The organism is Roseateles sp. YR242, from assembly GCF_900109745.1.
Classification (GTDB): domain Bacteria; phylum Pseudomonadota; class Gammaproteobacteria; order Burkholderiales; family Burkholderiaceae_C; genus Roseateles.
Map to the genome: position 1 here is coordinate 526,099 of NZ_FOAV01000002.1, position 57,543 is coordinate 583,641.

General features: G+C 64.1%; 51 protein-coding genes and 1 pseudogene (2 of these 52 cut by a window edge). 25 read left to right on the top strand and 27 right to left on the bottom strand.

Features of this window, described 5'->3' with window-relative positions; translation table 11 throughout:
- On the bottom strand, positions 1–472 hold the beginning of the coding sequence (locus BMY53_RS05955) for an alpha/beta fold hydrolase (protein WP_218151183.1). It extends 554 nt beyond the left edge of the window; the window shows 472 of its 1,026 coding nt (coding positions 1–472); the start codon lies at positions 470–472; the stop codon falls past the left edge of the window.
- 248 nt (positions 473–720) lie between these two features.
- Here BMY53_RS05955 and BMY53_RS05960 point away from each other — a divergent pair, with 248 nt between their 5' ends.
- From BMY53_RS05960 to BMY53_RS05985, 6 genes are all read left to right on the top strand, one after another.
- On the top strand, positions 721–2,127 hold the full coding sequence (locus BMY53_RS05960) for an aminotransferase-like domain-containing protein (protein ID WP_092944621.1): 1,407 nt from the start codon (positions 721–723) through the stop codon (positions 2,125–2,127).
- Between the two features lie 53 nt (positions 2,128–2,180).
- Positions 2,181–3,455 carry an ABC transporter substrate-binding protein gene (locus tag BMY53_RS05965; RefSeq protein ID WP_092944623.1) on the top strand — a complete coding sequence of 425 codons (1,275 nt, stop codon included), beginning with the start codon at positions 2,181–2,183 and terminating at the stop codon, positions 3,453–3,455.
- 335 nt (positions 3,456–3,790) lie between these two features.
- A complete protein-coding gene (locus BMY53_RS05970) occupies positions 3,791–4,423 on the top strand; it encodes a LuxR C-terminal-related transcriptional regulator (RefSeq protein ID WP_177200749.1) in 633 nt (210 codons plus the stop codon).
- A gap of 169 nt (positions 4,424–4,592) precedes the next feature.
- Entirely contained in the window at positions 4,593–4,844 is a 252-nt protein-coding gene (locus BMY53_RS05975; RefSeq protein ID WP_143073933.1) for a hypothetical protein, read from the top strand.
- A 253-nt stretch (positions 4,845–5,097) separates the two neighbouring features.
- Positions 5,098–6,363 carry an epoxide hydrolase family protein gene (locus BMY53_RS05980; RefSeq protein ID WP_218151196.1) on the top strand — a complete coding sequence of 422 codons (1,266 nt, stop codon included), beginning with the start codon at positions 5,098–5,100 and terminating at the stop codon, positions 6,361–6,363.
- 67 nt (positions 6,364–6,430) lie between these two features.
- Entirely contained in the window at positions 6,431–6,811 is a 381-nt protein-coding gene (locus tag BMY53_RS05985) for a nuclear transport factor 2 family protein (RefSeq protein ID WP_092944631.1), read from the top strand.
- Between the two features lie 153 nt (positions 6,812–6,964).
- On the opposite strand, the gene BMY53_RS05990 is transcribed toward BMY53_RS05985, so the two are convergent.
- Positions 6,965–7,984 carry a Bug family tripartite tricarboxylate transporter substrate binding protein gene (locus tag BMY53_RS05990; protein ID WP_255370051.1) on the bottom strand — a complete coding sequence of 340 codons (1,020 nt, stop codon included), beginning with the start codon at positions 7,982–7,984 and terminating at the stop codon, positions 6,965–6,967.
- A gap of 153 nt (positions 7,985–8,137) precedes the next feature.
- Between BMY53_RS05990 and BMY53_RS05995 the strand changes: the two genes are divergently transcribed.
- Both BMY53_RS05995 and BMY53_RS06000 read left to right on the top strand, forming a co-directional pair.
- Positions 8,138–9,166 carry a CPBP family intramembrane glutamic endopeptidase gene (locus tag BMY53_RS05995; protein WP_177200750.1) on the top strand — a complete coding sequence of 343 codons (1,029 nt, stop codon included), beginning with the start codon at positions 8,138–8,140 and terminating at the stop codon, positions 9,164–9,166.
- Positions 9,167–9,283: 117 nt separating this feature from the next.
- The gene (locus tag BMY53_RS06000) at positions 9,284–9,661 is read left to right on the top strand and encodes a VOC family protein (RefSeq protein ID WP_177200751.1); all 378 of its coding nucleotides are present in this window, start codon (positions 9,284–9,286) and stop codon (positions 9,659–9,661) included.
- A 402-nt stretch (positions 9,662–10,063) separates the two neighbouring features.
- Here the strand turns inward: BMY53_RS06000 and BMY53_RS06005 are convergent, their stop codons facing one another.
- Entirely contained in the window at positions 10,064–11,035 is a 972-nt protein-coding gene (locus BMY53_RS06005; protein WP_218151184.1) for a hypothetical protein, read from the bottom strand.
- Between the two features lie 622 nt (positions 11,036–11,657).
- Here BMY53_RS06005 and BMY53_RS06010 point away from each other — a divergent pair.
- The gene (locus BMY53_RS06010; RefSeq protein ID WP_092944639.1) at positions 11,658–13,256 is read left to right on the top strand and encodes an ATP-binding protein; all 1,599 of its coding nucleotides are present in this window, start codon (positions 11,658–11,660) and stop codon (positions 13,254–13,256) included.
- Here BMY53_RS06010 and BMY53_RS06015 read toward each other — a convergent pair.
- A complete protein-coding gene (locus BMY53_RS06015; protein WP_143073934.1) occupies positions 13,246–13,635 on the bottom strand; it encodes a hypothetical protein in 390 nt (129 codons plus the stop codon). The genes BMY53_RS06010 and BMY53_RS06015 overlap by 11 nt on opposite strands.
- A gap of 538 nt (positions 13,636–14,173) precedes the next feature.
- Between BMY53_RS06015 and BMY53_RS06020 the strand changes: the two genes are divergently transcribed.
- Positions 14,174–18,130, top strand: a complete 3,957-nt coding sequence (locus BMY53_RS06020) for an ankyrin repeat domain-containing protein (RefSeq protein WP_177200752.1) — start codon at positions 14,174–14,176, stop codon at positions 18,128–18,130.
- Between the two features lie 30 nt (positions 18,131–18,160).
- On the opposite strand, the pseudogene BMY53_RS06025 reads toward BMY53_RS06020, so the two are convergent.
- Positions 18,161–18,445: pseudogene (locus BMY53_RS06025) on the bottom strand (SDR family NAD(P)-dependent oxidoreductase); the annotation flags it as partial.
- 173 nt (positions 18,446–18,618) lie between these two features.
- On the opposite strand from BMY53_RS06025, the gene BMY53_RS06035 reads away from it, so the two are divergent.
- Positions 18,619–20,340 (top strand): hypothetical protein, encoded by a 1,722-nt coding sequence (locus BMY53_RS06035; RefSeq protein ID WP_143073935.1) that lies wholly within the window; start codon positions 18,619–18,621, stop codon positions 20,338–20,340.
- Positions 20,341–20,710: 370 nt separating this feature from the next.
- On the top strand, positions 20,711–23,416 hold the full coding sequence (locus BMY53_RS06040; RefSeq protein WP_143073936.1) for a hypothetical protein: 2,706 nt from the start codon (positions 20,711–20,713) through the stop codon (positions 23,414–23,416).
- A 60-nt stretch (positions 23,417–23,476) separates the two neighbouring features.
- On the opposite strand, the gene BMY53_RS06045 is transcribed toward BMY53_RS06040, so the two are convergent.
- Positions 23,477–24,574 carry a hypothetical protein gene (locus tag BMY53_RS06045; protein ID WP_092944651.1) on the bottom strand — a complete coding sequence of 366 codons (1,098 nt, stop codon included), beginning with the start codon at positions 24,572–24,574 and terminating at the stop codon, positions 23,477–23,479.
- A gap of 135 nt (positions 24,575–24,709) precedes the next feature.
- On the opposite strand from BMY53_RS06045, the gene BMY53_RS06050 reads away from it, so the two are divergent.
- The 11 genes from BMY53_RS06050 (at position 24,710) to BMY53_RS06100 (ending at position 38,447) form a co-directional block, all read left to right on the top strand.
- A complete protein-coding gene (locus tag BMY53_RS06050) occupies positions 24,710–25,189 on the top strand; it encodes a type III secretion system chaperone family protein (protein ID WP_092944653.1) in 480 nt (159 codons plus the stop codon).
- 41 nt (positions 25,190–25,230) lie between these two features.
- Positions 25,231–27,459 carry a hypothetical protein gene (locus BMY53_RS06055; protein ID WP_092944655.1) on the top strand — a complete coding sequence of 743 codons (2,229 nt, stop codon included), beginning with the start codon at positions 25,231–25,233 and terminating at the stop codon, positions 27,457–27,459.
- Positions 27,460–27,556: 97 nt separating this feature from the next.
- The gene (locus BMY53_RS06060) at positions 27,557–27,838 is read left to right on the top strand and encodes a type III secretion system chaperone family protein (protein ID WP_092944657.1); all 282 of its coding nucleotides are present in this window, start codon (positions 27,557–27,559) and stop codon (positions 27,836–27,838) included.
- 129 nt (positions 27,839–27,967) lie between these two features.
- Positions 27,968–29,434, top strand: coding sequence for a glycosyltransferase family protein (locus BMY53_RS06065; RefSeq protein ID WP_143073937.1), 1,467 nt, complete (start codon positions 27,968–27,970; stop codon positions 29,432–29,434).
- Positions 29,435–29,753: 319 nt separating this feature from the next.
- On the top strand, positions 29,754–31,634 hold the full coding sequence (locus BMY53_RS06070) for a hypothetical protein (protein WP_143073938.1): 1,881 nt from the start codon (positions 29,754–29,756) through the stop codon (positions 31,632–31,634).
- Between the two features lie 172 nt (positions 31,635–31,806).
- Complete coding sequence (locus tag BMY53_RS06075; protein ID WP_404947855.1) at positions 31,807–32,760, top strand: nitrilase family protein; 954 nt, start codon at positions 31,807–31,809, stop codon at positions 32,758–32,760.
- Between the two features lie 37 nt (positions 32,761–32,797).
- Positions 32,798–33,979, top strand: a complete 1,182-nt coding sequence (locus BMY53_RS06080) for a substrate-binding protein (RefSeq protein ID WP_092944665.1) — start codon at positions 32,798–32,800, stop codon at positions 33,977–33,979.
- A 7-nt stretch (positions 33,980–33,986) separates the two neighbouring features.
- Entirely contained in the window at positions 33,987–34,820 is an 834-nt protein-coding gene (locus tag BMY53_RS06085; protein WP_092944667.1) for a branched-chain amino acid ABC transporter permease, read from the top strand.
- Positions 34,821–34,831: 11 nt separating this feature from the next.
- A complete protein-coding gene (locus tag BMY53_RS06090; protein ID WP_092944669.1) occupies positions 34,832–36,706 on the top strand; it encodes a branched-chain amino acid ABC transporter ATP-binding protein/permease in 1,875 nt (624 codons plus the stop codon).
- A complete protein-coding gene (locus BMY53_RS06095) occupies positions 36,703–37,410 on the top strand; it encodes a branched-chain amino acid ABC transporter ATP-binding protein (protein WP_092944671.1) in 708 nt (235 codons plus the stop codon). Before BMY53_RS06090 ends, BMY53_RS06095 begins: the two co-directional genes overlap by 4 nt.
- A gap of 68 nt (positions 37,411–37,478) precedes the next feature.
- Positions 37,479–38,447 carry an asparaginase gene (locus BMY53_RS06100; protein ID WP_255370052.1) on the top strand — a complete coding sequence of 323 codons (969 nt, stop codon included), beginning with the start codon at positions 37,479–37,481 and terminating at the stop codon, positions 38,445–38,447.
- Between the two features lie 44 nt (positions 38,448–38,491).
- Here BMY53_RS06100 and BMY53_RS06105 read toward each other — a convergent pair whose 3' ends face one another.
- The gene (locus BMY53_RS06105; RefSeq protein WP_143073939.1) at positions 38,492–39,400 is read right to left on the bottom strand and encodes a hypothetical protein; all 909 of its coding nucleotides are present in this window, start codon (positions 39,398–39,400) and stop codon (positions 38,492–38,494) included.
- Between the two features lie 265 nt (positions 39,401–39,665).
- On the opposite strand from BMY53_RS06105, the gene BMY53_RS06110 reads away from it, so the two are divergent.
- Entirely contained in the window at positions 39,666–40,829 is a 1,164-nt protein-coding gene (locus BMY53_RS06110) for a transporter substrate-binding domain-containing protein (RefSeq protein WP_255370075.1), read from the top strand.
- A 13-nt stretch (positions 40,830–40,842) separates the two neighbouring features.
- On the top strand, positions 40,843–41,457 hold the full coding sequence (locus tag BMY53_RS06115) for an ANTAR domain-containing response regulator (protein WP_177200753.1): 615 nt from the start codon (positions 40,843–40,845) through the stop codon (positions 41,455–41,457).
- Positions 41,458–41,481: 24 nt separating this feature from the next.
- Here BMY53_RS06115 and BMY53_RS06120 read toward each other — a convergent pair whose 3' ends face one another.
- From BMY53_RS06120 to BMY53_RS06200, 20 genes are all read right to left on the bottom strand, one after another.
- Positions 41,482–42,966: a hypothetical protein gene (locus BMY53_RS06120; protein WP_143073940.1), complete on the bottom strand. Its 1,485-nt coding sequence runs from the start codon at positions 42,964–42,966 to the stop codon at positions 41,482–41,484.
- A gap of 90 nt (positions 42,967–43,056) precedes the next feature.
- On the bottom strand, positions 43,057–45,585 hold the full coding sequence (locus BMY53_RS06125; RefSeq protein ID WP_177200754.1) for a flavin monoamine oxidase family protein: 2,529 nt from the start codon (positions 45,583–45,585) through the stop codon (positions 43,057–43,059).
- Between the two features lie 157 nt (positions 45,586–45,742).
- Positions 45,743–46,216 carry a YkgJ family cysteine cluster protein gene (locus BMY53_RS06130; protein ID WP_177200755.1) on the bottom strand — a complete coding sequence of 158 codons (474 nt, stop codon included), beginning with the start codon at positions 46,214–46,216 and terminating at the stop codon, positions 45,743–45,745.
- A 411-nt stretch (positions 46,217–46,627) separates the two neighbouring features.
- Positions 46,628–47,308, bottom strand: coding sequence for an HrpE/YscL family type III secretion apparatus protein (locus tag BMY53_RS06135; protein WP_092944685.1), 681 nt, complete (start codon positions 47,306–47,308; stop codon positions 46,628–46,630).
- On the bottom strand, positions 47,305–47,973 hold the full coding sequence (locus BMY53_RS06140; protein ID WP_143073941.1) for a hypothetical protein: 669 nt from the start codon (positions 47,971–47,973) through the stop codon (positions 47,305–47,307). Before BMY53_RS06140 ends, BMY53_RS06135 begins: the two co-directional genes overlap by 4 nt.
- Before the next feature lie 2 nt (positions 47,974–47,975).
- Positions 47,976–48,878 carry a type III secretion system inner membrane ring lipoprotein SctJ gene (gene sctJ, locus BMY53_RS06145; protein WP_092944689.1) on the bottom strand — a complete coding sequence of 301 codons (903 nt, stop codon included), beginning with the start codon at positions 48,876–48,878 and terminating at the stop codon, positions 47,976–47,978.
- On the bottom strand, positions 48,875–49,267 hold the full coding sequence (locus BMY53_RS06150; RefSeq protein WP_092944691.1) for an EscI/YscI/HrpB family type III secretion system inner rod protein: 393 nt from the start codon (positions 49,265–49,267) through the stop codon (positions 48,875–48,877). The genes sctJ and BMY53_RS06150 overlap by 4 nt, the downstream gene beginning before the upstream one ends.
- Positions 49,268–49,381: 114 nt before the next feature.
- Entirely contained in the window at positions 49,382–49,585 is a 204-nt protein-coding gene (locus BMY53_RS06155) for a hypothetical protein (RefSeq protein WP_092944693.1), read from the bottom strand.
- Positions 49,582–49,794, bottom strand: coding sequence for a hypothetical protein (locus BMY53_RS25360; RefSeq protein ID WP_143073942.1), 213 nt, complete (start codon positions 49,792–49,794; stop codon positions 49,582–49,584). The genes BMY53_RS06155 and BMY53_RS25360 overlap by 4 nt, the downstream gene beginning before the upstream one ends.
- 26 nt (positions 49,795–49,820) lie before the next feature.
- Positions 49,821–50,006: a hypothetical protein gene (locus tag BMY53_RS25365; RefSeq protein ID WP_143073943.1), complete on the bottom strand. Its 186-nt coding sequence runs from the start codon at positions 50,004–50,006 to the stop codon at positions 49,821–49,823.
- A gap of 70 nt (positions 50,007–50,076) precedes the next feature.
- On the bottom strand, positions 50,077–50,265 hold the full coding sequence (locus BMY53_RS06160; RefSeq protein WP_092944695.1) for a hypothetical protein: 189 nt from the start codon (positions 50,263–50,265) through the stop codon (positions 50,077–50,079).
- A gap of 43 nt (positions 50,266–50,308) precedes the next feature.
- Complete coding sequence (locus BMY53_RS25370; RefSeq protein ID WP_218151185.1) at positions 50,309–50,461, bottom strand: hypothetical protein; 153 nt, start codon at positions 50,459–50,461, stop codon at positions 50,309–50,311.
- Between the two features lie 165 nt (positions 50,462–50,626).
- The gene (locus tag BMY53_RS06165; protein ID WP_092944697.1) at positions 50,627–51,727 is read right to left on the bottom strand and encodes an EscU/YscU/HrcU family type III secretion system export apparatus switch protein; all 1,101 of its coding nucleotides are present in this window, start codon (positions 51,725–51,727) and stop codon (positions 50,627–50,629) included.
- A gap of 31 nt (positions 51,728–51,758) precedes the next feature.
- Entirely contained in the window at positions 51,759–52,568 is an 810-nt protein-coding gene (gene sctT, locus BMY53_RS06170) for a type III secretion system export apparatus subunit SctT (RefSeq protein WP_092944699.1), read from the bottom strand.
- Between the two features lie 11 nt (positions 52,569–52,579).
- Positions 52,580–53,227 (bottom strand): type III secretion system export apparatus subunit SctR, encoded by a 648-nt coding sequence (gene sctR, locus BMY53_RS06175; protein WP_255370053.1) that lies wholly within the window; start codon positions 53,225–53,227, stop codon positions 52,580–52,582.
- Positions 53,224–54,441 (bottom strand): FliM/FliN family flagellar motor switch protein, encoded by a 1,218-nt coding sequence (locus tag BMY53_RS06180; protein ID WP_092944702.1) that lies wholly within the window; start codon positions 54,439–54,441, stop codon positions 53,224–53,226. Before BMY53_RS06180 ends, sctR begins: the two co-directional genes overlap by 4 nt.
- A gap of 26 nt (positions 54,442–54,467) precedes the next feature.
- Complete coding sequence (locus BMY53_RS06185; protein WP_092944704.1) at positions 54,468–54,758, bottom strand: flagellar hook-length control protein FliK; 291 nt, start codon at positions 54,756–54,758, stop codon at positions 54,468–54,470.
- Positions 54,759–55,066: 308 nt separating this feature from the next.
- A complete protein-coding gene (locus BMY53_RS06190; RefSeq protein WP_143073945.1) occupies positions 55,067–55,495 on the bottom strand; it encodes a hypothetical protein in 429 nt (142 codons plus the stop codon).
- The gene (locus BMY53_RS06195; RefSeq protein ID WP_092944708.1) at positions 55,492–56,880 is read right to left on the bottom strand and encodes a FliI/YscN family ATPase; all 1,389 of its coding nucleotides are present in this window, start codon (positions 56,878–56,880) and stop codon (positions 55,492–55,494) included. Before BMY53_RS06195 ends, BMY53_RS06190 begins: the two co-directional genes overlap by 4 nt.
- Positions 56,877–57,543, bottom strand: partial view of an FHA domain-containing protein gene (locus tag BMY53_RS06200; protein WP_143073946.1) — the 3' portion only. Its footprint extends 350 nt past the window's final position; the window shows 667 of its 1,017 coding nt (coding positions 351–1,017); its start codon lies off the right edge, out of view; its stop codon occupies positions 56,877–56,879. The genes BMY53_RS06195 and BMY53_RS06200 overlap by 4 nt, the downstream gene beginning before the upstream one ends.

Sequence of the window (57,543 nt, forward strand, 5' to 3'; positions counted from 1 at the left end):
AGGCGACCTGCGCGCCGATGTCGTGCCCCACCACGTCCACCGGCCCCAGGCCCAACTGAGCGACCAGGGCCGCGAGGTCCGCCGCCATCGACTTCTTTTCGTAGCCATCGGCAGGTTTGTCGCTACTACCCATGCCGCGCAGGTCCAGGGCGATCACACGATGGTGCTTCGCCAGTTCAGGCATCAGCTTGTGATACGACCACCAGGTCTCGGGCCAACCGGGAAGGAGAACCACCGGACTGCCGCTGCCGCCCTCGACGTAGTGCAGACGCAGGCCGCGCACGGTGGCCGTGCCGTTGCGGAAGCCGGGCAGTTTCGCCACGAGGGTCTCGTCCCGGGTGTCGAAGCTGTTGATCAGCGCGGGTGTCATGACCGGTGCCGGCGTGGCGGCAGCCACCGGCAGCGCGATGGACCCCACAAGGGTCAAGGCCGCGAGCAATGCGGCGGCAGGAAAACGGCGAGTCTTTGTCATGGCGAACCTCGTTCGGGAAGGGCGTGTTGCCCGGTGTTGTCGGACCCCGAAGCGTGCGGGCGATCCCGTCGCCGGACACATCCCGGACGGGAGAGTGCCCATTGCCCCCGTCGTCCCTGCCATTTCTGTGAAACCGTGGGCGACCGTGTGGTACAGATGCGGGTACAGATTCGCAGGACAGTTGGACCGCTGTCCCGCCAGGCGTTGGGAGATGTCATAGTCAGGCACCAGACTCTTTGAATACGGACATGGCGATTTCCCTGGCACAAACGCTGGCTGACTCCATCCAGCGGCAGATCGGCGAAGGTGCCTACAAGACCGGCGAAAAGCTGCCCTCCCTGCGCGAGGTGGCGCATAAGCACGAGTACTCCAAGAACACCGTGGTGGCGGCCTTTGAGACGCTGGTCTCGCGTGGCGTCATCGAGCCGCGCCGTGGCAGCGGCTATTACGTGCGCACCGCCGCCGCCCAGCCTCAGGAGGAGGACGGTGCCGGCCTGCGCAACGCCATGGACATCGTCTGGCTGATGCGCGAGCAACTCAAGACGGAGCCGGGCACCTTGTCGGTGGGGGATGGCTATCCGCCGGTCGAATGGCTGGCCGACTCCAGGCTGGACAAGTATTACCACAAGGTCGTGCGAACCGGCCTCGGGGCCCTGTTCCGCTACGGCAGCCGTTTCGGCTACACACCGCTGCGCCAGCATCTGGTGACCAAGCTGGCGGACATCGGCATCGATGTGGAGGCGCGCCAGATCGTGCTGATGCATGGCGCCAACCAGGCCATGGACATCATCATCCGGCGCTTCGTCACGCCCGGCGCCGTGGTGCTGGTGGACGACCCGGGCTACTACCCGCTGTTCGGCAAGCTGAAATTCGCCGGCGCGACCATCGTCGGCGTGCCGCGGTTGGTGGACGGCCCGGACGTGGAGGCCCTGGAACGCCTGGTGGAGTTGCACCGGCCCCGACTGTTCTTCACCCAGTCCGTGGCCCACAACCCGACCGGCTCGGACATCACCCCCGCCAAGGCCTTCCGGGTGATGCAGATAGCGCAGAAATCCGGCCTGATCGTGGTGGAGAACGATCCGCTGGCGGATTACAAGCCGGTGTCGGCGCCGCGACTGGCCGCGCTGGACCAGCTCGAACGCACGGTGTATGTGGGCAGCTTCTCCAAGTCGTTCTCGGCCGCACTGCGTGTGGGCTTTGTTGCCTGCAGCCCGGACCTGGCCAGCGACCTGGCGGACATCAAGGCGCTCACCCACGTGAGCAGCTCCGAGTTTTGCGAACGCACGGTGGACGTGATCCTCAGCGAGCAGCACTTCGAGCGCTATGTGGCCGGCCTGCGGCAACGGCTGGCAGAGGCGACCACCAGCGCGCTGAAGGTGTTCGATGACCTGGGGGCGGAAGTGTTCGCCCGCCGGCCGGAGTCACTGTACCTCTGGGCCGCACTACCCGGTGTGGACGATACGGCGGCGTTTGCAGAACGCATGCTGGAACGCCGCATCGTGATGGCGCCAGGCAAGGTCTTCAGCGTGGATTCAAGCGTGCCCTCACGCTGGTCGCGCTTCAACGTCGGTGCTGTCATCGATCCACGCTTTGCGCAGGCGGTGCGGGAGCTCACCGCTGGGAAGCGTGGCCGGCAGGGAACCTCTGCCGCCTGAACTCTCCCGGATGGGGGGGCTCGCCCTCGCTGGAAAGTTGAGGGGCCGCGGACGTGCTTACACTGCGCCGCGTGAAAACACTCGTCTGTCTGCTTGCGGCCCTTCCACTGTCTGCGTTCGCGGCGCCTGCTGTCCCGGTGACAGTGGCGCCAGCGCCGGTGCGCATTGGCCTGATCACCGACGGCTCCGGTGTCTTTGCCGACCTGGATGGCCCGGCGGGTGCGGACGCCGTGAAGATGGCGGTCGAGGACTTTGGTGGCCGCGTCCTCGGACGCCCCGTCGAAGTGGACTACTTCGACCACCAGAACCGCGCCGAACTGGCGGCGGCCAAGGCGCGAGAGTGGTTTGACCGCTCCGGCCTGGGGCTGCTCATCGGCGGCACGAATTCAGCGGCCAATCTGGCGATGTCTCAGGTCGCCAGGGATAAACACCGCCTCATGATTTCGGTGGGGGGTGCCACCTCGGCGCTGACCGGGGAACAATGTTCCCCCTACCTGGTCCAGTGGTCTCACAACACCTACGCGCTGGCCAAGGGGACCGCTGAGGCCATGGTGCGCAAAGGCGGCAAACGCTGGTTCTTCCTGGAGGCGGACTACGCCTTCGGCAAGGCCCTGCACGCCGACGCCACGCAGGTGCTGCAGGCCCTGGGCGGCTCGGTGGCAGGCACAGCCCGCCATCCACTGGGCGCTGCGGACTTCTCCTCCTTCATCCTGCAGGCGGCGAGCAGCCAGGCCGACGTACTGGCCCTGGCCAATGCCGGGCAGGACGCCGTCAACGCGGTGCGGTCTGCCCAGGAGTTCGGTGTCACCCCGCGCCTGAAGCTGGCGGGGCTGCTGATGTTCGTCACCGACATCCATGCGCTGGGCCTGCCCGCGACCCAGGGCATGCTGCTGACAGACAGCTGGTACTGGAGCCGCGACGACAACTCGCGCGCCTGGGCGGCGCGCTTCTTCAAGCGCTGGAAGCGCATGCCGACCTCCCTGCAGGCGGCCGACTATTCGGCCGCCTGGCAATACCTGCACGCCGTGCAGACGGCAGGCACAGACCAGGCCGATGCCGTGCTGGCCGCGCTGCGCAACCGCCGCATGAAGGACATGTATGTGACGGACGGCTGGGTCCGCGCCGATGGGACACTGGTCCACGACATGTACCTGCTCAAGGTCAAGGCACCCGCCGAATCCAAGGCGCCGTGGGACTATTACCAGCCCATTGGCACGCTCACCGGAGAGACGGCGTGGCGCACACAGGCAGACAGCCACTGCCCGCTGTGGACCGCCAGCGCGAAGGCGCCTGTCGCTTCGACGACGCCTGCACTGCCTGGCCGCTAAGGAAGCTTTGCATCACTCCCGCGAGGCGTTATGCAGAGGTTCCCTAATGGTCGGTTCCAGCATCCGGGCACATCCAGGAGCGGCTGCGCATGGGAGCCTTTTGCACCGGCGATGCGTCCTGGCAACACCTGGCCCCGGCCATCTACCCCGTTGGAGAGAGTACTTCCATCGTCATGGGGATGAGGTGACAGTGCTCAGACAGCCTATTCGCAGGCGTCCAGAACTGTTCCGTTCAACTGTACCTTTTTGATTGGCACAGTTTGAATACAGTTTGTGCATACGAAAGCAGTCCGTATCTCTTCTTCTACTGGAGTCGCGCGATGTTGCAGGCACAAATGAATTCTTCTCTCAAGGTCCAGGTCCGTCACGGTTATCCGCTCATGAAGCAGGCGCTGGAAGCCCTGCTGATGACCATCCCAGGCGTGACGCTGTGTGGGGAACCCACCCGCCATTCGCAAGGGCTCTCGATGCCCGATGTCGTCATTGCGGATGAAGATGGCGCGCTGCGTCTGGCCGCGTCCGACACGCGGGCACGCGTCATTGCGATCTGCCACACCGCCCGTGAAGCCGAGGTCCGGCGCGTGCTGGCCGCCGGGGTCCGTGGGTACGTGGTGCTGGGTGACGATGTTGCCGAGCTGATCGAATGCCTGCAGGCCGTGGCCCGCGGTGGCCGCCACATCTGCCGCGCCGCCGCACGCTGCATTGCGGACGGTTATGGCAGGGACGAACTCACCCGCCGCGAGCAGGAGGTGCTGGACCTGCTGACGGAAGGCCTGTGCAACAAGAACATCGCGCGGCGCATGGCCATCGCCGAGGGCACGGTGAAGACCTACGTCAAGGCCGTGCTGGGCAAGCTGGAGGCACGCACGCGCGCCCATGCAGTCACCGTTGCCCTGCAGCGCGGCATGGTGACGCAGCTGCCGATGGTGGGCTTCGCGTCCACCCCACGGCACGCCATGGCTGCCTGACGGCACTTCTGTCGACCGCAGCGGTCTGCTGACGGTCACCCCCCCCCCCCGCAAGACTGGAACTCGAGGGCGCTCTCAATGGGAGCAGCGCTTCGGAGACGCTCGTCCTGCGACCGAGTCGGAAATCCACGGCGCCGCCCACCCTGAGGCGCTGCCCAAAGGAATGACCATGCAGACGCACCAGCGCATCCTCCCTGTTCTCCTGGCCCGTGCCGGGCGACCCACCTTCAGCCGCTGCGCCGTCGCGCTGCTGATGCTGGCGTTGTCCGGCTCCCGGGTTCTGGCCGACGCGGGCGGCCCGGCCTGCCTCAGCTGCTCCGGCCTGCCGGGAAGCTCGCTCTCGTATCTCGCCTCGGTGTCGCTGGAATGGGCCGCAGCAGCATGGCTGCTGGCGATGCGCCAACAGCGCGACCTTGGCTGAATGAAGCGAGGTGCGGTGAGGCATGGATCGTTTCCCGTGATGAATGATGAATTTACCGCTGCCTCTTTTTCAGGAGGACCGTCCTTCCTATTCTGGCGATCTCGCTCCCTCGTACGGGGTGCATGCCGATGCCCGACAGGCAGACGCTGCAACCAGGCTCATCCATAACGATCAAGCCGCGCTCTTGCGGCGCTCAAAAACCACCAGGAACCCTTTCATGTCCGACCCCCAATTTGATCTGCCCCGAGAAGATATGTCGCGCCGCAACGTGCTGCGTGGACTGTTCCAGGGCACCGCGGCCGCCGCGCTGGCCGCCACCCTCCCGTCAGTGGCGGAAGCGGCGCCCTCCCCCGTTGCACTGCCGGCCGCCACCGATGAGCTTGTGCCGTTCAAGGTAGCCGTGCCGCAACGTGCAATAGACGATCTGCACCGGCGCCTGGCGATGACCCGCTGGCCCGACGCAGGCACCGTGAGCGACTGGTCCCAGGGCGTTCCGCTGGATGCGGCCAAGACGCTGGTGGGCCACTGGCAGAGCCGTTACGACTGGCGCAAGTTCGAGCGCAAGCTCAATGCGCTGCCGCAATACCGCACCCGAATTGACGGGCTGGGCATCCACTTCATCCATGTGAAGTCCAAGCATGCGAATGCGCTGCCCATCATCCTCACCCATGGATGGCCAGGTTCGGTGACGGAGTTCCTCAAGGTCATCGGCCCGCTCACGGACCCGACCGCTTTTGGTGGCCGCGCGGAGGACGCCTTCCACGTTGTCATCCCGTCGATGCCGGGTTTTGGCTGGTCGGACAAACCCACCGAGACCGGCTGGAATGTCGTACGGACCGCGCAGGCGTGGGGCGTGCTCATGCAGCGGCTGGGCTACACGAAGTGGGTGGCCCAGGGGGGCGACTGGGGTTCGGGCGTGACGCATGCGCTGGGGCACGTCCGCCCGGATGGGCTGGTGGCGGCCCACGTCAACTGGCCGCTGGTGTTCCCGCAGCAGCTCCCGGAGCATCCGACGCCAGAAGAGAAAGCCGCCATGGATGCAGCCGCCAAGTTCTCGGGTGATCAGTTCGGCTACTTCCAGGAGCAGGCCACTCGCCCGCAGACCGTGGGCTACCCGCTGACCGACTCCCCGGTGGGCCAGGCCATGTGGATCTACGAGAAGTTCCAGGCCTGGACCGACAACCAGGGCCGGCCGGAGGATGCGCTGACGGTGGACGAGATGCTGGACAACATCTCGCTGTACTGGTTCACCGAGACGGCGGCGTCCTCTGCGCGCATTTACTGGGAGAACACCCGCCATGGCGGTGGTTTCGATGCCGGCCGCATCGAGCTGCCGATGGCCGCGACCATCTTCCCGAAGGAGATCTACCGCGCGCCCAAGGCTTGGGCTCAGGCGCACTGGCCAAACCTTCTCTACTGGAATGAAGTCGATCGCGGCGGCCACTTCGCCGCCTTCGAGCAGCCCCAGCTGTTCTCGGAAGAACTGCGCAAGGCCTTCCGCAGCGTTCGCGGCGCCTGAATGCTCGACAACTTCCGCATGTTTGTCCTTTCCAACGTCTCCCCAAACTCACACGCAAGGTGATCTCATGACAACCGCCCTTCAACTCCTGAAGTCCTACCTCGACAACGTGCGCGACCCCATCGCCGCGTCCGCCCTCTTCGCCGAGGACGGCGTGCTGGAGCTGCCCACCATCAAGGTCCACGCCCAGGGCCATGCCGCGATCCAGGGCCTGATCAGCGGGCTGCTCAAGCAGGTGCCGGATTTCAGGTTCAAGGACCTCAAGGTATGGATCGACACACCGGACAAGGCCTTCGGCGAGTACTCGGTCGAGGCCGTCGTCAGCAGCACCGGCAAGCTCTATAAGCAGACCTACGCCGGCGTGCTGCTGGCCGAGGGCGGCAAGATCAAGCTGCTGCGCGAAGCGCTGGACACCGCTGCCGCGGCCCGCGCCTTCGCCAAGGACTGACTCTCGCGGTTGATTTGAGCGGGAATAACCAAAGAGATATTCGCCTTCAGCTTGCATAGCTGCATGTTTTTCAGCGCCGTTCCAATGCACAGCTGATCACGTTCGGCCCCCCACGCGCCGGCAACGTGAATGTGCAGTTCGACTTCTGATGGCTCACTCGGCCGTTATTCCCGCCACCTCGATCACGCCGCGCCACCGCTGCACCTCCGAGTTCCAGAAGGCACCAAATGCCTTCGGGCCTCGTGGGTCCACGCGGAACCCCAGATCCTGGCTCTTTTTCGCCACCTCTGGCACCTGCCGGATCTGAACAAATTCAGCACCCAGTTTGTCGACGACCAGGTCCGGCGTCCCTGCCGGCACCATCACCGCTGTCCATTGCTCTGCATTGAGCGTGGGCATCCCGGCTTCCGCCGTGGTTGGCACATTCGGCACCTGCGGGTGACGCTGGGCCGTGCCAATCGCAATCGCCCGGAGCTTTCCTGCCTTCACAAACGGGATCGACTCCGGAAAGTTGCTGAAGATCACATCCACTTGCCCGGCGATCAGGTCCGTCAATGACGGCGAGCCGCCCTTGTAGGGCACATGCAGGATGTTGGTTGCATTGAGTTGGTTGAACACGGCCAGCGACAGGTGAGACGGTGTGCCAATGCCGCTGGACCCGGCGTTCAAGGAGCGCGCTTTCGCCGCCGCCACCAGGTCCGCCAGGGTCTGCACCTTGCTGTCGGCCGGCACCACCACCAGCACTGGGGTGCCCGCCAGCAGCGCCACCGGCTTGAGGTCCTTGTCCCAGTCGATCTTCGAGCGCCCCTTGAAGAGGGTGGCATTGACCGAGTGCGTCATGTTCACCGCGAGCAGCGTCGTACCGTCGGCCGTGGACCGCGCGGCGTATTCGACGCCGGCCATCGCCCCTGCCCCAGGCTTGTTCTCGACGATCACATTGACGTTCAAGCGCTCACTCAGTTGCTGCGCCATCTGGCGCGCCATGACATCGGTCAGGCCACCGGGCGTGAAGGGCACCACGTACCGGATCGTCGCGCCGGGCTTGGGGAAGGGGCTGGGGTCACTCCATGCGAGCGGCGCGGCCAGCATGAGGGCCGAGCCCATCATGGAGCGGCGGGAGATGCCACGAACAGGCGTGGAAGTGGACGGGATGGGTAGGGTCGAGCTCGTCATGAACCAGCATCGCATGGGAGCTCGTCTGGGGATCAGAGGGTAGGCCGCAGTTCTCTGGAATTTCGGTGCATGACGATCGGTGGAATTCACATATGGCGTGGAGGTGGGGCACGGCAGCGGAAGTCATTCGCCGCGCCGGTTTGTCGCAGCCTCATGCAGTTCGTCAGCCTGCTGCGGCGTTGCAGCGCGAACCGCTCGCCAGAGGAACTACGCCTGCCGATCATGCGGCGCTTAGATTCAGCACCGATCTCTGGAGGAGCGACCTTGAAACTTTCCTTACGCAACGAGCGCGCGCATATTCGGGACGGCTGGAAGAGCCTGTTCTTCATTCTGGCCGCCATGGTCTGTTTCGTGATCGTCGGCTTCGTGGGGCATCAGTTGCCCGCGTCGCTGAAGCGCTTCGCGCCCAGCGCCATCTTGATCACCATACTCGGGCTCGGCATCTCCTGGTTGGCCGTGCGTATGGAGGGAACGACCCTCGCAAGCATTGGCTGGCGGCTGGAGCGGCTTTTTCTTCGCGAATCCGCTGTCGGCGTCCTGGTGGGCGTCGCCATGATCCTCATCAGTACTGCGGCCGTCTGCACGTGGGCGGATGTACAACTCCACCCCGCGTCGGTCCCGACGCTGGCGACTGAGCTGAAACTCGTGGTCGTGTTCCTCGGTGGTGCCATCTTTGAGGAACTGCTGTTCCGCGGATACGCGTTCCAGCGTGCCATACGTGGCATGGGCGTCTGGCCGGCCATCACGCTTTTTGCTGTGATCTTCTGTTTCGGGCATCTGCCGGGCAATTTGGCGGTCGGTCCTGCCCTGCTGGCGACCGCCATGGCCAACCTCTTTGCCTTCGCCGTTCTTCAAAGCCTGCTGTATCTGCGCACTGGGTCGTTGGCCCTGCCGATCGGCCTGCACTTTGGCTGGAACCTCCTGCAGCAATCCTTGGGATTTGGCGTCAGCGGCATCGCGTCATCTCAGGCGTGGTTCCAGGTCAGCCTGGGCCAACAACCGACCTGGCTCAGCGGCGGGGAGTTCGGGCTTGAGGCTTCGGTCTTTGTGCTCGCCTTGCAGGTCGCGTTGATCGTGCTCCTGGTCATGATGGGGCAGAAGGTGGCCCGGGGCACGCCCTGGCACGTTGATGCTCATGGGGCTGCCACAACCCATGATCAGGCTGGACGTAGTCTGTGTTAATGCCAGTATTTCTAGTCACTAAAGCGGTTTAATGATCAAAATATAGAGCATTAACTTCACCGGCCGGTGTGTTGGAAACGGGGGGATCAGTGCGCCCCATACACAAGAATGCTCGCCATGCTTCATTCAAAAGGAATCGCCCACGTCGGGCTTCGCGTTGCCGACTTGACCCTCGTCTCTGCCTTTTATGAGCGCCAGGTCGGCCTTCAGCTATTGGAGAAGCACAACGGGTGCCACATTTTTAGTATCGGCGGAGGAGCGCTACTCGAAATCTGGTCCGGGGGCTTTTCCTCATCCACAAAGAAGACACCCGCGCAGCAATCTGCCCGCTTTTCCTTCGGCGTTGACCGGCTTGAGCCAGCGATGTCATGGCTGCATCAGCAGGGCGTTGTGCCCTCCAGTGAGATGGGCGACTATCTCGGCACACGCTGGGTCAATTACACGGACCCTGAAGGGAACATGTTTGGAATTGTCGATAAGAACGGCTCCAGATAGCGCCATAGTGCCTCATCCGGACTGATGCAGCAGCTGGTTCGCCGCGCGATCAGTGTGGTTCAGCTGGGAGTGTGAGTTCTCATTTGCGCGACACCTTACAAGATGGGCAGGTGCGACGCCGTCCTCCGATGACGGCGACCCTCAAGGCGAACTGGGTTTTTAGTCTTGAGCATCGGCCAGAGCTGGCAAGGTTCCCTACCGTTCCCTTATGAGCTTTTGGGAGAAGGCTATGGACACATCGAGGGCTTCAATGTCTCCTGACTCCCAGCCATGCAAACGACATGTGCGTCGAACAAGGCTGGCACCGGCGAGTATGGTCTTCAGCAGAACTCGCTGAGAGCCCTGGGCGTTCGGCGCCTCAAGGCTGCAAGCCCGAATCCGACAGACGCCGCACTGGCGAGTTCACTTCCCTGCACGCCACTGAATGACATGCGTCTCGGTGGATGTCGCGGCCGGACGGCTGTCGGATTGGGCCACCCACTTCGCATCGAACGTCAGTCTGACCACGCGCCGCTGCTTCATGTCGATCTCAAGGCGGCCACGACTGGAGAATTCAACGCCGGGTGCGGCGGCAGCCAACGGCTCGCCGCGCATGCTCCGTCCGACATCTTGGTCATCCAGCAACATCCCTTCGAACACCGCGTTGCCTCCTTGGACGGAGACCAACGTCCACCTCAGCATGCAGACAGACCTTCTCATGAAGATCGGCAACTGATCGACAGGGAAGAAGAGGTAGACGGCTTCTCCGATCTTTCTGGGCTTCCCTACGAACGCCTCTTGCAGCGCAAAGTTCCTCGAGAACTCCTTGGCCGCAGCACTGCCCGACAGCGGCTTCTCCACGGCATCGCGCACCGCCCAGCCACTCTGGATGTCGTAGCGGCTCTCCGGCGGAGCAATTCGACCTTCAAAGCGCAGGTTCTTCAATGACGTCAGATCCTGGCTCGCGCTCTGCCCATTTTCCGTGGCCTTCCAATTCAACACTTCGAGGCTCGCCTCTATCGGCAGGCCGGCCTCTGCCGTGTTATCCGCCCGGATGCGTTGGCGAAGCGTGAACGACATCTGTTCATCAGTGTTGACCAGAGTGCCGTCGTCCACCCAACCCGTCGTGAGACCAACGCCCCGAAGCGCGTAGCGGGTACTGCGGACGACTTTGACAGAGAGATCAAGGTTGGACATCTGACCGGGAAAGGGCCGGAGATCCACGGGCCAAGTGGGTCCTGCCATCGTGGTCTCGCCTTGTGCCATCACGACCGTCGATTTCGCCAGGATCATTCCGGCGGCGCGTCTCAGCAACATCCTTCGACAGATGCTCGAAGGCAATCGCCGCCGTGGCGATTCGTTTGTTTGAGGTGCTCGCTTGCTGTGGATTGTCATGAGGTCCTCCCTGTATATTTCCTCTTGGCGTGCAGCGCGTCTACACCGTTCTTCTCAACATGCGAGATGAAGGCGTCGTCGTTGGCAACCCTGGGCCGCCTTGAGTGCCGCCGCACACTGCTCCTCGGTGCCAAAGCAGGCCATGAATTCAGGCAGCGACATGCCAAGCTGGAACTGGATGAAGTTGAACGCCGTGCTCTGAACTCGGGGGTGGTTAAGAGGTCAGATTTCCGGCACGGTAGCTCATGGCGTGAGCCTGCTGAGGCACGTTACTAATCAGGTCATCCTATTCAATTTGGAACCTTGGGGATATGAACACACGTTCAATCGCACGTTCACGACGGCAGCGGCATGGGCCAACATCGCGAGGGTGCCCCAGCAGCGCCAGCGCGAGTATTCGTTTCATGACCTCTCCCCGATGGCCGCGCGTGGCGAGCATCTTGTGCGGCCATGGTGGGGAACTGGCCGTGGAGGGGCATCAGCAAGGCGGATGGCTCCCGCCAGGGCTCGACCGTAGAGTGGCCAGCGTCGCGGCAGAACGGCCGCCTCACTCGATCGAGTGAGGCGGCCATCCCTGAGCAGCGGCTGGTCGGTTGCTCGAGCGATCCCTACAGTGGCGGACATGTGGGCGCACAAAAGGATTCACGGGGCCGCTCCGGCTCCGGTCGGATCGGGCGACGACCCGCCCTCCTCCGGACCTACGGCCTATGCCTTCGGTCGTTTCGTGCTGATTCCCGAGCGGCAGGTGCTGATGGAGCACCATCAGCCGGTCCACCTGGGCAGCCGGGCCCTGGACATCCTGACGCTGCTGGTGCAAAGAGCCGGTGCGCTCGTCGGCAAGGACGAAATCCTGGCGAGAGTCTGGGCCCACTCCGTGGTGGAAGACTCCAACATCAAGGTGAACATGGCGGCACTGCGCCGTGCGCTGGAGGGCGACGGCTCCCACCGGGCCTTCATCGCGACCACCCGAGGACGCGGTTACCGGTTCGTGGGCATCGTCCAGCAGATCCACTGGACTGAAACGACCGCATTGGGTGCCGGCGGGAGCCTGCTGCCCCGCCGCCTGCCTGCGCTCGTCAGCCCGCTGGTGGGGCGGCACCGGGAAGCCGCGGCGCTGATGGATGACGTCGAACAGCATCGGCTGGTGTCCCTGGTGGGACCGGCGGGCGTGGGCAAGACAAGCCTGGCGCTGTCCGTCGCGACACAGTTGGCCGAGCACTATCGGCACGGAGCCTGCCTCGTGGACCTTGCGGCGGTCACCGATCCCAGCACCGTTCCAGCCACCGTGGCGGCCGCCCTGGATCTCAGCGTTGAAGGCCCGGCCGCCCTGTCCGCCCTGTGCCGTTGCCTGGAGCATCAGGAACTGCTGCTGATGCTGGACACCTGCGATGCCCAGGTGGATGCTGCCGCCCACTGCGCGGACGAACTGCTCAGGCGCTGCCCCGGCCTGCGGCTGCTGGTCACCTGCCGTGAGCCGTTGAGCGTCTCTGGTGAATGCGTCCGACGCCTTCGCGGACTGGCGCTGCCCCGAAGCGCCAGCCGCCTCACGACAGCGCGTGCCATGTGCTTCCCCGCCATCCGTCTGCTGCTGGACAGGGCCGCGGCACATTCAAGGGGCTTTGTCTTGCAAGAAGGGGAAGCCGGAAAGGCCGCAGAACTGTGTCGCCGGCTGGACGGGCTGCCTCTGGCGATTGAACTGGCCGCCACCCAGCTCGTGGACCATGGTCTGGACGGTTTACTGCAGCAGCTCGACATCGGGCTCCAGGGGCTGGGCGCACGCCGGGGTGGGCCGGAGCGACATCGCAGTCTGGACGCTGCCCAGGCCTGGGGCTGGCGACACCTGTCCGCCCGCGAGGTTCGCCTGCTGATGGCTGCATCGGCGCTGGACGGCGACTTTGATGTGCAGAAAGCGGCCGTCATGGCATCGAGACCCGGATCGGGACTGGAGGCATTGTCTCGCCCGGAGCTGGTCGGCGTCCTGTCGGCGCTGGCCCGCAAGTCGCTGCTGACCCGGGACCTTCGCGATGGCGCGCCGAGGTACCGCCTGCCGGAGACGACCAGGGCCCACGGTCACGCCCGAATGGCCAGAGAGGCCAGGGAGGCCGCACGGCCTGAACATCCGGTACGCCCTGCTCTTCACGAGATCGCGGGGCGACCTCACCTCAGCGCATACGGCCTGCGCGCGGTACGCGCTGGCGGCGATGCGGCGATCATCGATTAGTGGCCTTGTGCGGGCCCTGTCCATCGCGACGGCCATCCGGGGTGAAGTTGCGTTCGACGACGTCGTAGCGATAGCCGCGCACCACGGCAGTGGCGTCGGTGACGGGCGGGTCGCCGCCGAGCCGGGACTTAAACAGCGTCACGAATCGATCATCGACATAACCGTCGATGTAGCGCGGCGACTGTCCATCCCGATAGGTCAGTCCCTTGCCGACGGCTGCGCCTGCCTGGTGGCGCGCGGCTTGCTGATCGAGCGGGGCTTTGTTGCAAGCCAGGTCCGCGCAGTCGGGCCAGGCGTCATGCGCGGTCACGAGCAGGCGGTCATGGCCCACCAGGCGGTAGCTGATGACCCCGAGGCGAAAGCGGGTCACCTGCCGCATGGGGCCTTCCTGGATTCCAACCACCCAGAGCTGTGGGCTTCCCGATGCTAGCTACCGCTTGACCCGTCAAGTCCAACCACGGGGATTCAGTTGCTCCGCAAAAGGAGTACCAAGACGAGGTCAAGGAAGGGGGCGTGTGGAAGGACGGCGGTCAAGCGCAACGTTGTTCAACGCAGACGAATCGAGCCGTTTGGCACATGGGAACCAGGCCACGGGCGAGAACACCCAAGGCTCTCCCCAAACCGGACCTCCAACCATGCGCGGCATTGGCCCAGGCGAGCCTCATCATCAACCGTCAACGTCGGTAGCGCAACAGCGCTTCACGTCTCCAGCCGGTTCCAGAGACGTCTTGCGTCGTTCACGTTCCGCTGACACGCTCTCGCCCAGTGCCAATCCCTACAGGGCGGACACTGGCATAGCGGTGACTGCGGAACTCAGCAGATTCCGCCCACCCAGCATCTCGGCAGCCCCTCCACGACAGGTCTCCCTCGCGGCCGCCCCCCCCCCCTCGCCTGGCGAGGAAGGTCCATCCGACGAGGTGACGGCACGCAACCTGATCAAGCAACACGATACGAGCGCTCGTGATCTCCTAGACCCCAATGCTCCCTATCGGCTTGACACGACGCTCCTGAGGCGCAGCTTCACCAAGATATTCCGCGAGGGTGTTTCCCTCGCGGCCGGCACGGCAGGCGGACTGTTGTTGACCTACGGCGTTGTGCTGTCAACTCGCTACCTGAAGCAGCTTTTGCAGCTCGCCATGCCTCAGATCGGCGTATCCGACGCCGTCGTCGCCACGTTTCTGGCCTCTACCAATGCGGACATGGCATCGCTGACCACCGCGATGAAGACGTTCAAGGAGTATTCGAGCCACCTGCGCACCACAGTGGCGTCATCACGCCCCACAGCACTGGAGGATCTCCGGCAAGCACACGCCGAGCTGCTAAGGATGCATGACAAGACCATCAAGGGAATGCCTCGAGCTCGTCGAAGCGTCTTCAACATCGTCAACGGCCGGATCAAGACCCTCTGGCGTCAGGACATCGATGCCGGCGCAAAGCCATCGGCCAGCGAGGTTGGACACCTGATGCAAACGCTGGAGCTTTTGATCAAATCCTTCGAGAGCTCTCTTTTCGTGCCGCGCAACATTTGGGGTTTCGATGTCGGCGACCTCGAAACAGGGCGAAAACTTCGAACAGCCACGAAAGAGATTTGTGCAAACGTCGATCGGGATGGCGTCGACGCCGTGGAAAAATTCATGAGCATCCATCGACTCATGACTGCTGGAAATTGGAAGCCTTCGACGGACAACAAAGGCTCTTCCGACATGAACGTTCTCGTCCTCGTGGGGGAGCCCGGCACTGGCAAGTCATTCGTTTCCAGGCGCATCAGCGAAGCGCTGAATTGCGCCAAACGAGCGAAAGGTGAAGCAGGCTGCGACGAGGTGGAGGTCCTGTTCAGCGACCTGCTGCAGCATCTTGGGCCGGCCGAAAAGAAGGCCGCTGAGGACAAAGAAGCGACCATCCAGTCTCCATCAGAGCGCTTCAACACCTTCGAGAAGCTTATCCATATTCGCCCCGGAAGCATCGTCCGCATCGAGGAAGGCGATCTGGTCGGCCCCGTCGAGTCCGGCGGGGATGGCTCCGCCGGTGCCCAACCAACCGCCCATCAGTACCTCGACGAGATCAAACGCAAGATGGATCACACGGGCTTCGGCCGGTTCGAACTGGCCGGTGCGCCGGAGGGGGTGGTTTTTCTCATCGATCTGCGGCGAGTGTCGTTCATCATCACCACCAACAATGTACCCAACGACGCGGGGATATTTCGCCGTTTCGGGATCGCCTACTGCAACCGTACTCCGGAGAACAAGCGCGATGACATCGCCGTTGACACCGCCTCGTATGTACTCAACGAACTGCTGAAGCGAAACTTCGAACGTTCTCTCACCGCGGAGGAGCAAGACTCTATCCGCGGGCAGCTGGCGGGCGTTCTTTCCCACATCGTCCAGCAGGGTTCCGACGACGTGTCGCCACAGATGATGCAGGTGGTCATCGGCGACGTCGCTCGCGAAATGGCTGCCCTCCGCGCCTTGGGCGAGAACGAGCCTCTGGCGCGCGTAATTCCCAGCGGAGATCCCATGGACCCGACGACATGGGGGCCATCCATCAACCTCGACGCGCAGGCTATCCTGCGCATTAATCGCATGTTCACGAAGCATCGTCCCCCGGACTGGGTCAAGAGCTTGCTCTTTGACGCGAAGAATGCCTTGCTTGAACGCACCCACAACGCTCCGCTGCCGGACGTCGCGCATCACATGCAGATCGCCCAAACGGACTCGAGGCTCAATCGCCGCGAAGCCATGCGCTATGTGGTCGAGGCGGTCAAGCAGCAATGGGCTTCCGAGCTTGACCATCGCCCGGCCGACATTCGAAAGACCGCAGACCTCCTGATGGAATACGCCACGGCCGGGTTGATTCACATCTCTCCGGATCCCGCGGGAAGGCCCTTCCCATTTAACGTGATGAGACCTGAGATGTGCATCAACCTCTTCGACACGGTGATGCGTATCCCCACCCGGCATAAGAACCTGTCTCACTGGCAGAAGTCCGGTGACCCGAACGCGCGCCTGGCGGTGGAGGAAAAGATCGTTCGCCTGCAGCAACGATTCGAGGGCACCACTGATGGGGGCACCAGCGTGGCCAAGTTCGCGCAGCGCGCCGTAGACAACACCCTTCCGTTCAATAACGACGCAGGGAAGCGGCGGGTGCAGAGGGCCACGCTGGCGCTGTCTGGCCCGCCCGAGACCAGTTGCGGCGAAAAGGCTGCCCAGATCTTCTCGGATCTGGGATTCCAAGTGCTGAAGCTTACCTTGTTGGAGTACGCGAACCTCTTTACCTCCAATGCGGCGAACCAGGGATATTTCGCCAGCACGGACGACAAACAGCCCAGCATCGATCTCAACGCCCTGGCAGGCCCTCTGAAGCCCTTGCTGCAAGGCGAGTTCTATAACTGCGGCATCATCCTCTCCGACGTCGATCTGAGCAAGCCGGACCAGATGCGGCAGGCGCGTAAATACTTGTCCACTGAAGCCGACAATCCTGTGTTGCGCTTGGCGCAAGTAGCGAATTGCGAATTCCAAATTCCTTTAACTGAAATCCCGGTAATTCTCACCACCACTGAGCCCATTACCGACGGGGCGCTTTCCATGTATTTGGAGCAGACGCACGTGGCTCGCAGCAGCGAGGCTGAGCGACGCAGCCAAGTGCAGAGAACCGTGAACGCAGAAGTGAGGAGGCTCGAACTTCTTGATCTGCCGCTGGCCGAGCGCTCGGGTATTCGTCAGACCATCAATCAGATGATGTGGTACTGCCTACAGTTGAATCTGAAGCGAGATAAAGGCGCTGAACCTTTGCTTAAGGCTGTCAGCAGTCTGTTCAGTGAACTGTCCGTCGCCGCGCGGCGGCGCGTCATGGCCCAACCGAACGACGAGGCATCCGGAACGCTCGCGACGGAGGAAGCGTCTCTTCCCCAAGACCTCGACCTGACGTGGCCAGAGGTGCCACGCGAAGCATTGCAGGCCGATCTTGTTGCCGTCCTGGAGCGAGAGTTTTCCTTGTATAGCGTTATCAAGGAGGAACGGGGGCGCAAGGACCCCTTTGAAGAATTCTTGATTGAGCCCATTGGAATGCCCTTCCGGCCCGATGGCGAGCGCGACGCGTCGCCAATGAGCGATGCCGCGAGCAGGGAACTGAGTGGGCGAATCGCCGAGGCGATCGAGCAGCTAAAGGGGGCTAGCCCTGAAGTGCTGGATCGCGCAGCCGCCGAGGCTCGCTTGCAAGCCGAGATCGCCAGCGGGCGGCAAACCACGATCTCGAATTGGGCGACCAAACGGTTGCCAAAGTTTCACGGCGCCGCGAGCAGCGGGGACGTGGCCACACTCAGCGCCATGCTCAATCAACTGACGAATCCCGATCGCGCTGGCGCGGATGGCGACACGGCGGTGCACTTGAGCACACGTCATGCGCAGCAGGCCGCGCTCACCACGTTGCTGGCCCATCCAAATGTCCGTAAGAGCCTGACTGCGCTCAATGGCGAGGGACACAACCCCGTGCACTTGGCGGCCGCGAACGGTCTGACGCCCATGCTGAAGCTGCTGCTCGCATCCTCCCGTACTAGAGATGACTTGGAATTTGACATCAATCAGCGTGATGGCCTCGGTCAGACCGCTTTGATGATCGCGGCAGCGGTTGGTAACACGGAAGCTGTACAGCTGTTGATCGATCATCCAGACAGCGACCGGCAAGCCGTCGACGATCAGTCGATGACTGCGGCCCAGCACGCAGCGGCAGGCGGACACAAGGCTGCCCTCGAAGCGTTGCTGCAAGGCGAGACGCCCACGGAGAGCACGGCCACGAAACTCGCGGTGGTTGCATTCAACAGCGGGCATTCCGTGTTGGGGCGCAGCCTGTTGAACATGCACGTGACCGAGAAAAGTTGAGAATGACAGAGCCCAAACGATCGCCGTTGATTCCTCCTCGCTGATGCCAAGGGTCACGGCCTGCTCCGGGATTTGCTTGTCCACGAGTGCCGTGCGCACGAAGCCCGGGCAGATGACGTTCGCCCGCACACCCTGCGCCGCACCTTCCTTCGCCACAACCTTAGCCTGGCCAATCAGCCCATGCTTGGCCGTCACATACTGAGCCTTGAGCAGCGACGCCTCCTTCGAATGCACCGACCCCATATAGCGGGTGGTTCCGCCCTTGCCTGCCACATACATGTAGCGCAACGCCGCGCGGGTCGTGAGGAACGCGCCGGCTTGCAGTTGCTGGCACGGTGCCATCGCTGGTACAGCTCAACCTGCGCGGATGAAAGCAACTTGCCATTGCCGTGTCAGTGGCGGGGTCAAGCATGGTTCCGCAATGATCATCTTGGAACGGCACGGTTTCTGGGAACACCAAAACAACATCAACACGCTGGAGACTCATCTTGGAACCGATTACCAACCATTTCGATGTGTCCCGCCCGGCTGCCGCAGCATCGGCAATGCCGCCTCCCACGGCGAGCATTACGGCCGCGACAACAAACGCAGCCCTTCACCCCGACGGCCAGATTTCCGTGGCCATTGAAAGTCGGCAACCCGGCTTGACGAAACTGCCAACTGAACTCGCGTTTGACTGGCTAATCCGCCTCTTGCCGGCCGAAGTCAGATCTGTCGGACAAACATGCCGCACACTACAGGCACATGCGCAAGGCCTCTGGAATACTGTCGCTCTGAGATCGTTCCAGACCGACCTGCAGAGCTGGGTGGCGGACTGCTTGCCAAGGGCTGATACCGTGCGCCGGAGCCAGACGCTCACCCGGAATGCTCGCCGTCTTCTGCAGTACGGCCCAAAGGACGCTTCCGAAGCGCTAACCAGCTGGTTCTGCAATCTGAGTTCCGAGGAGCGTCGGCGCGTCATGCCCGACATGGCGAATTTAATGAGCCGTCTGAACCCTCAGCTTCAGGCCCGCGTTGTGAACAAGGTATTGGACAACCGCGATGTAGCACTCTCACAGGCGATCATCGCCTTTTGTCCGGCGCTCCCCTTTATGGGAGCGCTTCAATCACAACTTGTAAATGCGGCGATAAATCTTTTCCGGTTCCAGCGTTCGCTTGCGATCCCCGTTTATCGAGTTCTCATTGAAGAATTCAAATCACTCACGAGGGCGCAGCGCCACAGAATTTTCAATGATGTCCTGGAGTGCGAGTTCCCAGAAGATAAGTGCCATAACGTAGGCGAATTGCTGGCTCAGGCTCATCTTCTCGAACAGGACGAGGTTGCACATCTCATCCAAATTGTTGGAGAATTAAGTCCGCTTTATGCCCGCAAAGTATTCGAGGTGTTGGATGGACGCTTCTTTTCCTTACGCCACCCCGAGAAGAAAAATCTCATTTCAATTGCTCTGAATTTTTCCACGGAAAGTGAAGCAGCGTATACCTTTCATTCTCTGGGGCCCGCCCTGGAACATCTCGATCAGGATGATGTTTATGACATCGTCGAAACGGCCCTAACGATTCAAAGCGTGGACCGACGGGCTTGGGGCGCCGCAGGTTTGGCGCGCGGGGCCCCTTACGTGTCCGATGATCACCGGAATCTGTTATTTAACGCCAGCTTTGAGAGCTTTGACGAGCCGAATATTGCGGAGAGCCTAACCAGTTGGGCCAGCCATATGGAATGGCTGACGGGAAGTCAGCGCGATCTCATGCTAGCCAAAGCTTCTGCATCCAGCCATGATGTCAAGGGCCACATCACGGCGGCAATGACTGCGGGCGCGCGTTATATGGCACCCGCCTTACTGCAGACTACAGCAGCTCTACCGCCCAGGGTCAGGAGCTGGCCCATTTGCGCATTCGCCTCGGTGCTGGCCGACCTCGAACCGAATCAAATCAATGAGCTGGTCCAAATGGTATTGGGCCCGGAGGGAGACACATTGAATGAATCCAGCAGAGCAGAATGTGTCGCTGCGCTGAGCGAGCACCTGGACCAACTTTCTACTACACACGCGGCTGGGCTGCTGGCGCTGGCGCAAAACTTCAAGAAGTCGAAGAACCGACAGGTCGCTCTTGCAGGCGCGGTGGCCGGGCTTGACCGACTGAATTTGCGAGGGTGGGCCGACCTGCAGATTGCCAGGTCTGCACCGTCAAAGCTAAGCATCACGCCTCTATAAGGGTCAATCCGGGCCACTTTTTTATTCAAGACCCGCTCTTGCGGTCGACCTGCGAAGACACATGGGCCGCCCGATCACCGATACCGTCCTTTCCGTCATACCGAAGCGGCGCACCGGGAAGTGCGATCCATTGCAGCTTCCCATCGTCGTCCTGCCGCTGTACGTAATAGGGCCGGTGTCAACGCGGAATGCCTTGGTGAGATGGATACGCATCCGATGTCCGCGGTTCGCCCACGCGGGTCCAGTTACCAGCAGACACAGCAAATACAGCGTCAATCCCCCTTCATTAACCAGGATTGACCTTGGTAAACCGACCCGGTTCTAGAGTCCTCCGATCGCCCAGCCGGGCTCTGACAAGGACATCGTGGCCATGAATCGATCGGTCAATTACCAGGGCGGTCGTCACTGGATTTCTGCCGCGCTCGCCGTCAGCGCCCTGCTGTCCGCCTGTGGCGGTGGGGGGAACCCGGCATCCGGAGGTCCAGAGTCGGCATCCGCCGGTACGCTGCCCACGGCCCCCGCGCCGGTGGCCCAGGCCCCCCGCCCGGCGGCCAGTGATCCAGTCTCTCCTACGCTGCAAGATGCATCGCCCAGCGCCGCCGCGCCGGCAGCATCTTCCGGGGCCCAGCAGCAGACATCCGACGCATTGATCCTGCCCATCGAGGTGCTCGGCCCCGGCCTTCCGGATGCGCCAACGATCGCCTCGCGCGCGCTGACGCTGGATGCCACCGGTGCGGCCAACACCACCGAACTGTGGTTCCAGTGCCATCGATGCGGATTCTTCGGTGCGCCAGAGTTCGAGGCGACACGGCAGACGCCGCCGCGTGTCAAGGCCAGCGTCCGCGTGCTGGGCGGAGCAGCCGACAGCGGCGCGGTACCGTGGGTCGATATCACCGACGCCAACGTGAGACTCGCCGATGCAGAGCGCTTGCAGGGCGGACTCAACCGCGGCGGTCTCTACACGGCGCGCATGAGCCTGGCGCTGGACACCGCCACGCGGGCCCGCCTCATCGCGGGAAGCAACACCATCCAGTTCCGCTTCAACGGCAGTGACGGTGAAACCAGTGGCCTGCGCATTGTTGCCTTGCAGCTTCGTGACGTGCAGGGCCGCAGTCTGGCCACCAATCCTGTGCAGAACGCCGACATCGGCGCCGAAAAGGCCGCAGGGCAAGCCATGACGCCGGACGTCTCCGCAGGCGAAGTCCTGTGGAACGCACAAAACCGGCTGCTCAAATCGGTGTTGACCGGCAGCCCCATCCAGGCCTCCTGCGCGTCCTGCCATGCCGAAGGTGGGCGGGACCTGCAGTACTTCAACTATTCCAACAACTCTATCGTGCAACGTGCCCGTTTCCACGGGTTGTCCGAACGTGAAGGCCAGCAGATCTCGGCCTACATCCGTAACGCCATGCAAGCGGTCGCGCACGTGCCGAAGGCGGCGCCCTGGAACCCCCCGTATCAACCGGGCCCGGGGCTGGACAGCCGCCCGATCGCGGAATGGGCGGCCGGGGCGGGCCTGGAGGCTGTTGTCGAGTCGCCTGCCGACGCCATGAAAGCCCTGTTCGGCAAGCCGATGGATGGCAAGGCGCTCGCAATCACACAAGCGGACGTCGACAAGGTGATGGATGCCACCGGTACTTTGAACAATCGCGAGACGGCCGTACCGATCCAGTATCCCGACTGGAATGCCTATCTCCCCGCCATCCATCCCATGGATATCTGGCCCAAAGGCGCCGACCCCTCCGGCGACTTCGAGTCGGGGGCCACCTTCGTCAACGGACGGCTGAATCCGCTGGCGACAGCCCAACGCATCAAGGCCTGGTTCGTGTCCCACCGCAATGCCAATGGCGTGCACGGCGACTGGAGTCATCTCACCCCCGTGGATAGCAACCAGATCCAGTCGATGATCCGCCCCTACGGGTTCGAGGTCTACAGCTGGATCGGCGGTCAACGCGGCAACCACATCGCCACGGGCGGGCTGTACGGATCCCAGGTGGGCGGGGCCAATCTCCAGCGGCGGGCGTCCTCCGCCAGCATGGCGCGGGAGCCCGAAGCCTTCACAAGCAACGCCTTCATCGAACGCGCCGTCGGCAGCCTGCTGCAGTGGAACGTCGTGCAGCAATGGTCCTGGGCCCAGACCTTCGGCCTGGAGGGCGACCAGCGCTGGTTCATCGGCGACTATGACGCCACCTCCCGCACCTGGAAGGGTCGCGGGGAAATCCGGGGCTGGCCCTTCAACACGGTCAGTGCGTTCTATCTTGCACCGCACATGGTCTACCAGGCGGATCACGACGCCTCGGGCCGCGTCACCCGAGAATGGGTCCAGGCGTGGGAAGCCGGCAACCGCGTGGGGGCCTACTACCGGACCAGCGCGTGGTACCAGGCCCAGGCCTCGATCAACGCAGGCGCCCAGAGCGATTGGGCCAACTATCCGATGGACTGGCCCTACATGAGCAGTTCGACCGACGTGCTGGCCAACACCATTGGCGAATCCACGCCGGCCCATGTGACGCAGGGCCAACTCTCCCGCATCCGGCGGCTGCATACGCACATCAAGATCGCGCAGTATGCGAACAGCGACATCCCGATGTATGTCCCCACCGACACGCGCTCGCTGCTCTTGAACCGTGGGCGCTTCGGTCGCGCCGCGGTCATGCGCGGCATGATCCCGACGTCAATCATGGACATCAAGACGCAGCAGGCCGATACGCCCTCGCCTTACAAGCGGCTGGAGCAACTCCAGCCGGGTGTTCTGCTAATGATCGTCAACGGCGGTTTCCGGCAGTTCAACCAGCTGTATGCCGGGACCGATCCGGCGGCATGGCGTCGCTGCGCTGCGGACAACATGGATCTGGGTGAGCCTGAGCCCTATGCCGGTTTTGCCTTTTGCCTGGACGTGGGGCGTGAGCCGCTCGTGCAAGCGACGACAGGCGGGATGGCGATGCGCAGCATTGCGGGCCGGCGATTCCAGACGGCGGAACAGCAATTGCAGTACGCACTGTGGAAAGGCGCCCAGCTGGGGGCCGACCCCGCCCGCATGGCCGTCACGCAAGCCTGGACGGATCGCGTCTGGCCTTGACTCCGTTTGAGGCGTGGCGCTTGCGATGGCTGGATGGATCGGTTTGACACGGCGGGCTGGTCAAGTCGTGCGTGCAACATATTCTCTCAGCGCCTTCTTGCCGGCCTCGGTCGTCAGACCGAAGCGGGCCTCCGCCCAAGCCATGCTCAGCCCGGAACGTACCGCATTCTTCCCATGGCTCATCGCGACACTCATTTCCAGCGTCAGGACCTGCAGGCGGGTGTACCCGAACACGCGGGCAGCCGTATCCGCACGCCAGGACTGCCGCACCAGCGTCATCGCGCGAGTCAAGGCGTCGCCCAGACGCTGGTTTTGTCCCACCTGCAGGATGAGCTGCGTCAAACTGGGGGGACATCCGTCTGCAGGAATGTCCCGGCATCGGTTGAGCCATTGCAAGCGGGCCTCTGGATCTCTCCCGTGAAGTCGATACGCGGCCAACTCAAGCATGTCGTTTCGGCGGTCCTCAGGAAGTAGCGCAATGTCATCGAGCAAAACTCCAAACGCTTCAGCATTTTCCCAGTCGGCCATCTTCACCAAAGCTAGATATTCGGTCGTAATCGATTCCAGCTGGTCTTGACGCCTGGGCTGGGGAGTCTGGAACTGCCTGAACTGTTCCTGGACTTGCACCAGCATGGCGTTCCACTGCGCCATCTCCAGCATGTCGATTCGCCCCACCAGCGCCATGAGCGCGCGGCCTCGATCTGGTTCGAGAAGATGACGGATGGTCGGAAGTTCCGTGGACGAGCCACTGTCGGGTGCATTCGCCGGTGAGTGTTCAGGCAATCCAATCACGTCGCTGAAGTCATCGAAATTGACGACTGGCATGATGCGGCACAGGATGCGGTCAGCCAAACGTCCATCGACGGTCTCGGCGTAAAGCTGCCTGCTGCTCAGGTTGACGCGACTCCTGTCCAGAGGCGAGAGCAGCTTATGAATCGCCTGCCGCATCTCGCGGGGTAGCTCAAGGTAGATGGAGTTCTGGGTGCCGCGCTCCGACCCAACGCCGGGACTTCCGACAGCATCCATGTCGCCCAACGCGGGGGCCAGGGCGGCTCCCGGCGCGCTGCGAATGCCGTTGCCGCCGGTGGCTCCTGCAGGTGTGGGGCCGGTGACTGCCTGTGACCTGAACACAGACGCGGGGGAGAAGGTGGTGTCCATAGCATGTTGAGAGATTGAAAGTCTGATTGCGTGGCCGCCCTGACGGGGGAGTTCCCGCATCAGGACCGACAAAACGCAGGAACCGCGATCGGAGGTGGACCACCTACTGGCACACAACCACGGCCAGAGAAAACCATGACCGAACCGTTTGATTTCGATGTGCTGATCGCGGCACTGCGTGAGCGGGTGCAGGCACCATCAACCGATGCAACGCCCCACCGCCTGGATCTGATCGTCAACGACACGCCTTTCTCCCTGCTGCCTGCGGCAGGATTTGACGGTCACATTGATGCCGTGGCTGTGTTTGGCGATGTGGGCCCGCTGCCCCAGGTGGGGCGCGCCGAGGCGGCGATCCAGCTGCTGGAATCCAATCTCTATCTCGCGGGAACTGGCGCCCCTTTCTACGGCTGCCATCCGGAACGGCCTGGCCACGTGCTCCTGTCAGGTCGTCTGCCCCTGCACCGGCTCGACCCGGACAAGGCACTCGAGGCGCTGTCCTTCATGGCGACCATGGCTGAAGAAGCCCGCGAGTGGCTGGCCCCTGGCGCGCACCCGCAGAGAACGGCGGGCCGCGATGCCACCGCTGAGCTTCTGCAGGCCCATACGCCTGTCTGAATCCGTCTCCTCACCCGCCCCCGACCGATGGAGAGCCACTCATGGCGCTCAGCCCTACCGCTACCGCAGGCCAGCCCTCGTCCGCTGTCGCCTTCCAACTTCCGACCACCGCGCCGCGCGGCGCTTCCGAGTCCCCCCGTTTCATCCCTGAATCGCTGCAAGCCAGCAGCCACCTCGGTGGCCTGGGCCGGCCTGCACCAGCGATCCGAGGAGAAGGAAGCCATATCGCGCTCACGCTGCATCCCATAGCGGTCTCGCGAGAGGACCAACTGAATCGGGTCATCGAGGATCGCATCGAGGCGATCACGGTACCCACGCTGGATGGGACCAGGGCGCCGTACCGCAATGCGACGGAACTTCGCTCGTTCCTTCGGCACATGGGGCGATACACCACCGCGAATGCCAATGAAAAGAAGCGCGTTCTGGAGGCAGCGACGCGGAGTTTTCTGCTGGCGTTCCATCCCTCGCTAGACCGTATCGAAGCCAATCAGCGCGAGGCCGGGCAGTGGCTCAACATGCACAACTGGGGCTCGGACGCGCTGTCCGTGCTTCCTACGCTGATCTCCTTCGCCGTGCAGGCGGGGACAGCCAAGCACATGCTCGACCACCTCGCGCCAGGGCAGAAGGCACCACCCGGCCACCTCGCGCCGCCGGTGATCGCCTTGATGGGCAGCCTGCTCAACATGGTGGTGAATCCGCTTCTAACACGCCGCTGGATCCAGCCGGTGCTGATCATGCAGCGGTATATCCGGGCGGTGATGCCAGCCCGTGCTGGCGGCGCGGTCGACGTCGACGGGGCCATTAGCAGCATGAACGAATTGTCCGCCGAGGCAAAACGCCTGCTGGCATCGAGTACGGACAGGGCCGAGGCGGCTCAGATCCGGCAAATGCACGCGGCCCTGACGGCGGCGCTGGCCAACTTCAAGGAAGCGTCCGGCACCACGGCGCAACGCGTGCGCATGTACATGCCGGAGAACTACGTGCGAATCGCGCGCGCGTTCGCCATCGTCGCCGGAACCTGGAATGTGTTTGGCGTGTCCGGGGACCCCCGCTCCCGTTTGGTGCCCACGATGCTGGCGTACCAGTTGGTGGCCTATCCCGCCTCCTGGGTGGCCAACTACTTGTGGGCGGGTCCGGAGCGGGACCGACTGCTTCGCGACGGCGCTCTGCATGTGGACTTCATCAAGGGCGGGCCGGAACGGGCGGCTCGGCCAGCGGGCGCAGCCGACGCCGAGATTGACGACGAAACCTGGACCTGGGCGCGAGGCATCTTCAAGAGCCAGAAACAAACGCGCATCGAGATGACGCAGAAGCTGCTCGAAGAGAGCATCGATCACGTGAACGATCAACTGTCGGTGCTGTTGGACGTGTCGCCAGCCGCGATGGCGACCCTGCACCGGCTGGACACCAAGAACGCGATGGACTCATCGAGTCTGACCTCCGAGGAACAAAGTACCAGGGACTCGACGCGTCAACTCGTCGAGAACGCGAGGGGAAACATCGTCGCATCGCCAGACCAGGAAGGGAAGCATGCCCGTCTGCAGGAACTGGACCAGTCACTGGACGCATTGATTCGCGACCGAGTTCACCTGAAGACCATGCTGGGGGCCGCAGCTCGTGACGAATTCAGTGACGCGTGGCGCGACCTGAGCCTGTCAACCAAGGAATGGTTGTCCTTGACCCTGTCCGAGCATCACACGAAAAACGTGGCCGCACGCTACTGGGAGTTCATGTGGAACGCGGCCGCGCATCGCATCGACTCGGCCGAGGTCTCGGACAGCGTCCGCGCTGCCCATCAGGTGGCGGACAGCGTTCGGCGAGATTGGCGTGATTACAGCCCCGATCTTTTCCTCAAGGCCGCAAAGGCCACGCAGATGGTCATGGGCGGATCGCTGGTCCCGCTGGTGGTGTCCGCCGCCTTCGGTATCTCTGCCTCCACCGGACATTCTGCAACTATCGGATTGCGAGCGTTGTTCGGCTCTCTACCGTTTGTCCTCTATATCGGCAGTGAGCTTCTCCAAGGCGCATTGGTCAACGCGACGATCATGCAGCGCCAGGCGCTCAAGGCGTCGTATCCGTCTCGACAAGAGTCCCCCGGCTGGAAGTCCCGCTACGCCAAACAGGCCTTCCTGAACGTGTTCCGCCCTGGGGAGGAACTGATCCGGTTGGGACGAGGGGTGAGCGCCGGTCATCAAGCCAGGCAGACATTGCAGGCGCTGTCCCGTGCGGCGTCGCTGGAAGCGCCTGCCCCATCGGGAGCGCCACAATGAACGCCGCCTATCCTGGTTTGATCCGCGAGTTCTACCGACTCGAGCGCCAGCAAGGCCAGACCACCCCGAGGCGCCGCTGGCACTGAGCATTCAGGACGTGTCGATCCTCCTCATGCCGCAGCCCGGTATCAACGCGTCCCAGTTGCTCATGGTCGTCGCCTACGGTCCCCTGCCCCCCAGCGCGCCCGCGGCCCAGCTGCGCTGGATGAAGCGACCCCGGTTCGCCATCGATCCGACAACCGATCGGGTGACCTTGTCCGGCGCGATGCCGGTCAGTGGGTTCACGCCTGACTCGCTGAAGACGCTGGTGCGTCACCAAGTCGCGCGAGTGCTGGGGTGGCGCAGCACATACGGCGCCAGCGCTTCGACCGTCCCGTAGACGCCGGGCCCGGCGCCGACCGTGTCCGTCTGATCGGCTTATCTCGGCACTGCGCCCGCACTCAGGTTGCAGTGCACCACCCTGTACGGGGTACGCCGTGCTCCGTATTTCAACCAGAAGGAGACATCAATGAGTTCATCCGCCACAAGCCTGATCATCCCCCGGCCCACGGTCGTCTCCGGAAGCGGAATCGCGGCAGCGACACTCCCTGCCGCGGGCCGCCATCCGGTGCCGGACGTTCGAAGTTCCATGACCGGCGTCTTGATCAATCCTCCGGGGGGCGGGGCTGCCGTCACCTGCCACGTTTTCACGCCGGAGGGGTCTGAACCGAATAGGGTAACGACCATTCTGATGGTCACGGGCGGCCAGGGCGGCGGCCACCGGTCACCCGTGGACGCCATCGTGGAGCGCATGATTGCGCCAGGCTCCACCGTGCAGGTCATCTATGCCGATAGGATGCCGACATGCACGTTCAACCGCGGCTTGCTGGACCACTTGCGATATACGAGCAGCAACAACAGGATGCTTGCGAAGCTGGCCAATCGATGGCGCCAGCATGTGTCCGCACGCGCTGAATTCCGCGCGGCTGCGGACCAGACTACAGCAATCCTGCACGAATTTCCCGGATTGAGTTACGTCTTCACGAACCACCGTTTTCTGGGAGACGTCCTGTCCAAGACCTTGCCGGCGAATTTGCCCCTGGCCATCGGCCTCGCAGACCCTGGCAAGGTGCATCAGGGATGGTTCAATCCGAGGCTGAAACAACCCGGCAATGCAGACAAGTTGCTGGCCACCAATTCGCTGACCAAGCAGCATGCCATCAAGCATGGCGTCCCAAGCGAAAGCATTGAGATCGCTGGCTATCCCATCCGTCTCGCATTTCAACAGGTGGCCCGCATGTACTCCAAATCTGATATACGAAAGGAACTCCAAATCCCGGAAGACAAGACGCGCATTCTCATGATGACGGCTGGCAATGCCCGCAATCCCGGCGCCTTCGTCAGCCAGATGGAAGGCTTGATGACGCATGAAGAAGCCTCGTCGCTCTATGTCATTGCATTGACCGGCAACAACCAGGACATGCAAACACGCATCGAGGAATTTGACAAGCGATTGAAGGAGAATAACGCGAATGGGCCGCGCATCAAAGCGGTGCCGACTCAAGACGCCAATGGCATGGCCATGTACATGTGGGCGGCCAACATTATGGCGATCCAGCCAGGCGGCGGATCGATTGGTGAATGCATCGCCATGAACGTGCGGCCCATCGTGTGGGGTGAGAAGTCCGGTATCGAGCACTCGAACCGTCGATTCTTGACATTGAAGGATCTGGGTACGGTCGCATTCGGTTCGTTGCAAAGGATTGGCATCAGCAGTCCCCGCAAGTTCCGTGAGGCTGTGTATACCGCCGACGTAACTGACGATCAAGGCCCCTACGCACCTTCACATAGCAACGCGCTGCCCGTCGAAGGGGCCGCAGAACGGATCGCCCAGTTCCTGCAGGGCCAGGCCGAGAGACATTCCGGTCGGCGTCCGGCGGGGAGCGCAGAGCCCATCCAGCCTACGCCACGTGACATTCCCATGAACCTTGCGTGACCCTCACCGCGGACCCGGAACGGGCCCGCGGTGTGACGCACCCACGAGGCTCTTCCAGGAGTCTCGGATGGATGCATCTTCTCTCGAACACGTCGGTGTCACCCCGGTCCCGGCCGGGCCTACTCTGCAAGGGTCAGCGCGTCCGGCCGGGCACGCGGCCGGGGTTCGCCGTTCAATGGATGGCACCGTGCCGCTTCCTCCCGTAACGGGACACGCCTCACCTCACGTCTCGCCCCTCCACTCCGCCCGGTCCCTCCCACCGACGCGGCCCGATTCAGCGGCCCCGGAGGCCAGGCCGCCCGGCTCCGTGCAGCATCCATTGTCCGAGCTGCCGCGAACGCTAGCCGGCATGGAGGATGCTTTCCGGCGTCTGATCACGCGGGAGATCGACTGCACCGCCATCGCTCGCATCGTGGGCGAGGCCAGGCAATACGGCGGCCGCGCCTTCGAAGGTGCCGGCAAGACGCCCGTCGCCAGCAATGCTGCCCTGATGCAACTCGCTGAGCGGCACCTCGACGACTACTATCGTGCCCTGGGGCTTGAGACTGCCGACCGCCGGGCGCTGAGATCGGCCAACGGGTATTCGGGCCTTTGGTATCCAAGTGCGTCGCTGCCGGTCAACTTGCTGCAGTACGTGCTCCCGTCGGTGCTCGGCGCCACCGGGAATCCGGGGTGGGGCCTGGGCATCGCCGGAGTGAGCGCCGCTATGGGCTTTGTGCTGACCGGCGTGTTGCAACAGCCGCTGGCGGTGCTGCCCAGTGAACACACCGCCGAGCGACACGGACCGCTCATCCACGTGGACAAGACGCAGGTCAACTACCAGCACTATCTGCCGCTCGCCGCCGCGCAGGCCGCCGCCCACGCCCGTTCACAGCGGCAGCATGTGGAGAACACAGCGACGGTGCTGAACCCGGCCCGGAGGGACGATCTCCACGCCTTCCTCTCCAGCGCCTCCCAGGAGCAGCGCAACGAGCTGCGCGAGGCGGCGACGCAGCTGCTGCGCGCGGCGCAAGGCATCGATCATCAGCACCGGCGACTGCTTGCCACTGAAGGCGCTCATCAGCGGCAGGTGGAAGGTGTCTGGTGGCAGCGGCCTTGGCGCGTCGCCCGCCCGGTGATTGCGAGCGGCTTGGGGCTCCTGTCAGGCGTGGACGCCCGCAAGCTCGATCCCGAAGCATTCGCGCAGAAGCTGCGCCACGTCGGGCGGAGGCAGCGCCTGCCGCCAGCGGCGGTCGCGGTCCTCCAGATCGTATGGATCTTGCTCTGCCAGACCGGGCAACACGCGGCCGCCGGCGCCGACGAACGCAATAAGGTCCGCTACAAAACGCTCCTGGACCTGGCCTTCGCCGACGTTCTCACCCCGGCAGGGCGGGACTGCTTCGAACGCGGACTGCCCCTGCAAGCTCACCACGTCGATGCTGACAAGTGCCGCGCCCGGGTGCTCGGCCCCGTGCAATCGCTGGCCAAACGCGTAGATCGGGTCCTCAAGGAAGCGCTCGCACATCTACCCGATGGCCATGCACTTCGTGGTGAACTGCAGCAGCAACGGGAAGCGGTCCGGGCCGGGCGATTCACCGAATTGGATCCAGAAAACGACTGGGCCGGTCGAATGATGCTGCAGGCCTCACGCCAGGGCATCTGGGCCAGCATGTTCAACCGGGATAGCGTCCTGCATCATGACATCCGTGCCAAGTCGACGCTGTCGGAATGGAAGGTTCAATGGACGCAGCGCGGCACGCAGAGCTTCCATTTCGGCGTGGCCGGCACGGCCGCGGCGAGCATGAGCACACGGATCGTGACCGCCGCACACGGCACCGCCTCCTCCACGCCGACGGCCTGGTTGATTGGCGCACTCGTCCTCAATACCCTCCTGTCCTGGATCTCGGCCTGGTCGGCAGCCGAGACGCAGACACTGAAAAATTTCGGCAAGGAAGGTGTGGTGCCCATCGCCGATCCGGAACGCGGGGACATCTCCCGCCGCCCCTCGACCGGATCGCAAATCCGGCACGGCTTGATTTCTGGCGCCGATCTCCTGATCGGCCAGAACCGCGCAGCGCAAGCCCACCAGCATCTCCAGGAGGCAATCAGGGCCACAGCCGGCGACAACGCGCCCGTGGCCTTCGCGCGATCCGTGCTGGACGCCCTGGACGCCCTGGACGCTCCGGTCGCTCCGGACGCCGCAGCGGTCGGCACTGGTTAATCACCTTGACAAGACCCGCCTGAGCTTCCTATTCTTCGCCCAACTCTCGCGCCGGCCCCGGGCCGGGCCGCAGGGTCGTCAGCAGCATCGCTGACCTTCCATTCCGGCTATGAAGCCCCTGTCTTGCGCATCCGCGCGGCCAGGGGCTTTTGCGTTCTTGGAGCTGTGTCCGATGTCCTTGCCCTCTTCACCGTCGAATCTCTCCCTTGACGTCGACCACACCGCGGGCGACAGCGAACTCCCTGACACGCTGGTTGCCTGCGTCCAGATGGAACCACGCCTGGGCCAACGTGCCCAGAATCTTGAAGAATCCATGGTTACCATCGAGATGGCGGCGGCGCGCGGCGCGTCGGTGATCGTACTGCCGGAGCTGGTGTCCAGCGGCTATGCCTTCAAGAGCCGGTCCGAGGCCTTCGCGGCGGCGGAACCGGTGAGCGACAGCGTCAGCTTGCGAGCCTGGTCGGAAGCGGCCTCCCGGCTCGGCGTCCATCTCGTGGCCGGGTTCGCCGAGCGGGAGGGTGAGCGCCTCTACAACTCGGCCGCCATCATGTCCCCACGAGGCCTGCTCGGTCTCTATCGCAAGCTTCATCTCTGGGGCGACGAGCAGCTCTTCTTCGAACCCGGCAACCTCGGTCTGCCGGTGTTCGATACCGACTTCGGACGCATCGCCGCAGTGATCTGCTACGACGGCTGGTTCCCCGAAGTCTATCGACGGCTCTCCGAGCAGCACGTGGACCTTGTGTGCATGCCGACCAACTGGGTGCCCATGCCCCAGCAACCGGCAGGCATGCCGGCCATGGCCAACACACTGGCCATGGCGGCCGCGCACAGCAACGCTATGGCCATCGCCTGCGCCAACCGGGTGGGTGTGGAGCGCGGTCAGGCATTCATCGGCCAGAGCCTGATCGTCAATGCCGACGGATGGCCCCTGGCCGGGCCCGCCAGCATCGACCGCCCGGAGCTCCTGCTCGCCCGCATCAACATCGCGCAGGCCCGCCGTGGCCGGCAGCTCAACGCATTCAACCACCTGCTCAGGGACCGCCGCGCGGACCTCTTCGGCGCTTGCAGCTTCAACGAAGCGGCACCCCGAGGCCTGCCCGCCGCCGCACCCTCCTTCGAACGCTGAACCGCGTCCCATTACCCTTACCCTCAGGACCTCCGCCATGCTCACGACCCTCTCGCATGCCTCTGCGCGTTATGCCCTGACCTTCGCAGGCGCTCTGCTGGCCTGCACCCTGGCGAGCCGCGCCATTGCGGCCGAGCCTATCCGGATCGGAGTCCCCGTCGGGCTGTCCGGCGCCAATAGTGTGGTGGCGCCGGCCGTCGTGCAGTCCTCACAGCGCGCCGTCGACGAAATCAACCGCACCGGCGGGATCCTCGGGCGGCAGGTGCAGCTCGAAATCGTGGATGACGCGTCCGGCGCCGTGGGCGCGCAGAAGGCATTCGACAGCCTGGTGTTCCAGAAGAAGGTCGATGCCATCATCGCCATGGAGACCAGCGCGGCCCGCAATGCAGCGCTGCCCATCGTGACCCGCGCACGCGTGCCCTACCTCTACACGTCGTTCTACGAAGGCCGCTCCTGCAACCCCTGGATGTATGTCAACGCCTGGGTACCCGAGCAGCAGGTCGCCCCGGTGGTGGACTATTTCTCCAAAACGCTCAACGCGCGTCGCTTCTTCCTCGTGGGCAACGACTACGCCTTTGGCCGCGGCATGCTGACCTTCACCCGTAAGTACATCGAGCAGACCGGCGGCCAGGTTGTCGGCGAGGAGTTCCTGCCCATCGACGGCGCCGACTGGACGTCGGTGATCAGCAAGGTTCGCGCAGCCCATCCCGATGCCCTCATCAGCGCGACAGGCGGCGGCGCGCCCAATGTGGCCCTGGCCAAGCAGTTGCGCGGCGCCGGTCTGACGGTGCCCTACGGCAACCTCGCCATCGACGAAGCCACGGCGCGCGGCATGGGCAGCGTGGCCAAAGACATGTACATCTCGGCCTCCTACCTGACCAGCATCGACCATCCCGACAACATGGCCTTCCTTGCGGCGATGAAGACGCAGTTCGGCGACGCACTCAAGACGCCGAACGAGCTATCCGTTCCGCAATACGAGGCCTTCCACCTTTACAAGGCGGCAGTGCAGAAGGCGGGCACCACGGCGGCCGGACCCGTGACCAAGGCGCTGGCGGAGGTGACATTCACCGGACCCCGCGGGGTCATCCGGATGGACCGCGGCCATCACACGGCGCTGTCGATGCGGCTGGGCCAGATCCAGGCCGACGGGCAGGTCCGGGTCCTGCAGACCTTTCCTGCGGTGGATCCAGGCACGCAGTGCCCCAACCTGAAGTGAGTCACCCATGGTGATCCTCCTGGACATCCTCACCACCGCGGCGCTGCTGTTCCTGGTGACGGCCGGACTCATGGTGGTGTTCGGCGTGATGAAGATCGTGAACTTCGCGCATGGTTCGCTGCTCACGGTCGGCGCCTACGTCAGCCTGGTGACGACGCAGCTGCATCTCTCGCCCTGGCTGAGCTTGCCGCTTGCGGTCGCCGTCGGTTTCACGGTTGGCATGGCCGCCGAACGATGGATCGTGCGGCCGCTGTATCGACGGCCGCTCGATGCGATCCTCGCCACCTGGGGGCTGGGCATCATCATCGGGCAGCTGATCGTGCTGGCCTTCGGACGCGAGGTCCAGTTCGCGGAATCTCCGGTGGACGGAACCTTTCGCCTTTTCGGCATCGACTATTCAGCCTACCGGCTGCTGCTGGTGCCGTTGGCCATTCTGCTGGCCGCGGCACTGATCGGTCTGCTCAGCGGCACGCGCTTCGGCGTCAGCACCCGCGCCGTGATCATGAACGAGGCCCTGGCCACCGGGCTGGGCATCCCCGCGGGCCGTGTCCGTTTCATCGCATTCGCGTTGGGTTCGAGCCTGGCGGCGCTGGCTGGCGTGCTGATCACCCCGCTGTCCAGCGTCGATCCGGGCGTGGGCCTGCCGTGGCTGGTCAGCGCCTTCATGCTGGTGATGGTCGCTGGTGAATCCATCGGCGCGTTGCTGCTCACCTGCGTCGTCTTCGCCGCCGTTCAGGTCGTGGCAAGTCGCCATGCGAGCCCCGTGCTCGGAGGCCTCGTCATTCCCGTGCTCGCCGCACTGACCCTGCGCATCCGCCCACAAGGCTTCTCCCGATCCTGAGACCGAGGCTCATGTTCACTCCCCTGCCCCGCCCGGCCACTGCCGAATCCCCGCGCCCGCCCGACGCGACCGACACGCCCGTTCCACGCGCAGCCGCGACGTTCCGCCACCTGCTGGCCGTGACGCTCGCGGCCGCGTCGCTGGTCCTCGTCGGCCCCTGGCTGCTCGACGCCTATCTGCTCAATGTGCTCATCAAGGCCTTTTTCTTCGCTATTGTGGCCATCACGGTAGACCTCCTGTGGGGCTACACGGGCTACCTGACCTTCGGGCAGTCGGCCTTCTTCGGGCTGGGAGCCTATGCCGCCGGCCTGACCTTCACCCACCTCGGCTTTTCCACGGGCACGGCTGTCCTGGCTGCGGCAGGCGCGGTCGTCGGTGCGATGGCGCTGGCCGCCGCGGTGGGCTGGCTGTCCTTCTATCGCGGGGCCTCACCCTTCTTCGCGACGGTGATCTCGCTCGCTCTTCCCATCGTCACGGCCCAGCTGCTGCTGTCCGGCGGCGAATGGACCGGATCAAGCTCCGGCCTGACGGGCTACATGAGCTTTGACCTCACGATGGAGGCGTGGTTCCGCATCGCCGGACTGGCCGTGATCGCGGTGGGGCTGCTCGCCTGGCTGCTCGTGCGCAGCGATGCGGGCCGCGTCCTGGCGGCCATCCGAGATAACGAATCCCGGTGCGCCTTCCTGGGTTTTCGAGTCCCAGTGATCAAGATCCTGCTGCTGGTGGTGACGGCGGGCATCGCTGCCTTGGCCGGATTCGGTTTTGGCGCCTACAGCGGCGTGGTGGCGCCTGAGCTGGCGGGCTTTGTGCTCGGCACCGAGCTCATCGTCTGGGTGGCTTTGGGCGGACGAGGCACGCTGTGGGGCCCCTTGCTGGGTGCCATCCTCATCAACGTGGCCACGGCCTACCTGAGCGCGATCATTCCCTTTGCCTGGCAGTTGGTGCTCGGAGCTGCCTTTGTGGTGGTGATCGTGTGCCTGCCGCGCGGCCTGATGCCCATGTTGCTGGCACCACAGTTCCGGCGCTCCCGGGCAGCCTGGCCGCTTCGGCTGGTGGCCGCCCCAGCGCCTGATCCGGGGCTCCTGCTAGCGACTGCGTCGGTGGTCGACGTCGACGTCGCGCTGGACATCCCGATGCTGAGCCTCGACGGCGTGACACGCAGCTTCGGCTCGCTCAAGGTGCTGGACGGCGTGACGATGCAGGCCTACCCCGGCGATCTTGTCGGCCTCATCGGTCCGAACGGCGCCGGCAAGACCACGCTCATGCGATGCATCAGCGACGGGGCCGAGCGCAGCGGCGGCGGCGTGCACATCAATGGCCACGCACTGGCGCGGCGCCCCCCTGAGGATGCCGTCCGCTTTGGCCTGGGACGCAAGTTCCAGAACGCCAACATCTTCGAGTCGCTCACCGTCGGCGAATGCCTGCGCATGGCCACGGCCCGGTCGGACCGACCCTCGCCCTGGGCTCGCCAGACCACGCTGGCGCTGCCCGTCTACGCGCTGGACGTGCTGAAGGCGACCGGGCTGGATCGCCAACTGGGCGCTGTTACGCGCGATCTCTCGCATGGGCAGCAGCAGGCACTGGAACTGGCCATGGTGCTAGCGCTCTCTCCCAGGGTCGTGCTCCTGGATGAGCCGACCGCCGGGCTCACGAAAACGGAGCGCACGCAGATCGGCGCCGTATTAGCGGATCTTGCGCTTCGCCACCGCTTGTGCTGCTTGCTGGTGGAGCACGACCTCGACTTTGTGAGGGAGGTGGCCACCCGGATCGTCGTCATGCATCAGGGACGGATTGCGATGCAGGGGAGCTTTGCGGAGGTCACCGAATCGACGCTAGTCCGGACTATTTACGCAGGCACCGCATTGCCTGCCACCGAGGCGATATGAGCGAACTGGCGCTTCAACTGGATGACGTTTCCAGCGGCTACGGCAGTGCCGTGGTGCTGGGTGGGGTGACTCTGAGTCTGGCGCGTGGAGAGGCCACCGCAGTGCTTGGAAAGAACGGGATGGGCAAGACCACGCTGCTGCGTACCATCATGGGCTACCTGCGGCCGAGCGATGGCCGCATTCACGTGCTGGGCACGGATGCGAGCGCTCTCGATCCGCACCGGATCGCCCGCCTGGGCGTGTCCTATGCCGCCCAGGAACATGCGGTCTTCACCGAGCTCAGCATTGAAGACAACCTCCGTCTGGCCCTGCGCTCGGACAAGGGCTTTGCTGAACGGCTGGAGGACATCGCGCCGCTGTTCCCCGTATTGGTCAAGCGTCTGCGGCAGCGCGCCGGGACGTTGTCCGGAGGCGAGCAGAAGATGCTGCTCGTCGCCCGCGCACTGATGGCGCGCCCGTCCCTGATGCTGCTCGACGAGATCACGGAGGGCCTGCAGCCCTCCGTCATCGAGGTCATCGCCACAGCGCTGCGCTGGGAGCGGGAGCGGCGCGGCACGGCGATGCTGCTGGTCGAGCAGCACGTCCCCTTCGCGCTGGACGTCGCCGATCGCTATGTCGTGCTCAAGCAGGGCGACATCGTCGATGAGGGCGAGTGCCGGAACGACGGCGCGCGTGACGCGATCTTCCACTACCTGCGCGTGTGATGAGCTGCAATCTAACGCCGCCCGGATCGCCCCGCGTCGCTTCCGAAGGCAAGGCTGCGCTGCCGACCGTGATCCTGCTCGCCACAGGCGGCACGATCGCGATGAAGCGGGATCCCCGGACCGGCACTGCCTTGCCGGCGTTGACCGGTGAGGACCTCCTGCGCGGCGTTCCGGAGCTGGGTCGCCTGGCCAGGATCGACGTCGTGGACTTCGCAAACGTGCCGTCTGACTACATGGACCCGCCGCGCTGGCAGCAACTGCGGACCGCGGTGCTGCACCAGCTGGCCCGGGAGGACGTGGCCGGCGTAGTGATCTCACATGGCACCGACACGCTGGAGGAAACGGCCTGGTTCCTCGATCTGACTGTTCGGAGCGACAAGCCCGTGGTGCTAGTGGGCGCCCAGCGCAATGCTTCGATGGCCGACTTCGATGGACCGCGCAACCTGCTTGACGCGGTGCGCGTGTGCCTCTCGCCACACGCGATCGATCGCGGAGTGCTGGTCGTTCTCAACGGCCAGATCAACGCGGCGCGTGAGGTCACCAAGACTCACACGTCCGATGTGGGCAGTTTCCAATCCGGCAGCTTCGGTCTTCTGGGAACGGTGGATGAAGACCGCGTGACATTCGCGCGGGCGCCCCTGCGACGTCTGCACCTGCCAGTGGCGGACAGCGCGCTGCCCCGGGTGGACATCGTGGCGATGCATGCCGGCGCGGATGGATGGCTGCTGACCGCCGCACAGGCGCTGGGTGCACAGGGCATCGTGGTGCAGGCCCTGGGCTATGGCAACGTCAACTCCGAAATGTTCGAGGCCATTCGCGAGGCCATTAAGGAGGGTGCGCTGGTGGTCGTCACGAGCCGCTCGGGCCAGGGACGCGTCCAGCCGGTATACGGGTTTGTCGGCGGAGGCCGGACGCTTCAAGGCCTGGGAGTGATCTTTGCCGACGATCTCAGCGCGCAAAAGGCGCGCATCCTGCTGATGCTCGCGCTTCAGGCGGGTCTCCCAGGCCCAGAGGTTCAGCGGCTGTTCGACCGATAGAAAGGACGCCGGACGTGAGGGCATTCGTGCCGCTCAACGCCAAATCACGAGTCACTTTGTCTCAAACGATTAGCCACCACTAGCGCCCCCGTCACCTCGGATGTATCTGCATCAAGATGCGGCAACATCGCTTTGAACACTGCGGTCTCGAGGCCACCGTCCACCCGCAAGTTGGGGGCCTTGGAAACCCAGAAAAACCATTGGGGTGCCGCATTTCTCAGACTTTGCACCATGACTCTGACATTCATGTACTGATGCTCCTGGATCACGGGCATCGATTGAGCCTCATTGCCGTGCGCCAGCAATTGCGCCAGGTCCAGCACATCACCTAACGTATTCTGAATTTGGTCCTCGCGCAGGGCCGGAACACCCAAGCGCCTCGTCAGCCCTTGGTCCGCAGCCAGCTCATTAACGGCGCTCACGGCATCGCTCCCGGTCTCATGCAATCGAAATAGAAGGGGGCCGATGCGATTCCAGCTCTTCACCAAATAGCTCAGGGCCTCGTCGAGGGCGTCATCAGGCAGCTTCCCAAGCAAATCCGCCACTAGATTCGTAACCTGCGGGCTAGTGGGGCCGCGCTCTAGATGGTAAAGGTGGTTGTTCTCGGCCGCCCGATTCAGCAGTGCACGAACTTGCTCCAAGAGCGTCAGTGTCACGGTCGATAGGCCCATGACCACCGTCTCGCGCAGGCGCGGACGCGCAGTGAGGAACTGGTAAGTGGCCTGAGCTGCCGTGGTCCCGGCGACAAGGCCCACCACTGCCTGCGCCGCTCCGATATGCGCTCGCCCCCGGATGATCGCCTCCGGAATGACACTTGGCACGCGCGGCGCTGGGGCGGCCCGGGAAGGACCGACGCTCGCCGAGCCGGCGGAAACAAATCCTGAACGGCGGGTATCAGCGGCTGGCGGCGGCACGGCACCGGGACGGCGAACGGCCTGAAAGATGGCATGCATATGGTCTGAGCCCGATGTTGCGAGCATGAAGAATGTGATGGAGCCGGATGAGTGGCGGACGGCTTGCGCCCGTTGGCGAGCTCACGGTTAACTTTGGTTAAACAACGGAAGTGCCGGGCCTCAGGGGCGTGCCACGCCCTACAGTTCCTCCGACGTCATGGCGATGGAGCACCCGTATCGGCACTCGTGCCGAAGTCTCAGCCGTGTGCGCAGCTCCATTCCATGCACAGGGAGAACAATCGATATGCAAACTTCAGAGCCCCATATGCAGCCCGGTGGCGACGGTACCGGCCTGCCTCTACGGGTCGAGCCGGGATGGCGCATCGGCATCCTTTATTCGCGCTCGGGGGCGACCAGCGTCACCGAGTCCGAGCACTTCTTTGGAACGACGCTTGCGATCGAGGAGATCAACGCCCGCGGCGGCGTCCTCGACCGGCCGCTCGTCCCGACGGTCTACGACCCGCGCGGCGATTCCGACGAATACCAGCGGCTCGCCAGCCGGCTGCTGATGACCGACGAGATCAACGTCATCTTCGGTTGCTCACGTTCCTCCAGCCGCAAGGCGGTGCTACCCGTGATCGAGCGGCACAATGCGCTGCTGTGGTACTGCTCGTTCTACGAGGGTTTTGAATACTCGCCCAATGTGATCTACACGGGAGCGGTGCCCAATCAGAACAGCGTGCAACTGGCAGCCTATCTGCTTCGGCATCGAGGCACCCGGCTGTTTCTGGTGGGCAATGACTACATCTACCCGCGGGAGTCCAATCGCATCATGCGCGAGGTCGTCGAGGACCATGGCGGCGAGATCCTCGACGAGGTGTATGTGCCGCTGGAGGCCGGCCGCGCGCAGCTCATGGACGTGCTGGAGGACATCGAGGTGGCGCAGCCGGATGTGATTTTCTCGACTTTGGTCGGTGATTCCGCGCGGGAGTTCTACGCGCTATATCGAGAGCGCGGCCTGGACCCCGCTCGCATGCCGATCGCCAGCCTGTCCATGGCGGAGCAGGAGATCCACATGGTGGGCCCGACCCTCTGCGAGGGCCACATCACGGCGGCGACCTACTTCGGCTCGCTCGCCAATGAGAGCAATCGCCATTTCACGCACCTGTGGCGAAAGCGATTCGGCGAGCGTCCCACCAGCACGTGGTCCGAAATGGCCTACACGCAAGTCCACCTCTTCGCGCGCGCCCTGGAGCGCACGGGTAGCCTGGAGCGCCATCGCTTGGTGGAGGCCGCGCACGCGTTCCCGTTCGATTCGCCTGAAGGCCGGGTGACTGTGGATGCCGACAACAACCACTGCGCGCTGACGCCGCGCATCGGCATCTGCCGCGGTGACGGCCAGTTCGACGTGATCTGGGAGAGCCCGGAGCCGATCAAGCCCGACCCCTATCTGTCCACCCTGGGTTTCTCCAATTTCTGGTTACGGTGAAGGGAGGACCATCTTGAGCTCGAGTCTTCGACGCCTCTACGAGGATCTGCGCAGGATCGACGTGGCGGTGGTGTATCCCGCTGGCGAGGATCGTGAGGTAATCGTGCGCCAGCTGGAGCGTATCGGTTGCCGCATCCGCGTCATTTGGCCCATGCCTGCCGAGGCGCCCGCGGGTGCCGACGTCATCCTGTTCCGTGTCTCGGAGGAACTGGAGGGAACCCCCTGGACGTCCGCGACGATCTCCGCCACCTTGATCGCCTTGTCGGACTACGAAAGCCCGACCACCCTCAAGGTGTTGCTCGATACCCAAGCCCATGGCGTCATCACCAAGCCGTTCCGATCCTTCGGCATCCTGAGCACGCTGGTCCTGGCGCGCTCGTCGCACAGTTTCCACAAACGCCAGCAGGGAAAGATCGAGAAGCTTGAAAGCACCATCAAATTGCGTAGGCAACTGGAGAAGGCGATCCGCACGCTCGTCGAACACCGCCAGATGACCGAACCGCAGGCTTACGAGCACATGCGCATGCGAGCGACCAGCCTGCGCATCACGGTGGCCGAGGTCGCCACCATGCTGATCGAAGCGCAGGAGGCGATGGACAAACTGGGCCTTTCATCTTCCGAGCGTTGAAGCCGGCACAGCGTCGTGAACACTTCAAGCGAAGTCGCTCTCCGCGGAAAATCGAGAGTGCACGCTCGGCGGCGACGCGACACGGCCCAACGCTATATCGTCGCCAACCCAGGACGCCGCACGCCTCAACGCCGGGGCCGCCATCGGCCGGCGTCCGAATGCCCATCGCATCTGGTTCACGGACCAGTCCGCGAAGGATCGCGCCGCCAGGCCGCCCCGGTTCGAGACCCAGTCACCTGCCTGAGTGGCAAATTGACTGGAGATCAGCTCGTCGTAGATCGTGCCCATGCCGACCAGAGCCGCCTCCAGGATCGCTTCGTGCGTGCAACCAAAGCTGAGCCGACGATGCAACGCGCTGGCTTGATCCTCGTAGCCCTCTGGAAACTGCCGGCCCATCGCCCTCTCAGCAGCACGGCCCGAGGCGGCCATCAGACCCTCCGAAATCATGAGCCCGCCCATGAGAGCCTGCGGAATGACTGCCGGAAGACGCAGGCAGAATTGCTTCAGGCCCGAGGGCAGCGCGCCGAAACTGCGGGCCATTCCCGCGCGCGTTGGCACAAGCGCCGCGATGAGCCCCTGGTCCGCGTGATCGCTCAGCCACTGATCGAGGCGGGCCGGCGTCTGCAGTAGAAGCCGCTCGTTGTACGTCGCTTCGTCTGCGTACAGCCCGTCAATGGGGAACCGGCCCGCATTGATGGAGCGAATTGCATTGAGCACGGCGCTGACAGGGCGTGACCCTGCGTCCGCGACCACATGCTGGCGCCCCGAACCGGCTATAGACACGCTCGCCCCCTGGGACGGATAGCTCAGTACTTGCAGCACAGGGATGCATTGCCTTACGAGGTCATGCACAAGCGTGAAGGCCGCCTCGTGCAGTCCTCGGGCCGCCCTCGAAGGCCGATCCCGGATGGACTTCGGCAGCGAACCTTCCGGACCGGCTGCAAGCGCGGGGACCAGCATTGCACCGGCCAGGGTGCCCACGCCCGTGTTCATCGTGACCGTCATCGCGCCGTTGAACAGGCCTCTTTGAGAGACGACCTTGGTCAGAAGAGGCGACAGCACCAGCGCATTCAGCGACAGTCCGCCCGTGTAGCCGAGGGCATTGCTGCCCAGCGCATTGAGAACGGTGAGGGTCACATCGTGGGCCAGGGCCGTGGACATGATCGACTCCAGCCTGGAGCGAGAGCTAACGCCGTGATCGACCAGCACCTGCAGAGTCTGTACCAGGCGGTCTCCTACATCCTCCGGGATCGAAGCGTCATAGCCAAGCAGTGCATGCAGATCCTGCATCGACAGGGCGTGCTCGGGGCCTGACGTCGCCGGTGCGCTGATCTCCGTGGACGAAGAAGCCCGAGGCGGCGACCCCATGACCTCAGCTCGTCGAGGCATGGTGGGGGCCACCGAGGTCGTTGACCTCGCGGCACGGATCGATTGACGTGCCGTCGCAGTGGTGTACGGCGACTGGGCACCAGCCAATGGAGACGACGCGTGGGTGACTTGCGTGAACATGGAACTCCTTCGGATACGGGTCAATGACACCGATGACGAAATCGGCAGCGATCGGACACGGCGCCGCCCGTCCGATCGCCGTGCGCTCGGTCAGCGGGCGCCTGGGGCGTACAGCCGCTCCTGATCCAGCGGCGAGTTCGGCGGTAGAGTTCCTCCAAGGCGCACGACGTACTGCTGGGTCAGATTGATGCCCATGCTGACTGCGCCACTGGCGAATCCGCCCTCTCCCGTTGACATCTCATTTCCAATCAGGATGCCCTCGGAATCTCGCTGCAAGGAGCCGTCCCAGAGCGCCTGGGTGTTGGCTTGCTCAAACGGACGATCCATCACGAATGCGCCATTGAGATGCGGATCCTGCCCCCAATTTTTGAACTCCATGGACGGCTGGCCCGACGCAATCAATTCCGCCAGTTTCCCCAGCTGAGCTCGCACGGTGTCAGAGCCATCTCCGGCAGCCTTGCGCAGGACGTCAACGAACTTCGCGAATTGGGCGTCGCCATCAAGGCTGGATGTCTGGTTCGCGTTGTCGCCCAGCTGATAACTCAGAAAAATCGTGCGCGAGGTAGCTTCCTCACTGGCGGCGGGCAAAACATAGATCTGCTGGAACGCTTCGTCCGACTGCACGTTCATCGGCATGCCCTGGCGTTCAAGTTCATCCAGCCGCATCCGGTCAACCTTGACCGCCAACTTGATGGCATTGACCAGATTCGCCCCTTTCAAACCAGCAGCCTTCTCCGGACTCATCAGCGGAAGTGAATCGGTCCGATAGCCCGTCAAATTCAAACTTCGCGCCGCGAAAGGGCCCGCAGTGAAGATCACATCCGTGAAGATCTGGCTTTGATCCTCGACACCATTTGCACTGAAGTGGACCTTATAACCGTCCTCTGTGCGGACGATGTTCGTGACCTCATGCCCGCAGCGGATCGCCTGCTGCGCCGCCAACGACGTCCTGCCTTGAGGAAGATCGTTGTCTTCAATCATCGCGTGCAGTACCGAGTTCGCGCCGCCCGGAAGGAATACGTGGTCTTCGAGCCGCTGATCGGCGAGAAACTTGAATTCCTCCAGGAAGCCGGTGGCCTCGTAGCCCTTGTAGCCCCCAACTCCGATGCCTACCGCCCCAAAGAGCCGCCATTGCTCCGGGTCCCACTCAATTTTTTGTTCCTGCAGTAGCGTCGCCATGCCGCTGCGAAAGCTGTGCGAATTGAAGCGCTGAAAATGGGCGTTCCGTAGTGCGTGGAGCGCCTGGGTGTCCCCCGCCGCGCGTGCTGCCCGCATCGGCCCGAACAAGGCTGCTTCAACGCGCTCGTAGCCCTCTTTCACGCTTCGAAGACCATCATGATTCGGCGCATCTCCGGGCTCGACCAAGATGACCTCGCCCCCCACCATCAGCGCGGTGCGTACAGTGGTCGGGTTGGGGAAATCCGCGATGGGAAGACCATAGTGTTGAATCAACGCGCCAAAGCTGTTGCCCGTGTGGCCAACGTCTGCATGCTTCACGTCATGGAAGCGCATGGCGCCCATTTCCATCGGCGTGGGGCTGTCCCGTCCACTCACGGACGGCTTGCGGACCGTGGCGAGACGTCCGCCAATGTGATCGGCCTGCTCCATCAACGTGCAGGGCACACCCATGCGGTTCAGACCGTCCAGAACCGTGATGCCGGTGGCCCCCCCGCCGACCACCAGAACACGCTGATGGCGAGCAATCTCTGGAGGAATATGCCCATAAACTCGTCCGGTCGCCTTGATGAAGCCCGCGTAATCATAGAAGTGGTCGATGGGCATTTTCATGCGCAAATGCGGAAAACGCGACGCGAGCAATTGCGTCTGTCCCGCCTGTTCGAACAGGGCCGCTAGCGTCTTTCGGGTGCGGGTGTTGCATCCATCCTTCAGCGACGCTGCGACTGAAGACGAGGTTCCGAGCAGCGAATGCTCGATCCATTGCGTCAATGCATGGCCTCTATTTCCCAGATCGTTTGAATTCGCGTCGACCAGCCGGTCTAGCAAGGTTGACTGCTCCATCTGACTCAGGCAGCGCCAGTGAAGGCTGCATTCAAGGTGTAGCTGATGAGCGGAACTTTCCGGAGCCGTCAAGGGCAGAGCTTGCAAGCTCCGGAAGATCGCGTTGATCAATGCGGGGCGTTGGACATCCCAATGTCCGATCGGTTCTGAGAAATAGCGCCCCAGGCTCTGAGGGTTCAGAAGCGGCATCTCGCGCCCAAGGGTTGAGACCCGGATCTTCTCCGCCCGTCCGCTACCAATCTGGCTCAGTCGCATCGCCCTATGACCGGCCGCCGACATGTAGCCGATGACATTCGCGCCTGCGCTCTTGTCGCGTCGCAACTCGGCCATCGCCTCCGCGGACTTGCTTACGTCGAATGGACCCGGAAATGCGGACCGGATCGATGCCTGGTTCCCTGCCGGAGCCTTGTCCGCGGCACTGCTGCGGATGACCGCCTGACCTCGAACCCCTTTGCTGCGAACGGGAGAACCGACTGCGGGGTGACTTGTGGTCGTTGGCACGATCGGGCTGGAGGTGCCGGCGCTCAATCCCGCTACGCCGAGGACGGAAACCGTCGGCTGCATGGAAGGCTGCGCTGATGAAACGCTGGATGACTGCATGGGACTCCCTGAAGAGGTTGGGAGAGACGGAAACCCCGGACTGATGCCGAGGCGCGGGCATGGTCCCCAGCGTGGTGCCGACGATGGCGGCATGCTTTGAACCATGACTGGTCTGTGACAGCGTGATGGACGCGGTTCCCGCTAGTGGAGTCCGGCGTCAGTGGCGTCCGCTATCGCTGCCGCAATCTGGTGCGGCGATGACGGGCCGCTCCTCGCTTGTCTCAGCAATCAGTGAGCGCGCCACGCCTAAGATGTGGCGCAGGCCCTCCTGCAGCTCGTCCGGTTCCAGGGTCATGAAGTCCTGCAGACGTTGCTCATGCATGCTCGGGGCGTTATTGGACGGGGGCGACATCAGCGCTTCCGCGACCAATCGCGGCAGTGCCGAGTTGCGCGCATCCAGCGAGGCGCACACCTGGGCCTGCAGCAGGTAGAAGACACGGGCAGACGCGTGACCCGCCACTCGTCTCTCGTACACCTCATCGACCCGGCACACCAGTGGGCGCTCCGAATAGATCGAGCAGTGATGCGTCCGAATGTCCAGATGGCGGCAGGTGCCATCCTCCAGTGCCATCGGTGACCCCGCCGGCAATTGCCGGCAGCAGGCGCCACAGGCCGTGCAGGGAAACGTCATGAAGACCTCTCGCAAAGCGTCATCGCGAGTTGATGGACGCCACCAGCTGCACCAGCCAGTCACCGATTGACTTGGGCAGTTCGGCGGCCTTGCTGCAGACGTTGCTCCACATGGATCTGAAATTTTCTGCGGCATGCGCCTTTTCCTGCGCCCTCCTTGTGTCGGTCGTGTTCACCAGCATAGGATTGCCATCGGAAGCCTTGGGGTCGTCGCGGTCCGTTTCAAGGAGGGGGGATTTGGTTCGTCGAGTCGTCGGCTGGCGGACGTGCCCATCACCCGCCAAGGGCGGGGGTGTCCCCGGCTGAGACGGAGAGGACGAGCGCCGCTCGTCTCCCAATGGCGCCGGAGCGGACGCGGTCGCGTCCATGGCGTTGCGACGAGGGGGCGTTGCTACTGGTGTAATGCGCATGATCAAGCTCCTTTCAATGCTTCGCAGACACTCTCGAGTGCCCCATCGATTCCACTTTCCCAATGGCCCTGCGGCGCGACCAGGCGCACCGTGCCGCTGGCCTGTTGGCGATCGACCTTCACCGGCCAAGGAAGGTCGGCCATGGCCATCACAGGGTCCAGGTCCTGGACGGCGACATGCAATTCACCTACGTCCGGACGGTCGGCGTGAGCAATGAGCTGGCGCACGCAGGCCTGGATACGTGAACCTTCTGGCGCCTGCGCAAGCAGCCGGGTCAGCGCCTGCGCGACCACCGTCGTGGCCCGCGTCTCGAGGCCATCCACGGCGGCGGTCCATGCCTTGTCCAGCGCGGCGCTGTAGGCGGCCATACGCTGCCACATCTCCAGCTCAAGTGCGGCCTCTCGCTGGTCCAGCGCTTCCTTCCGCTCGCGCCAATGCGCGTCGGCGGCCTCCACCGCACGTTGGCGGGCCGACTCCAACCGCGCGGCCGCTTCGTGGTCCGCCGCTTCGAGCAGGGCCTGCGAGCTCAGCACCGCCTGGCGGGCGCTGCGCTTGAGTACCGCGCCGTTCATCGCGACACCGACCGGCGTGGACCCACTCACGCTGCGCAGGCGGGAACCCGCCCAAAGGGAGAGGCTTGGCACTAGGTGTGCAGGCTTGTCGTCGTTCACCGCATGCGTCATGAAAGAGTCTCCTCGAGGTCGAGATGCGAGGCGCGCAACGCGGCGCGCCAAAGACGAGCGCACAGCGCCGCCCCGGACGACGTCAGCCCCTCGACACCCGACTCGGCAGCCAGCACCGCGTCCCTCTCACAGCGCAGTCGCAGCCGAGGCCAGGTCAATGGCGATAGGGGCGAGATCCAACCATGCAGCGCCTTTGCCGCCAGCGCCGACCACGTCGCCGTGGCGTGCCCCTCGGCGCTGCGCACCAAAGAGCGAGCTTGCTCAGGAGGAATCAGCGGGGCACGCGCGAGCGACCATCGAAGTTCGGATCGATCGGCGGTCACGCTGTCGTTCCGCAGCCGGCTCGAAGGGAATGCGGCGAACTGAAGCGCACGCCCCACCATTCGCAGGCAACGATCAAAATCTTCGCGGGACAGCGCCAGCAAACGCCAGCCGGGGTCGTCGGCGTTGACGCCGGACAGCAGCGCGGGAATGGGCGCCAACGGCAGGTCATAACACGCGCACCATCCTGCATAGTGCAAACGCAGCCAGTGCTCAGTGGCGCCAGCGGCGACGAAGCGGTCATGTCCCTGCGCTTCCCAGCTGCCATGCATCGCGTCCCAGGGACGATGCCATTGCAGCCATGCGGCGCGGGTCCAGTCCGCGGCTGAGTGGACGATGGTCATGGTCATGCTCCCAGCGGCGCCGGTTTTATCTGCGACGGCGCAGCGGGGCCCTTGCGCCCGGTGTCGGGAAGATCTGCCAAGGCGTCCTGCCCCTGCGCATCCCACGGCCCGCCGGCCTCTCCATCTTCGCCCCCCTCAGACGCGTCGTCGGCGTCATTCACCAGCAGGGCGTCGCGCCGCCCCTTCGCCGCGCGGACCAGAAATGCGGCCCCGCCGGCCAGTGCTGCCACGAGCACCAGGATCAGGGTGATCCAACCACCCGTGTAACTGGGCGCCGGCGCGAGACGTCTGGGTAGGACGTCCGCGACCACGAAGATCACCGACACCCGATCCACCGCCTGGCTTCCCATTCCGGGGATGCTGCGTGCCACCAGTTGACGCACGCGCAGGGTGATGACGTCTGGATCGAGTCCAGGCAAGTGCTTGATGAAGACCGCCGCGGACGGAGGCTGCAGGGGCTCGCCCGGCGCCACCTTCTCGGGCAGCACCACGTGCACCCGCGCGATGACGACGCCATCGATCTCGGCCAGCGTGGCCTCCAGTTCCTGCGACAGGGCGTAGACATAACGCGCCCGCTCTTCCATGGGGCTGGAGATCAGGCCCTCCTTGCGGAATACGTCGCCCATGCGCGCCGAAGCGCGGTGCGGCAGGCCGCTGGCCTGCAGGACCTGCGTGGCACGAGGGAGGTCGCTGGGAGCAACGCTGACGGTCACGCCTTCCTTCGTCGTGCGCTTCTCCGCGTCGATGCCGTCCTGGCGCAATGCCGTGATCACGCGGTTCGCCTCCTGGTCAGTCAAGCCCGTGTGCATGTCCACGGATTCCTTGCAACCCACGACCAGCAGCAAGGCCATGGTCATCGCCAGCGCGCGCAACAGGCCGGCGCCTCCTGACAGGGCGATGGTCATTGCAACCTCGTCAGGCTGTCGGCCGCCTGCGCGGTCTTGGAAATGACCTTCACGGCCAGGCCATGATCCAGATAAAGGTCGGACAGCTTGCGCTGCACCGCCAGCCCCTCCACCGGATCGCCTGTGCGGGAAGCCCGCGCAAGTGTCTCGAAGTAAGCGGCTTCCCGTTGGCGCAGCCCATCCCCGACGTCGCGCAGCCATTGGCCCAGCGGCTTGCCGGAAGACGCTTCCGCGCCAGCCGCAGCCTGTGTGGACGCGGCGGGTTCCTGGAGCCATTGCTCGAACTGCGCCGCATCCTGTTGGGTTTGAGCGTCTTGCGACGGCAATGCGCCGTTCCCCGAGTCAGTCTCGGGAGAGGGATTCAGCGAAGAGACAGTGAAGGGGTTCATGCGGGCTCCTGACAGGCAGATCCATCTCGCGATGCGTGCGATAACAGCCGCAGCGCGCAAATCTCGCGCGCCGCGGCCTGCGCCGCCAGGAAGGCGGCGCCCACAGAGTGCAGATCAGCGTGGAGAGACGATCGGGGGGGGTTCGATGCGGTTGGTCGTGTTGGCAATCATGTCGGCCTCCTTGACCTCCAGCTGAAGCTCACCCTGGTGGATTTGCGCGGCGCTGGTGGCAATGCCGATCCCCGAGGTGGCAATGACTGCCGCGCCGGAGCCCCACATGGCGGCGTTCGACGCGCCGTTGATCAGCGCGGCGGTCATACCTGGCCTCCCACGGCCTTGGGGCCGCCTTGGGACACATGCACCGAATTCATCACCCCTTGGATGATCTGCGAATCCACGCTGGTCTGATACCGAAGCTTTGCCGCCTGAATCTCTTCAGTATCGTTGGGGCCGATCTGAAGTTTTTCGTTCAACGTTGCCGGCGATGGAAGATCACTATTTTTTGAATCGGTGACTGCTGTTGTCATGGATATCTCCTGATAAAGAGTGGGATTTATTGAACCGGGTTCAATTTGCCTGGTTGGCCAACCAGTCCGTTGATGTTCTTGATCGCAGCATCTGATGTCATGGAAGCCATTTGCTGGTCCACGTTGTATTTCAGCATTTCCAATGAGAAATCCCGTGTTTGCTGCGCCATGCCCTTCATTTCGTCTATATACCCATCCGTTGTAACTGCCATTTGATTACCTCCAATCGGTTTGAGAGAGGCTCAACATCGTCTTGCCCGTCGGTTTGTGCTCGAACAATACTCAGCTCGTCGGCACCGCCCCAGGGGCCCGGGCGAGTGCCTGTCCGTAATCGACGCACGCGTTGATCAGAGTGAACTCGCGTTGCTTGTCCATCCCCTTGTCCGCCTGCTTTTGCTGTGCAACGCTGACCCCGATGGTCGTCCCTACGGAAGCCAGGGATGCAGCAATCACTGCGGCTGCAAAAAACATAAAACCTCCTGCGTTTGCATTGACCCCATCTGTTAAAAGCCGTTCAGATTTCCACCTTGATGGGCTTGGGGAGATATTGATCCTCGCCACTATCCGCGTCACCACGCATTTCCTCGCGGTTGTACTTGAACGAATTGTTGGCTTTCGGATCGCTGTTCCAGCGCATCATGTCGTCGCCGACGAGCTGGGACGCCATCGGCCTCATGACGTCGTCAATACTGCTTGGCATCGCATTCCTTTCAGAAGACGGTTGGGGACATTCCACAGGTTCTGCTGATACCTGCCTGATTGGGTGTCAGCGCCCTCCCATTTGTTCCATCAATATGCTGCGTACCAGTGCGCGATACGTGAAGACGCAAGTTCACAAAGGCCCACGCCCGTCATCCGCCTCGATCGCGTGGACGTCCTCCAGCCGCCGCTCCCCGGCGCGGATCTCCGCCACCACGCGGTACACCGCCGCGACGGCCTTGAGCGCCAAACGCGGCACGGGCTGCCACTCACGGCCGGTACGGAAGAGCAGCCGCGCCAGCTGCGGCGAACGGATGATCGGAATGTCGTTGGCACGGGCGATCTGGCGCATCAGTGCCGCGGTCTCGTCGGCGCCTTTCGCCAGAACGACTGGCAGCGGATATTTCGACGGGTCATAAAGGAGCGCCACTGCGTAATGGGTGGGATTGGTCACCACGGCGTTGGCTCTGCGCGTGCTCTCGGTCAGCTCACCGCCGAGCACGTCGCGGCGGAACTCATTGCGCTTTGAACGCACGTGCGGATCCCCAAGCTGGTCCTTCTGCTCCCGCTTGACCTCCTCCTCGGACATCATCAGCGACTTCATGTGCGATCGGCGCCGCAACCACCAGTCCACGGCCACGCAAGCGATGATCGGGATCAAGGACAGGCGCTCGCACAGCAGCAGCATGTCCAGCACCACCTGCACCCCCTGGATCAGCGTGCCATCGGCAAGATGCATCAGGCTGTCCAGCGACATCAACACGCCCAGCCCCCCGCAACCAAAGATCAGGGCGACCTTGACGATGTCCATGCCCAGTTTGCCCAGCTGCTCGGCGGAGAACCATTGCTTGACGTGCTGCACCGGATCCAGCCGATCGAACTTCAGGAATCCACCGGTCGCAACGACCACGCCGGTCTGCAGCAGATTGCCGGCCAGGCCGAGCACCACGGCCGCCATCAGCAGCCCCAGCGACAGGGTCAAGCCGAGCCCGCCAAGCGGCACCAGCAGGTCCTTCGCGGTGAGCGCCTGCGGGGAGGTGGCGCCCAGCCGCTCGATGTAGCTGCCCATGACCTCCACCGCCTGCGACAACCAAAGGTTGCTGCTGCCCATGACGAGTTCGAAACTCCCGATGGCCGCCAGGAAGTGCGGGATGGAGGGCGTCTGTGCGACCTGGCCCTGCTCGCGGGCTTCATCGATGCGTTTCTGGCTTGGTGGCTTGTTTTTCTCGGACATGGGAGATTTGGCGACAGCTCACTGCAACGTCTCAATGCGCGGGGACAAGCAGACGCTCCATTCGCTGCGTCTCCTGTTCGATGACCTGACGTGTGTAGTCCTCACCGTGATCCAGCAGCCGCGTCAGATAGACGATCAACACCAGGAGCGCTGCCAGGCTCTTGATCGGGAAGGCCGCGAAGTAGGTCTGCAGCTGGGGCGCGAAGATGCCCATCAGCGAGAACACCATGTCCACCAGCAATACGATCGCGAGCATGGGGGCGGCAAACAGCAGGGCCTTCGTGAGGAATTCCCCAAAGCGTTGGGCCGTGACGTCCATGGCCAGCATCCGCAGGTCCGGCATCAGCTCCAGCACGGGCCAGGCTTCGAAGCTGAAGAGCAGCAGGCCATACAGGGCGGCGAGTGCGCCGCTCATCGCCAGCATCACGAGCAGCGCCTGCAGCAATGCAGCACCCAGGACGGAATCGCCCGCCGTCGAGAACGGCGTGACCTGCTGGCCGGCGTTTGCGCCTCGCTGGTTGTCCGTCAATGCCCCCACGGCTTCAATCGCCCAGAACGGTGTGGCCAGCATCAGACCGAGCATCAAGCCGAGCACGCACTCCTTGAGCACCAGGGGCGGCAAGGCAATGGCCTGCGACGACTGCAGCTTCCAATACACGCCCAGGGACACGGGCGCGCCCAGGCCCAAGGCGATTCCTACCTTGAGCAGCCGGGGAAAGACGCGCGATGGAAAGATCGGCAAGACCGCCAGGCAAACGAACAGGCGTGGCAATCCAAGCGTGGCGGCCTTGATGGCCGCGTCCGCGAATTCGATCAGCCCGGAGGACTGCACGATGCTCATGCCCGCCCGGCTCAGAGGTAGGAATCCAGCAGCGCGCGCAGCAGCTTGCCCCAGCCATCGACGGCAACGAACAAGAACAGCTTGAGCGGCAGCGAGATCGTCATTGGCGACACCATCTGCATCCCCAATGCGAGCAGCACGTTAGACACCAGGAGGTCGATGACCAGAAACGGGATGTAGATGAGAAAGCCCATCTCGAAACCGGCCTGGATCTCCGAAATCATGAAGGCCGGCACGACGATGAAGAAATCATCGGCGCTCGCGCGGTCCCCCTGCTCCTTGGGCCAAAGCCGGCGAGCCTTGTCGAGAAAAACCTCGCGATCCTCGGTCTTGCTGTACTTCAGCATGAACGTCCGCAAAGGATCGACGGTGCGCGAGACAGTCTGCGTCAAATCGCCGTGCGAGCGTTCCTGCAACGCCTGGCTGACCGCGCCAGTCATGGCGTGCAGCGTCGGGGCCATGACGAAGGCAGCCATCATCATTGCCATCCCATACACCGCGATACTTGGCGGCACCTGCTGAACACCGATCGCATTGCGCGTGATCAGCAGCACGATCACGATCTTGAGAAACGCTGTGGTGGACACGATGATCAAGGGCAGCAGCGACAACGCCGCCAGGAGCAGCGTGATGCTCAGGCTGTCGAACTGTGCGGTCAACGCGCGCTCCCCCATCGTGTGAGGCACACGGCCAGCCGGCCATCCAGGTCCACGAGTTCACCCTCCCCGAGCTTCACGCCGCCCGAGCAGACGTGGACCTGCGGCGGCAATGCGGCGTCGATCGGCAACACGGCGCCAGGCCCGAGGTTCCGCAAATCGTTCAGGCTCAGCACCAGTTCGCCCAGCTCGAACCGCAGACGCACCGGCAAGGTGTCGAGCGCATCGGTCCGTGCAGGCTGTGAGCCGCCGGTCCCCGGTGATTCAATGGCGAGAGACTCCGCCATCCGTGCCTCGTCGGGTTCCGACAGCCCGGAGGGCAGATCGGCCTCTTGGAAGGCGGTCGCGGGATCGAGATTCATGGAGCTTTCCAGGTTGTAGGGCTCGGTGTCCGCGCAGTGGGTGACCCGCCACGTATTCCGGTTCCCGAGATGGAGGTCGCCCATCGCCCACCGTGAGCCTAGCCACACCCGCCCCGAGCCTTTCTCGTCGATCAGGGGGTGTTCGACCACGATCGTGTCCCCGATCTCCAAGCCGCGCGCGTCTCCCGCCGTCAGCACCGTGCTGCCGATCACCAGGGGCTGGCGCATGCGCCAGGCATCCGGCAACGGCGCCGCCTCAGCTGCGACGGACCGCCACGCGGCCCGATCGAACATCGCCCGCAAGGCCGGTGACCGCCCCCGCAGGCGCAGCGGCAGCCGCATGCATTCGTCCTCCAGCTGGAGCGAGACCTCCAGCGTCCCGTGTCCTGCAGTGTCTGCACCCTGCGTTCTGCCCGTGGTTCCTGAAGCCGGGTGAGAACCTGCGCGCTCCCATCGCGTCCTTTCGGACCCGAACAGCCACGCCAAGTCCGCGCGCAGCCCGTCCATCCCTAGATCACGCAGGTCGAGCTCGCCCGCGGCCTGCTCGGCTCCTAGGTCGATCGCCGTCAGCACACGCAACAGGGAGCGCGCCGGCGAGAGGCGGACCGGACCGGCCTGGGTCTCGATCACGAGGGCATCCTCGGACCAGGCGCCCGGCGCCTCCACGATCGTCCGCGTGCGCAGCCGCAGCAGCCCCCCGCCCGCCTGCAGTGACGCCTCCCGCCCCGGCGCCAGACGTGTCGCCAGTGCAGCCCTGGCACCATCGACGCGCCGCAACTGCAGGGCGCGGCGCGGCGCGATGGCCTGTGCAGCGGACAGCATGCCCGCCTTCGATTCGGTCTCAGGGCTCTGCATCGTGTTTCCTCTCGACCGCGACGCGATCACAACAGCCTCAGTTCGACATCCCCGCCCGATTCGCGGCGGACCAGATGCTGCAGCTGCAGCTGCCTGGCGCGCAAGGCGGAAGCCGTTGCCGGTCGCGAGGCCTGCAGCTCCACATCGGCCCGTCCGCCGCTGATGGACACACGCCCCTGCAGCGGACCGAGACGAAGCGAATCCACCGAGAACTCAAGCTCCAGGACGCCCTGTCCAGCGCTGGGCACGGCGGCGGCTTCAGTGACCCAGGAACCGACCAGCTCGGCGGCGGCGTCCACGTTGGCGTCGGCGCCCAATCGCGCAACGCCTGGAGGCGCCTCGGACAGGGCCCGGGCGAAATCGGCCCCTTCGCCTGCGACATCACGCGGCGCGCCCCCAGTATGGGTGAGGCTGCACGCCCCGGCGGCCGCGTCGCTCCACGTAGCCTCCCCGGCAGCGCCACCGTCCCGCTGCGACTGGACCTCGAAAGTCCGATCGGTTCCCGGACGCTCCCGACCTCGCGGATGCTCCCCTCCCAGCATCCCCGGGGCGACGGCCCATGGGTGCTGAGGGCCATGCGACTCCGCGGTCGTCGCGCGCGGGGATGTCAGCGTGTCCTGCGGTCTCATCGTGATCCTGGGGGCTTGGCCCCGTGTTCGATCAACGCCTTGAGACGCTCGACGTCGAATCGCAGTTCCCGCCATTGCGCCCGCGTGTCGGCGCACATCCCCCGTTGACGTTCGGTGGATGCGCAGGCGGCGCTCAGCGCTTCCTGTGCGTCCTCGACGATGCGCTTGGCCCGCGTGCGGTCCACACGCCACTGCGTGATGCCGGAACGTCCGCCCGTGCTGCGGGCGACCAGCGCGTCATCGGCCGCCTGCGCGGCCTGCTCGCTGCGCTGGCGTCCCTCGGTAAGCGCCTCGCCGGCCTGCTCCTCCTCGACCAGACGCGCATCCAGGGCGCGGTCCTCCCGGCTCACGGCCGCCTCGGCCAGTCGAAGTCGCACATCGCGCACCTTCGCGAGCTTGTCCAGCACGGGTCGCGACCATTTCATCGCCCGCCTCGCCCGGCCGCGTACCGCCGCGCGACCCGCGCCAACTGGTCCACGGTGTCGTCGAATGCCGACGACTGGCCCATCGCCTGGCAGCGGAACGCCAGCAGGTCCTCATGGGCGGCAATGGCGAGGTCGGTCTCGGCATCGGCGCCGGGTTTGACCTCCCCGAGCCGGATCAGCAGTTCCATGTCCTCATACCGTGACATCAACTGGCGAGCGCGGACCGAAGCCTCGCGATGCCCGTCCTCCACAATGTCATGCATCAGCCGGCTCAGGCTCTCCAGCACATTGACTGCGGGATAAATGCCTTTCTCGCCCAAGGCAGCGCTCAGCACGATGTGCCCATCCACGAGCGAGCGCACTTCATCGGCGATCGGATCGTCGCGCACGGCGCCTTCGGCCAGCACCATGTAAAGCGCCGAAATCGATCCCTGCCGGGTATTGCCCGCGCGCTCGACAAGGCGAGGCAGCTCGGCATAGACGGAGGCCGGCAGCCCCGTGCGGCCAGTGGGTTCGCCAGCGGCGATGCTGATCTCGCGCACCGCACGCACATAGCGCGTCAGCGAATCGACCAGCAGCAACACGTCCCTGCCCTGCGCGCGAAACCCCTCGGCAATGGCCGTTGCGGTGTAGGCCGCGCGCATGCGCTCGCCGGCGGAACGGTCCGAGGTCGCCCCCACGATCACGACGCGTTCCCGCAGCCCCGGCTGCTCCAGCATCGCGGCCATCTCCGCCAATTCCCGGCCCCGCTCGCCTATCAGGGCGTACACCACCACGTCGCAATCCACCGCCGCGCCGATGGCCTTCATCAGCGTGGTCTTCCCACACCCGGGACCGGCGAAGACCCCCATGCGCTGGCCGCGACCGAGCGTCAGGAGGCCGTCGATGACCCGCACGCCGGTGCTCAACGCCTCGGTCACGGGAAGCCGATCAAAGACGGCGGGCGCGGTCGCTCGCACGGGCACCTCCACCGCCTCCCGATCAACCGGACCCACGGCCGAGAGCGGCTGGCCGAAACCGTCGAGCAGGTGCCCCAACAGGTGCTGGCCCACGCACATGGCTTGCGGTCGGCCCTGCGGCCACACAGGCATGCCGGGCCCCACGCCCTCGGTCGATCCGAAGGGTGAGAGCATCGCCTGGTGCTCGCTGAAGCCGATCACTTCGGCCGCCAGCAGGGCCCCGCTCCCTGGCAGGGGGCCGATGCGGCAGAGCTCGCCAACGCGGACCTGAGGCAGGGTGGCCTGCACCAGCGGCCCTGTCACCTTGACCACGCTGCCACTGGCGCGGACCAGCGAGGCGGTTTCCACGGCGTTGTATTGACGCGCGAGTACGTCGCAAAGCGCCGCGCGTTCCGCCAGCACGGGGGGATCAGGCCAGGAGGTCATAGGGTCACCTCGATGCGTCGCTTGCCGGTGAAGATGGCCTTGCCGACCTCGACCGAGGCTAGGCGGTACCCCTGGACCACGTCACCCACTGCGATCCGGTCGCCAGCATCGGTCACCACTGTCGCTTCCTTTCCATTGATGATTTCAATGACCTTGAAGGGCAGCAGCTCCGCCAACGGCAGCAGCGCCACCTCAATGCCGAATTCGGGCTTGCGCTGGTCCATGAAGCGCATCAGGAAGCGCTCGAAGCGTTGCTGCTCTTCGGGATCCAGGCTGCCGCGAATGCTCCAGCGGTCCTCGTCAAACTTCAGGTCGAGCCGATCCGTGAGTTCGCGCTCGGCCAGCCCATGCGTGAATTCCTCTGCGAGCTCGGCGCTGGACAAGGCCGCTGCGGCGGCTTGCGCCCCGGACGCCGCAACAGCCGCCAGGGCCGGTACGAGGTCCCCCGCGGGCGTGGACGGCCGCGGAGCCGCGCTGCCCCAGGCCGCCGACACGAACCACGCCGCCAGCGGCACCAGCGCGATGGCGAACACCCCGGCGGCCAGACGCGAATTCATTCCGGGGTAGGCCGTACGGAGCGCCGTGGTGCCGGCGGGCGACGTCGCCGGCTGCGGGGCGGCCGCCCGGGCCCGCTTCTGCGTGCGGATGGCGCCCGCAGCCGCG

Bases quoted from the DNA above. Each gene is read 5' to 3' on its own strand.
- BMY53_RS05960 (WP_092944621.1), top strand. From the start codon at position 721: ATGGCGATTTCCCTGGCACAAACGCTGGCTGACTCCATCCAGCGGCAG.
- BMY53_RS05970 (WP_177200749.1), top strand. From the start codon at position 3,791: ATGAATTCTTCTCTCAAGGTCCAGGTCCGTCACGGTTATCCGCTCATG.
- BMY53_RS05975 (WP_143073933.1), top strand. From the start codon at position 4,593: ATGCAGACGCACCAGCGCATCCTCCCTGTTCTCCTGGCCCGTGCCGGG.
- BMY53_RS05980 (WP_218151196.1), top strand. From the start codon at position 5,098: ATGTCGCGCCGCAACGTGCTGCGTGGACTGTTCCAGGGCACCGCGGCC.
- BMY53_RS05985 (WP_092944631.1), top strand. From the start codon at position 6,431: ATGACAACCGCCCTTCAACTCCTGAAGTCCTACCTCGACAACGTGCGC.
- BMY53_RS05990 (WP_255370051.1), bottom strand. From the start codon at position 7,984: ATGACGAGCTCGACCCTACCCATCCCGTCCACTTCCACGCCTGTTCGT.
- BMY53_RS05995 (WP_177200750.1), top strand. From the start codon at position 8,138: ATGCAGTTCGTCAGCCTGCTGCGGCGTTGCAGCGCGAACCGCTCGCCA.
- BMY53_RS06000 (WP_177200751.1), top strand. From the start codon at position 9,284: ATGCTTCATTCAAAAGGAATCGCCCACGTCGGGCTTCGCGTTGCCGAC.
- BMY53_RS06005 (WP_218151184.1), bottom strand. From the start codon at position 11,035: ATGACAATCCACAGCAAGCGAGCACCTCAAACAAACGAATCGCCACGG.
- BMY53_RS06010 (WP_092944639.1), top strand. From the start codon at position 11,658: ATGTGGGCGCACAAAAGGATTCACGGGGCCGCTCCGGCTCCGGTCGGA.
- BMY53_RS06015 (WP_143073934.1), bottom strand. From the start codon at position 13,635: ATGCGGCAGGTGACCCGCTTTCGCCTCGGGGTCATCAGCTACCGCCTG.
- BMY53_RS06040 (WP_143073936.1), top strand. From the start codon at position 20,711: ATGAATCGATCGGTCAATTACCAGGGCGGTCGTCACTGGATTTCTGCC.
- BMY53_RS06045 (WP_092944651.1), bottom strand. From the start codon at position 24,574: ATGGACACCACCTTCTCCCCCGCGTCTGTGTTCAGGTCACAGGCAGTC.
- BMY53_RS06050 (WP_092944653.1), top strand. From the start codon at position 24,710: ATGACCGAACCGTTTGATTTCGATGTGCTGATCGCGGCACTGCGTGAG.
- BMY53_RS06055 (WP_092944655.1), top strand. From the start codon at position 25,231: ATGGCGCTCAGCCCTACCGCTACCGCAGGCCAGCCCTCGTCCGCTGTC.
- BMY53_RS06065 (WP_143073937.1), top strand. From the start codon at position 27,968: ATGAGTTCATCCGCCACAAGCCTGATCATCCCCCGGCCCACGGTCGTC.
- BMY53_RS06075 (WP_404947855.1), top strand. From the start codon at position 31,807: ATGTCCTTGCCCTCTTCACCGTCGAATCTCTCCCTTGACGTCGACCAC.
- BMY53_RS06080 (WP_092944665.1), top strand. From the start codon at position 32,798: ATGCTCACGACCCTCTCGCATGCCTCTGCGCGTTATGCCCTGACCTTC.
- BMY53_RS06085 (WP_092944667.1), top strand. From the start codon at position 33,987: ATGGTGATCCTCCTGGACATCCTCACCACCGCGGCGCTGCTGTTCCTG.
- BMY53_RS06090 (WP_092944669.1), top strand. From the start codon at position 34,832: ATGTTCACTCCCCTGCCCCGCCCGGCCACTGCCGAATCCCCGCGCCCG.
- BMY53_RS06095 (WP_092944671.1), top strand. From the start codon at position 36,703: ATGAGCGAACTGGCGCTTCAACTGGATGACGTTTCCAGCGGCTACGGC.
- BMY53_RS06105 (WP_143073939.1), bottom strand. From the start codon at position 39,400: ATGCATGCCATCTTTCAGGCCGTTCGCCGTCCCGGTGCCGTGCCGCCG.
- BMY53_RS06110 (WP_255370075.1), top strand. From the start codon at position 39,666: ATGCAGCCCGGTGGCGACGGTACCGGCCTGCCTCTACGGGTCGAGCCG.
- BMY53_RS06120 (WP_143073940.1), bottom strand. From the start codon at position 42,966: ATGTTCACGCAAGTCACCCACGCGTCGTCTCCATTGGCTGGTGCCCAG.
- BMY53_RS06125 (WP_177200754.1), bottom strand. From the start codon at position 45,585: ATGCAGTCATCCAGCGTTTCATCAGCGCAGCCTTCCATGCAGCCGACG.
- BMY53_RS06130 (WP_177200755.1), bottom strand. From the start codon at position 46,216: ATGACGTTTCCCTGCACGGCCTGTGGCGCCTGCTGCCGGCAATTGCCG.
- BMY53_RS06135 (WP_092944685.1), bottom strand. From the start codon at position 47,308: ATGACGCATGCGGTGAACGACGACAAGCCTGCACACCTAGTGCCAAGC.
- BMY53_RS06140 (WP_143073941.1), bottom strand. From the start codon at position 47,973: ATGACCATCGTCCACTCAGCCGCGGACTGGACCCGCGCCGCATGGCTG.
- sctJ (WP_092944689.1), bottom strand. From the start codon at position 48,878: ATGACCATCGCCCTGTCAGGAGGCGCCGGCCTGTTGCGCGCGCTGGCG.
- BMY53_RS06150 (WP_092944691.1), bottom strand. From the start codon at position 49,267: ATGAACCCCTTCACTGTCTCTTCGCTGAATCCCTCTCCCGAGACTGAC.
- BMY53_RS06155 (WP_092944693.1), bottom strand. From the start codon at position 49,585: ATGACCGCCGCGCTGATCAACGGCGCGTCGAACGCCGCCATGTGGGGC.
- BMY53_RS25360 (WP_143073942.1), bottom strand. From the start codon at position 49,794: ATGACAACAGCAGTCACCGATTCAAAAAATAGTGATCTTCCATCGCCG.
- BMY53_RS25365 (WP_143073943.1), bottom strand. From the start codon at position 50,006: ATGGCAGTTACAACGGATGGGTATATAGACGAAATGAAGGGCATGGCG.
- BMY53_RS06160 (WP_092944695.1), bottom strand. From the start codon at position 50,265: ATGTTTTTTGCAGCCGCAGTGATTGCTGCATCCCTGGCTTCCGTAGGG.
- BMY53_RS25370 (WP_218151185.1), bottom strand. From the start codon at position 50,461: ATGGCGTCCCAGCTCGTCGGCGACGACATGATGCGCTGGAACAGCGAT.
- BMY53_RS06165 (WP_092944697.1), bottom strand. From the start codon at position 51,727: ATGTCCGAGAAAAACAAGCCACCAAGCCAGAAACGCATCGATGAAGCC.
- sctT (WP_092944699.1), bottom strand. From the start codon at position 52,568: ATGAGCATCGTGCAGTCCTCCGGGCTGATCGAATTCGCGGACGCGGCC.
- BMY53_RS06180 (WP_092944702.1), bottom strand. From the start codon at position 54,441: ATGCAGAGCCCTGAGACCGAATCGAAGGCGGGCATGCTGTCCGCTGCA.
- BMY53_RS06190 (WP_143073945.1), bottom strand. From the start codon at position 55,495: ATGAAATGGTCGCGACCCGTGCTGGACAAGCTCGCGAAGGTGCGCGAT.
- BMY53_RS06195 (WP_092944708.1), bottom strand. From the start codon at position 56,880: ATGACCTCCTGGCCTGATCCCCCCGTGCTGGCGGAACGCGCGGCGCTT.